Below are 52,194 nucleotides of genomic sequence, written 5' to 3' on the forward strand. Positions count from 1 at the left end.
GCCGCCGGGGCGTGCTGCGGCGCGGGCTCCGGGGACTCGGCGGCCCGGGCTGCTGGACCGGCTCCGGCGGTCGCTGCCCGGCCGGACGGGCGGAGGCGGCGGCTGGGGCGAGCGGCGCGACTGGGGCTGAGGCGGCTGCGGGTGCGCCGGTGGGGGCGGACGGTGACGATGGGGGCATGCTGCTGGCCCGTGTCGCGGAGGTCTCCCGTCAGGTCGCCGCCGCCCCGGCGCGGTCGCGGAAGATCGCGCTGCTCGCCGAACTGTTCGCGGAGGCCACGCCGGAGGAGAGCCCGCTCGTCATCGCCTACCTCTCCGGGCGGCTGCCCCAGGGGCGGATCGGAGTCGGCTGGAGCACGCTCAAGCGGGTGGTTCCGCCGGCCGTGCCCCCGGTCGTCGAACCGGCGCTGACACTGGCCGAGGTGGACGCCGCCCTGGACGCGCTCGCGGGCGTGGCGGGGCCCGGGGCCCAGGCGGAACGGGCGCGTAGGGTGGGGGAGTTGTTCGCCGCGGCCACCGTCGAGGAGCAGGAGCTGCTGGTGCGGCTGCTCTCCGGGGAGGTCCGTCAGGGGGCGCTCGACGCCGTCGCGCTGGAGGGAGTGGCGAAGGCCGCCGCCGTGCCCGCCGGCGACCTGCGGCGCGCCGTGATGCTGGAGGGAGCGCTGCCGCCGGTGGCACGGGCGGTGCTCGCGGAGGGGCCGTCCGCGCTCGACCGGTTCACCCTCCGGGTCGGCCGGCCGGTGCAGCCGATGCTCGCGCACACGGCCGGCTCCGTCACCGAGGCGGTGGAGGCGTTGGGACCCTGTGCGGTGGAGGAGAAGCTGGACGGCATCAGGATCCAGGTGCACCGCGAGGGGGAGCGGGTGCGGGTGCACACCCGCTCGCTCGACGACATCACGGCCCGGCTGCCGGAGGTCGTGGCCGTCGCCCTGGAGGCGCCGTCGGAGTCGTACATCCTCGACGGGGAGCTGATCGCCCTCGACCCCGACAGCGGCCGTCCGGCCGCCTTCCAGTCCATCGCCGGGCGGGTCGGCTCCCGGACCGACGTCGGCGGCGCCCGGGCGGCGCTCCCGCTCGCCCCCGTGTTCTTCGACGTCCTCGCCGCCGACGGCGAGGCCCTCGTCGACCGCCCTGGCCGGGAGCGGCACGCGGTCCTCGCCCGGCTGCTCCCGGCGGACCGCCGGGTGCGCCGCGTCGAGGTCACCGCGCCCGACGACCCCGCGCAGCGGTCCGCCGCGGAGCGGTTCTTCACCGAGACCCTGGCCCGGGGGCACGAAGGCGTCCTGGTGAAGGCGCTCGACGCGCCCTACGTGGCCGGCCGGCGCGGCCGCACCTGGCTCAAGGTGAAGCCCGTGCACACGGTCGACCTCGTCGTCCTCGCCGTCGAACGCGGCCACGGCCGCCGCACCGGCCACCTCTCCAACCTGCACCTCGGCGCCCGCACGGCGGACGGAGGCTTCGCGATGGTGGGGAAGACCTTCAAGGGGCTCACGGACCTTTGAGCACAGCATGGAAACAAGCGCATCATGGAAGAATGGACAAGTCGGGCATCTATGACATATATGCGCGAATCTCGATGGCCCCCGACGGGAGCCTTGAGAAGACCGACAGGCAGATCGGTGACGCCGAGGCGGAAGCGAAGCGGCGAGACATCACGGTGGGGCGGATCCTGCAAGATCCGAACAAGTCGGCGTGGCGGCGGAACGTGCGCCGCCCGGACTGGGAAGCGCTGATCGAGCGGTTCGAGGCCGGCATCACCGACGGCTGCATCGTCTGGAACGTCGACCGCCTGATGCGACAGCCGCGAGACCTTGAGCGCCTGATCGACATGGCCGAGTCTTCGCGAGGCTACGAGGTTATCTCCTGCTTCGGTTCCTACGACCTCACCAACCCCGATGACCGCTTCCGGCTTCGGATCGAAACCGCAGCAGCGGAGCGTGAAGTATCAGCCACCTCTCGCCGTCAGAAGCGGAAGATCGAAGCCAGTCGGAAGGCCGGGATTATGCCCGGCGGTCTCCGTCGCTTCGGGTTCCAGGGGAAGGGCGACCAGGCGGTGCCGGAAGAGCAGGTGCAGAGGGAGCGCGAGTACCTGGCACAGGCCGTTCACGATCACGTGCACGACGGCAAAACGTTCGCGCAGATACAGATCGAATGGCGAGAGGCAGGCCTGACCGGCTCGTACGGGCGAGAGTTCGACGGATTCGCGAACATAGGAAAGATCCTTACTCGCCCCATCAACGCTGGCTTGATCACGCACAAGGGTGTCGTTGTCGCTCGCCGTCCGGACCTGGCCATCGTCAGCGAAGAAGATCACGAGATGATCTGCGCGATGCGCGCTGGACGAAGCCGGGGGCCGCAACGGCGCCGCATGCTGACGAACATCGCTCAGTGCGAGCTGTGCGGGCAGGGTATGACGGGCACCCTCCTGTCTGCGGGCAACGGTCGGAACGCTGACGGTTCGCGGCGATCCTCGCCCGCCTACCGTTGTGACCGTCGCCAGGGATGCGGCCAGGTGTCCATCCTGGAGGCACCGCTCGTAGAGTTCATCGGCCGGTTCGTGATCGCCCGCCTCACTGACCCGGCCCACGCTGCCCGCATAGCGGAGGTGGAGGCCGGTATGCGCGAGACCGAGGCGGAGGTATCTCGACTGGAAGAGCTGGTGGAGCTGTTCGACCAGAAGTTGCTGCGAGGCGCCATGACTCTTGAGCGGTACGAGAAGGCGACAGCTTCCGTGGAGAGGAGGCTGCTGCAACTGCGTGAGGGGATGGAAGTCGTGCCCGCGTCGTCTCCCAGGGTCCCGCGTGCGGTTCAGGCGATCAAGAGCGCCTGGATCAACGGGTCGATAGACGTGCAGAGGGAAATGGTGCGATACGCGCTAGGCAGCCGCCGGCTGGTTGTCGGGAAGACCGACAAGCGCATCAGGAACGCCAGTTACTACGAGAGCCGGATTCACATCGTGTGACGCCAGGACGCGGGCGATACCCCTGACTTCGGAATCGGTCAAGGATGGCGCGTCTGCTGCCGCACGAATGCCAGCGGACCTAAGGGCTGCACGCTGTTCGTTCGTCATCTGAGCCCCCTCCTTTCATGCTGCGGGGGCCCTGCTTGTCGAGCGGGGACCCGAATAGGTCCCCGCTCGCAAGAGCAATATGGGATCGACGGCCATCGCGCTCGGGGCCTCGCGGCCCTTTCGTGGCAGCAACCTTCAGGTGCATCCCGCTTCACACTCTCCCCTTCGGGGAGGCGCCAGGCGGGGCGTCCGCTCGTCGACATTGTTGATCATTCGCGAGGAGCTTCATGCGTTGCCACCAGGGGGCGCACTGCTCCGCGCTGCCGGTTTTTTCTGTGGAACGCCTTGCGGCGTCCTCCTTGCGGAGGAGTGAGGGGCGGTGCCCTGTCGGTGGAGGCGAAACCCGGCTGTGTCGGGGGGTACTAACCGCCATTGGGGGTCCACATGTCCCAGAGCTTGAAGAGTCTTCCTGTCCGGTCTGTCCCGGTCTGTCCGACTTGCTCTTCGGGTAATCTTGCGCCTCTTTTGCCCAGTATGCAACCCCCCTCAAGAGAGAATTTCAAGATCTTCTTTACTGTCAGGTAACCATGCTCACTGATCAACTCGACAAGATCTTTTAACATCAGCACATCACCCTCAGGATGGGCAATTTGGCTGATCAGGAAGGGTTGCAAACCGGGCAAAGGGTTGACTCTCAGTTGCTTTCGGGCCACCGTTGGCGTGGTAGGCACTTGCGAAAAGTGCGGCGTCATGAGAGATGGCGCCCCGAACCCTAGGTACCTTTCCAGCGCTCGGGCCACATCCACAGGGCAGGCACGGTCCCGATGCGCCCCTCCGAAGGGGAAGGCCCCACCATGAAGCCTCAGAGACGGAAGAAGCGAGAAGATCAGGACTACTGGGGCGAGTGGCTGGCGCGCAGTATCGCCAACTCAGGCAAAAACCAAACCGAGTTGGCGACGTTCGCAGGCGTGAGTAATCCGCAGGTGACGAAGTGGAAGAGCGGCATGTTCCCGAGCGATGATGCCGCTCAGAAGATCGCAGACTTCTTCGAGGTCGACCGCCTCCGCCTGGCCGTCACGGCCGGCCGGGTCTCCGAGCAGATCGCCGGTGTCGAGCGACTCCCGCTCCCGGATGACTCCGCACAGAGGAAGGCGGAGCGCGACATAATCGAAAGCTTTGTCAATAAGAAGCTCACTAGGGAAAGGGATAAGGAGGTTCTACTCGCAGCATTGGAGGCATTGAAGGCAAGGGATACCATGGATGGGGCCACATCGGAGGAGACACTCGCTGAGGCATTGAAGCGCACGGAGCGAGCAGTGGAAGCCCTAGGGCAACTGCTGAATCCAGACAGGGAATCCGGCACATGACAACCGACAATGGCAATGGTGAGAGCGGCGACATACCGACAGGTCAGACCGACCGTCTGATCGCCCAGGCTGAGCGGCTGATCACGGCTATGGAGTCCATAGCCCAAGAGTCCGGGATCAGTATCAGCCGACTGGAGGGGCGGCAGCAGAGGCAGCACCGAATCGTCGTCGCCCTCAGCGCATGCTTCGCCCTCCTTCTGGCGGCGCTGGCAGCCATCATCATCATCGGCATAGCCATACGCGATCAGGCGCAGGATATCGAGCGCATACAGAGTGAGGTCACGGGCGAAGTCTTGTGTCCCCTGTATGAGCAGTTCATCAACGCCGACACACCCAAGGCCCGTCTGGCCGCCAAGGCAGCCGGCCAGGATCTGGAGGTCCGCGAACACGCTTTCCAGGTGATCCGTGAGGGATACCTGACCCTGGGATGCGAATCAGTCTCCGTCATCACTCCGAAGTGAGCAGCCATGGCAACCGACAACGGACGCCAGTGGAACACCCCCACGCCGCCCCCTCCCGTTCAATCGCCCGCCCAGCCGCGCAAGCCGCGCCGTGTCTTCCTGTGGGTCTTCCTCGCGATCCAGGTGATCTTCATCCTGTGGATCCTCTTCGGCGCTCAGTCCGGCGCCGGCACCCCGGATGACTGCGGCACCCTCAGTCGCGAGGCATGCAACGACGCCGAGAACGCCGGTACCGCCATTGGCATCGGCATCATCATCGCCCTGTGGGCAGCGGTCGACCTCATCCTCGGCATCACATATGCCATCTATCGCCTCTCCCGTCACAGGTGACCGCGGTTGTGCCCCATATAGGGCCGCAATAGGATCGAGTGAGACGCTCATACTCACCGGGGAAGGCGCGTATATGTCCATTCGAGTGGTGCAGGTCGACGAGTCACAGAAGGACGAGCCGGGGGTCGAGGAGGCCGTGACCACGATCGGTGGCCTCACCCTGACGACCTACGCCCGTCTGGAACGAGTGGACGACTACGACGAGAAGACGGTCGAGGACGTCGTCGAGATCCGAATGCTGATCCCGGTCGAGGACGAGGACGCCGACGAGGACAGCGGCAGCCCCTACATCTTCAACACCGCGGTCATCGACCTGGGACCCGCCTCCGTCAAGGCGTACCTCAAGGCCATCGCGCCCTTCGCCGACAAGGCCCGCCTGGTGACGGCGACCTCGAAGTCCCCGGCGCCGGCGGGCCGCACTTCCCGCGGCAGCAGCAGGGAACTGACCGAGTGGGGCCACCGAGCGAAGAAGTGGCTGCGCGGCGCCGGCCACGAGGTCAAGGACCGCGGCCAAGTCCCCCGCGCCCTCGAAGAGATCTACGTCAAGAACAACCCCGAAGACCCGAAGCCCGAGTAGGCGTCGCGGAGCATGCGCGGGCCCCCTTCGCCGGATCGGCGTAGGGGGCCCCTCCTGCTATGAAGCCTCCACCTCCGCCATCAGCAGCCGCAGGGTCAGCGAGTGCTTGTCGGGAGGGAGAGCGTTGAGGGCGGTGCGGGCGTATTTGACGCCGCCTGCTCGGTCACCCGACCGGGCCAGCATCAGTCCTCGATGCATTTCGAGGTGAGTGGCGAACCGGGGCAGTGAAGCTGGCAGCTCTCGGCGGGCTGCTTCCTGGGCTTCCACGGCTGTCCTTTCGTCTCCCAGGCGGGCGGCCAGCAGGGAGATGAACACGTTCATCCGCCACCAGGGCACCGCGTAGTCGGAAGTCTGCTCATGCGACCCCGCGGCATCGAAGATGCGCCTTCCGTCTTCGAGAAGGCGACGCGCCGTCGGGTGGTCGCCGCGTAGGACCGCGGTGTGTGCCTTGCCCATGATCGCGTTCAGGAGACCGAGGGACGGCTTCTCGCTGATCGCCATGGCCTGGTCTGCCAGCAGGTCAGCGACGCCGAGGGACGCTCCCTCGTACCCCAGTGCAATCGCAGCCCGTCCACGGACCCAGACGCGCGTCTGATCGTCACCCGATCGGTCGGCTGCTTCCGCTGCGAGCCGGTACCAGTTGACCGCACGACTGCCGTCGTTACCCGGGAACGTCTTGGCGTAGAGAGTCATGAGGCGGGCGCCCACTGACCAGAGTTGTGGCTGTTCGAGCTGCTGCTGCACGATGACGAGCTCGCCGGACACGCGACGCTGGATATCCGCCGCACCCAGGCTCATGTACTCGGTTCCGTAGTTCGCCAGCTTTGCCTCCCAGTCGTCGGTTGTTGGGCCGCCGCGCAGACGGGCACCGAAGCCGGCAGCCAGCAGATCCGACGCCACGACGGGGGCTATGGCCGTGCCGGCCACGTCAGACAAGAACGTGCGACGCTTCATTTCGCTCTCAAGGACGGCTAGGGGTACATCCAGGACGGCGGACAGACATCGAAGGTAGAAGCTTCCGGGCTCTACCTTCGAACGCTCCCAGCGGCTTACGTACTCCCGATCGATGTTTGTGCCGAACGCCTCGTTGATCTCGGTAGCGAGACGTCCCTGCGACCATCCTCGGGCCTTACGTAGGTCATGAATCAAGGCCCCAACGCTCATAGACCCATCTTGCCCCTAAGGCTGCCCCTACGCGGTCAACCTCTGCTGACCCGGATCAACTTGCCCCTAGAGATGCCCCTAGTGATGGAGCTGCGCTCTCGGGATGCTTCAGCCCTCAGTAGCGAAGACGCCACGAAGAGCGACTGGGTGCGTCGGGTTAAGCACAGCCGGCGAGGCCGTGAAGAGCCCTGGATACAGCCCCCTCCCTGACGGGCAGACGAGGAGAAGCGGGTGATGACTAGCGTGACGAACGGTGCAAGTCCGAGGAACGTGTTCGTGGACGAGGCGCGCATCATTCTCACCGACCTTCAGCACGTCGGCAGCATGAGGGTGGGAACGTCGACCCGAGCCGAGATTGACGACCAGGTCCGGATGATGATCCGGAATCTGTCCCGCCTGGTGACGTTCGTATGGGACAACAGGCCCGAGGTGCGCGCCCTGGTCGAGAAGGTGTACCTGCTGCTCGAACTTTCCCGCCGACCGAACGCGGGGTCCGCCACCCACTACGCGTTCAACTGGCTGCGCGACAGCGCGGTCATCGGGGCCAGACTCGCGAACCTGCACCGAGGCGGCCCGACGGAGCCGCCCGGCACGAGGGAAGAGTCGACCGAGGCGCACGGTGTCCGGATCGGCGACTTCTATCAGGTGCGCCCCGGGCTCTACTACCGGGTGGTGGATATGACGACGCCCAAGGTCGGGATCAAGACCCTGCGCTTCGGCAACGGGAGGACCGCAGTCGTGAGCGGGCTCGTCGACGTGTGGCGGCCCATCGAGCGACTGTCGTCCTCGCTCGACACCTTCGGGCCGCCGCCGTACGCGCCCGGCCGCTGATCCACAGGGTCACGCTGGCTCTGATGGTCGTCACAGTCGGCGCGGCAGGGGCGGCCCTCTACCTTCGTATCTCCTAGACCCCCAGGACCGCGGACGGAGAAGCCCATGAGGCGCCGCCGGTTGGCTGCCAGGTCTTCCCCCTGAACCGGCCGCGCCCCCGGGCCAGCCCCATCTGACCCGGCGGCGCGGCCCCCAAGCCTCCGCCCTTGCACCCGCAGGGGCGGTCTCACCAGAGAAGCAAAGGAGAGACAGGATGAGCGGCAAGCACGGCGGAGGAAGTGGCAGCGGGTCCGGCGGGAGCCAGCAGGACGACTCCAGCAGCGGCGCCAAGCACGGCGGGGGTGGCTCCGACGAGGGCGGCAACACCTCCGACGGCTCCGGCCCCACGAGCGGCAAGTAGGGCGCAGGTGGACAACGGCAAGAGGGAGGCGGGCCTGAAGGGGCTCGCCTCCGTCCTCCTCGAAAAAGGCACCATCGAATCCGATTGGCTGCCCGCGTTCAATGCCGTCCCGCGTGACGTCTTCCTGCCGACTCGGGTGTGGCCGGGCATCGCGGACGGTACCAAGCAGGCCGCTGCCATCGACCGCACCAACGACCCCGAGCGCTGGTTCGAGGCGGTGTACTCCGACATCCCCCTGACCACCCAGTGGGACGAAGGCCGACACTCCGGAGACGACGTCGGCATCACGCCGACCAGCTCCAACTCCTTGCCGACGATGGTCTTCACGATGCTGAAAGACCTGGACGTCCAGCTCGGGCACCAGGTCATGGAGATCGGAACCGGTACCGGATGGAACGCGGGCCTGCTCGCCCACCGCGTCGGGGCGACCAACGTGACCACCATCGAGTACGACCCCGACGTGGCCCGGGACGGGGCGGCGAACCTGCTCGCTCTCGGAATCCAGCCGAACCTCGTCGTGGGCGATGGTCGGCGCGGCCACCCCCGGCCGCGGCCCTACGACCGTGTGATCGCTACCTGTTCCGTCGGGAGCGTCCCGTACGAATGGGTCGAGCAGACCCGGGCCGGCGGCGTCATCGTGGCCCCGTGGGGCCCCACCTATGGCGGGGAAGGGGTCGTGCGCCTCACGGTCCGGGAGAGCGGAGTGGCTGAAGGGCGCTTCACCCGCAGCAGCGCTTTCATGCGGATGCGACAGCAGCGTCCGGACCGCCCGCCCCACCACCTCTACCTCCGAGGCGAACCGTGGCCCGCGGGTGGGGTGATGAGCAAGACGTCCCTGTCGCCGGCGAGGGTCGGAGGGTGGATCGAGCAGTTCGCCGTCGGCGTCCTGGTCGCGGGAGCGTTCTGGCGCACCGAGCGGTACCAGGACGGCTCGTACACGCTCTGGGTCTACAGCCTGGACACGAAGTCGTGGGCCTCCGCCGACTACGAGCCCGGAGCGGACGACTTCGAGATCGTTCAGGCCGGGCCCCGGCGACTCTGGGACGAGATCGAGAGCGCGTACGACTGGTGGCAGGAGCACGGCACGCCGGGCTTCGACCGCTTCGGCCTGACGGTGGGGAAGACCGGCCAGACGGTCTGGCTGGACACCCCGGACCGACTCGTGGCGTTGATCCCGCACCACTGAACAGCGCGCCGGCCGTCCCGGAGGGTGGGGACTCCGGGACGGCCTCCCATACCGAGCCCCTACAGGAGGGGGAAGTCCATGTCCCACCCCGTCTCCCCGAACACGGTCCTCGCCAACGCCCTGACGCACGCCGAGGACGTCTTAGCACCGCGCATCCTGAGCTGCCCGCCCGAGCGGATCGTCCTCGTGGTCGGAACCCAGATAAACGGCGCCCCGCACCTGGGCACCTCCCTGGTGCAGACCCTGGCCTTCGCCATGGCGGCCCGACTGGGCGACCGCTTCGGCTACCCCACCGAGGTGCTGTTCAGCGCTCTCGACAACGCCCCGTACGAGCTGGCGCACGACCTGCTCACCGGCAGCGTGTACCAGCGTGCCTACGCGCAGGTGCTCGGTGAGCCGGCCCTGCGCGATCTCGTGGACGCCCTGTACCAGCCGCTCTTCACCGCCCTGTCCCGGCGGCTCGGGATCCCGCACCGCATCGAGACGTACACGCAGCAGCAGGCGAGCGAACGCTACCGCCGCACCTGGCTCCGGCTTCTGCCTCGCATCGACGCCACCCGCTGGTGGCTGGACCCCTCCACCGGCACCCCGCACCTCCGCGTCCCCTGCCCTCAGGCCGACTGCGGCTGGGCCGAGAAGCATGCCGAGCGGACCCGTGCCCGCCTCGTCTCCACCGACGAGGCGGAAGTCACCGCGGTCTGCATGAACCACGGTCCGTACGCGGTCACCATCACGCCGACCTCTGGCGGCTACCTCGACCTGGCCACCCTGTACCGGAACCTCGTCAAGGAGCTGAGCCTGGCCGAGGACCAGGGGGCGCTCTACGTCATGGTGAAGGGCGGCGACTGGGTCTTCGGCTCCCAGCTCGTCGACGAGGCACTCCGGGCCGCGGGCCTCACCGGAGGGCAGTCGCCGGCCCGCCTGTTCTGCCCGCAGATCGTGACCGACACCGGCGCCAAGCTGTCGAAATCCCTGATCCGCGAGCGCGGCGCCACACTGCCCGATGGTGCCGCCCCCTGGATGCTCGACACCCGCCAGTGGCCTGGAAGCAGCACCGAGTACGCCGACCAGCTTCTGGGAATGACCGACATCCTCCTCTCCGACCCCCGACACTTCTTCCGTGCCTACTCGGCGGCTGAAGTTGGGCGCCTGATGACCGAACCGACTACCAGGAGCGTTCCAGTCCCATGAGTGACAGCACCACGGCCGATGTCTACGAGCTGCACCTCTACCCGAACTACTTCGGGCTCGTCGCGGCCGGCGAGAAGACCATCGAGGTCCGGGTCAAGTACCCGCACCTTGCGAACCTTGCCAAGGGCGACACGATCCGATTCGGGGTCAAGGGCACGGACAGGACGTGCGACGTGTCGGTGCTCCGAGTCACCGAGTACTCGAACTTCGAGGCCCTCCTCGACGGTGAGGGCTCGGCGAACGTGAACCCGACCGCCAGCCGAGAGCAGCAGCTCGCCAACATCCGGGCGATTTACCCGCCCGAGAAGGAAGCTCTGGGCGTCCTCGCGATCAAGATCGAGCTACTCAGCACGGGCCTCGTGTGAGGAAGCGGCACGACGCACGGTCCAAGGGCTGACCCGACCTGACAGATCAGCCTTCTCAGGCACCGGATGTCTGGCTGTCATGCCTTCAAGTCTCTTACTCTGAGCGAATGTTGAGAGCCCGTGCAATCCTGGGCGTGGTCGCGGCCATGCTGACCCTGTTCACCCTTCCGGCAGCCTCGGCTTCTGCCAGCACCGCCGGCGCGCAAACCGGAATGAGTACGGCCGTTGTCGAGTACAAGGGAGGCGCAACCACTCTGGCCGCCCTTGAGGAGGAGATCGGCGAGACCCACTGCCACGACGGGAAGGGCGCTGGTGAACTGACCTGCTTCGCGACCGCGCGCGAGGCTGAGATCGACCTGCTTGCCATGGGCGGCTTCTCCACCGAGGCCGCGAAGGCCACCGCGAGCAAGTGGGGGGTCTCCCTCCCCAAGCAGACCCGGGTGGCCGCTGCGGCGGCGGCGGCCGGCACGTGCCACCCCTGGGTCACCGTCCGTTACTACGACGGTGACAACGGCACCGGTTCGTCGGTCAACCTCTACTGCGACTACACGAACCTTGGCAGCGTCGGCTGGGACAACCGCGTAAATTCCCTCGCTTGCATGGTCTGCTCGGCGGTCACCAACCCCATGAAGACGATGCAGAGCTTCCAGGGCTACAGCTACAGCATGCTGATGCAGCAGACGATGGCCATGGATCTCCACAATGCGCACACGAGGAACGTGATCTCATCGATGCGCCTCTTCTTCGGGTAAGAGCTGACAGCGACCGCGAGTGATGCCGTGCTACCTCGCGGCACGCCCAACGCGCCGCACCCACGCAAAGAATCCCGCCATCCTCCGGCTGGCCCTGCTATTCAGCGGGAGGGGGCCGGGGCATCTGTCGGCCAGGTGGTGCTCCTCGTGAGGGTCGCTGCGATGGTGGGGGCACGCCGTCTGGCTGTCTTCCGAAACAATCGCTCCACCACACCGCGCCTTCAGGCAAATGCAGTCCACCGGAGCTGTCCGGAGGCCGGGTGGTGCCGAGTGGTACTCCTCCACGAGGTCTCCCAAGTCACGTTCTCAGTACTTTAGTTTCAGATGCTACTGAGGTTGAACTCGTGGTGTCAGCTGTGTTGAGGCGCCCCTTGGATTGAACCAGGGGGCGCTTCCATACGTCGGAACATATCTCAAACCACCGGCGGGGCAGGCGGCTGGGGAGGCTGTGCCTGCCCGGCGGCGTTCATCGTCCTCCGCATCGCCACGGAGACCGCGTTCATGTCGTACTCGTCGCTGCGACGCAGGACGAAGACCTTCACCAGAGCCAGGAGACTGGGACCGCACAGAAGGATCGACAGCCACCACTGGTCCTTGGCCACGAATACGCCAGCGCCGAGCATTGCGACGGCGACGGTGCTTCCAGCAATGAGGCTGGCCATGTACCGCTTATGCTCGCGTCGTTCTCGGGCAGCCTGAACTTCCTGCTGGGCAGTCTCCTGCTGCATCTTCAGCCGGAACATGCGCTCCTTGTGCTCACGTTGAAGTTGAGGCTCCAACCCCTTGAGCGCAACTTCCAACTGCGCGGCATCAAGGGTGGCGCCCCACTTTGCCGCGATCTGCAAGCCGGCCGAGATGATGGGGTCCTGGCCAGGCGTCTGGGGAGCGGGGAGGGTCCCCTGGTCCTCCGTGGTCACTGCTGGGCCCCTCCACCGCCGTTAGAGGCGGGCGCGTAGTCAACTTCGGTCGGCTCGGGCGGAGGCCCGAGACGGATGAACATCATGGCTAGTGCGTGATCGATGGACCCTTCTGAGGAGCTGGCAACATTTGCCAGTTCCGCTCTCGATAGCTCGGGCCCGGAACTGGCATGCATGCCTTCAAAGATTTTCCCTGCCTGCCCAAGGTAGGAGGGGTGGTAAATGTAAGGGTGCGTGCCGCGGAAGCGGAAGATCGATTTGGCCAACCTCAGGGCGATTCGATCGCGACGACTGAACCAGTCGGGTGAAAACTGAAACGCTTGGGCCGACTCGTGATCCATTCCCTCGGGGTGGGAAGAGGGAAGGAGTGAAAGCCACCCCTCAAACTTGGCGCGATCGGCTGGTTCCAACTTGCCGATAAAGTCATCCCAGTTTGCCGGGAGTTGCTGTTCTTGGGTCGAGCCGTGAATCGTCTTCTCCGGGTGAGGAGAAGAGAGGACGGAAAGCCACTCTGCAAACTTAGCGCGATCGGCCGGTTCCAACTTGTCCATGATCTCGACCCAATTTGCCGGCAGGTCCCGCTTCTGGGTCGATTCGCGATCCAGGCTTTCTGTATGGGGATACAGGTGGCCGTTATTGAAATAGCGAAGACGGGATACGCTCGAATTGAATCCAGTCTCTAGGCCAGGATATTGCATGTGAAACGTGGTGCCGCCGACCATTTGATTTGCATTTCCCTGGGCGCTGGTGATGCCGCCGGACGCGGTTGCAGGATGCGGGACCACGGCAGCGTCATGCTCTGGCGCCGCTTGGGCGCAGCGACTACCGAAGGGGCGGCCCACGATCATCACGCCTGCGTTCGCCGCGATGGCGCGACACAACCGGTCTAGCCGGCTACGTATACCCACAGTCACCCCCTCCCGTTGGCTGACTCGACGGTACCGGATGCCCCTTGATGTCAACAGAGACGATCCGGCCGTTGGGTGGCTACCACGACGGCAACCCCCGCTCTGAGCAGCAGGTTTGTGCTGCCGCGTGGCGCGCGGCTACGGTGTTCCCAAGTCAGATAGCCCAGTGACGGGTGTTTCTGACTACCACTCGACAGGGCGCAGTTATCAAGCCCTGAGGGTGAACGGGTGCTTCGCAGAGATCGGATGATCTCTGGGGGAGCACAGGGCCGGACGGCCCAACTGAAAACGGTGAACGGAATAAGCCGACACCGGAAGCCCGCAGTACCAATGCAACACCCTGAGTTTCGGTGACCAGTGTCATCCGGTCTCAACGAGTACCCGCGTGGATGGGAATCGCGTGGGGACACGACCAGCGGGCGGTCGTGTTTGGCAGGAATTGACCTGCCTTCGTTGGGATCGGCGCCCTCCCGTACGGAGACGCCTCTCTTCGAAGGCGCCCGTACCTTGGGAGGAATACGTGAGTACTTCAACGACGTTTCAGCTCCTTCAGAGCTATCCGGTGCCGACCTTCGCGTTGGTCCTGCTGGCCATGTTCGCGATCGACCGTGCCACCCGTGCCTGGACGTTCCACGTCTCCATGCGCGGCGCCCCGCCGGCCGACCGCCCGGCCATCATGCGCGAGCACAAGAACATGTGGCAGATCCGGCGGAAGCCGCCCACCATGTACTGACCCTTCAAGGGCAGGCCCCGAAACGCAAAAAAGGCCCCCCGGCCGGTACCGGAGTGGTACCAGTCGGGGGGCACAGTTTTGCCGGGCGCGACCCGGCACGAGACCGGATCACCTCCTAGCTAGACAGCGGCGTCCTTCTTCAGGAAGGACGGGAGCAGGCCGTCGACGAGCGGCAGCGCCATCAGGCGGGTGACGGCGGCGGCGACGGCGATGATGACGCCGACACCGGGGGCCGTCTCCGGGATGCCGGAGGCGTCGAGGAGGAGCGGCATACCGGCGGCGACGGAGACGACGGTCTGGAAGACCGTGCGGATCGTCCGCCGTGTGGAGTCCTTCATGGTGATCCCTTCTGGGGCGTTTCCTTCAGGCCATCTGGCCGTTGGCCGATGGACAGTCAGGGAGGGCGCTACATGACGGGAGCAGCTCAAGTGCCAGCTTGAAGCACGGCAGTTGGGGCTGACCGAGTACCTTGTGATGCGCGGTGCGCGCCCTCCAGCGGGGGGTGAGGTGATTGGGGGGAACGTGTCGAACAACCAGGAGAACGCAGAGATCGCCTGGCTCCTCTTCGGTGTGGCCGCAGGCTTTGTCCTGGCTGCCAAGATCCATGCCGCTGGGGCTTTGCCCGTTGAGGAGCCGATGAGGGGCGTTGTGATAATTGGCTCGCTGGCTGGCGGGGGAGCCCTGTTCGGGGTGATCGGCAGCCACCTGCAAGACGAGGTCGCTCGCGAAAAGATCTCCCGGGCGACCTACTGGACGACGGTGTTCGGGATTGCCGTAGCGTCGTTCACGCTTCTGGGAATCACGGGCGTGGACGACCTTCTCGCCTTGATTCGATAAGAACCGCTAGAGCCTCAGCGGTACTGCCGGGTCCACGCCGGGTAAGGGTCCGGCGCGGGATCGGGGCCGCGGGCGGCGAGGCCGTCGCGGTCGACCGCCCACTGGGCGATCTGGCTCTTCGCCGCCGAGGACAGCTCCCTGTCCCCGATGGCGACGGCGTGGATGTGGTAGTCGAAGGCGGGCGGGACACGGAGCCAGGCGGCCAGGCCCGCGCGGCGCAGGCACTGCACCAGCTCGTTGCGCTGCGCCGAGGACATGCCCGACACGGAGATGTCGACGACACCGCCACCGTCGTGCGTCCCGGCACTGGCGGCGACACCGCCCGCGTTGTAGCTGCCCTGGAGGAGGGTGAGGCTGCGGCCGAAGTCGACGGCGGCGGTTTCGAGCATCACCTTCGTGCGCTGGTTGACCTTCTTCCCGCCGTAGGTCGTCCTCGTGTAGACGTGCGCGGGCTCCCCGGTCGAGGCCGGGGGCGGTGTGCTGGTGCCGACGAGGCGGAGCCCGAGCGCGGCCACCGTCTGGGCCCCCGGTATGCCGTCGGCGCCGCTTCCGGTCCAGCCCTGGGCCTTCTGGAAGCGTGTGCAGGCTGCCTTCGTGCGGTCGCCGTAGACGCCGTCGATCGGGCCGGGGTCGTAGCCCTTGCTCTTGAGGGCCCGCTGGAAGTCCTTCACGTCGTCGTTGCTCGCGCCGCACTTCAGGTTGGACAGGCGGACTTCAGCAGGCACGGGCACCTCCGGTGCAGGGGGCGGCGGGACGGAAGCGCGGCCAGGCAGCCGGAGTACGTCACCGGGGTTGATCGCGTACGGGGTGCGGAGGCCGTTGAGGGTGGCGATGTCCTGCCAGCGGACGCCGACGGTCTTGCCGATCTTCGACAGGGTGTCGCCGGCCTTCACGGTGTAGGTGTTCGTGCCGGTCGCCGCTGCCGGATAGGCGGGGCGGCCGTAGCCGACGATCGAGTCGGCGTGCCGGACGCGGCGTGCGACCCGGTCGTCGGTGTTGCCCTCGATCGTGAGGATGTCGCGGCCGTTGACGTCGGTGACGATGCCGACGTGGTCGATGGCGGCGATCGAGTTGGAGCCGTCCCAGTCGAAGAAGACGATGTCGCCCCGCCGGATGCCCTCGGTGCCGGTGTGCCACTGTCCGCGGTCCTTGAACTCGCCGGCGTGCCAGACGGTGTAGGCGTCGTCGTCGCCGCCGTTGACGGCGTTGTAGTTGCCGGAGGTGAAGGCCGCCCAGGTGATGGTCATGTCGCACCACGGGGCCCGGCGGTAGTACTCGCCCTGCCGGTCGGCGTACCAGTTGGTGACGACGTTGGGGCGTCCGGCGGTGCCGAGGATCGACTCCATCTTCGCGATCATCGTGTCGACGCTCACCGGTACACCCCCTCCTCGTCGAGCTCGCCGAAGCACTCGCGGAGCAGGGCCTCCTCGTACGAGACCGTCGGGCCGTTCCCGGTGTCGCGGAGGCGGTGACCGGTAGGCGGCGCCCACTCCTCCTCGGCGAGACCTTCGACGATCTCCATGACCTGTTCGTTGCTGAAGCCGGCAGCGATCAGGCCCTCGGTCGCGGCGTCGATGTCGTCCTCACGCATCGCTGCCCTCCTCTTCTTCGATCTTGGAGAGCGCAGCGCGCAGCCAGCTCTTGTAGTTGGCGCGGCGAGCCCGGAGCATTTCGATCTTCTCGGCCAGCTCGGCGCGCTCCGTCTCCAGCCGGTTGAGGATGGTCTGGCGGTCGGCTTCGGCGGCCTGCCTGACGCTGTCGGCGTCGGCTCGGGCTGCGGCGCGGATCTTGCCGGCCTCGACGTTGGCCTCGGCCTCGACCTGGTCGGCGGTGCGCTGCGCGGCGACCAGGATGCGCTCGGCACCCGCCGCCGGGGGGACCGGAATGACCGCGGTGGTGACGCTGTCGGCTGCCCGCTGTGCCGTGGCCAGGTCCGCGCGGAGGCGGACGACGCCGGCCTCCAGCTCGGCGATCCGAGCGAGCGCCGACTGGTAGTCGGCCAAGACCCGGTCGAGGAAGTCGTCGACCTCGTCCTGGTCGTAGCCCTCCCGGAGCCGGGTGGTGCCGAACTGCTTCTTGTCGATGTCTGCGGGTGTGAGCATCGATCCTCTCCGTGTTCAGTTATCGAGTTCGAAAGTGTTCGGATCTGTTTGATCAACTTTCTTGACGGCTCTGAGGATCGCGGTACGCTCGGCTTTACCTCGCCCAGCGTTGCGCCCCGTCGGCCGCGAACCCTTCGTGCATCCGGCCTGGTCCGACCGCCTCGGCGACCGCTAGGGAGCCGGGGAGGCAGGTACGCAGTACCTCGGGAACGAGCGGGGTTGAGCTTGTAGCTCAGCCACAGGACGTGCGCGAGAAGCGCCCTCGCTGAAGCTCGGGCGCCCTCGAACTGGTCGGATCAAACACGACCCAACATCGCGCTGGACGTCAGACAGTGACGCCGTGACTGCGCAGCCAGCTGGTCGGATCCAGGAAGACCCCGGCGGAAAACGCCGTCGGATCCGTGCGCACCTCGAAGTGCAGGTGCGGCCCCGAGCTGTTGCCCGTCGAACCGACGTAGCCGATCCGCTCGCCCGCGGCGACGTGCTGCCCCCGGGCGACCGTGTAGCCGCTCAGGTGGGCGTACAGGGTGTAGACGCCCCCGGAGTGCGCCACGACCACGTGGTTGCCGTAGGCGGAACCGGCGGCGTTGATGGCGACCACCGTGCCGGCGGCGGCTGCCCTGACGGGCGTCCCCGACGGCGCCGTGATGTCCAGGCCGGAGTGGCCGCCCGCGGACCGGCTCATCGAGCCGCCGGAGCCGACGATCAGGCCGTCGCCGATCGAGCCCGACACGGGCATGACGTACGACCCGGACGGTGCCGGTGCCGACGGGGTGTCGTCGTCGTCCGTCGGCGGCACCGTCGGCGTCGTTGCCGTGTCGGGTGCGGGCTTCGGGTACTTCACGGCGTCGGTCGGCATGTTCCGCAGGTACTCCCAGCCCTGGGGGCCGATCTGGACGTCGGGGCCGTCCCAGACGGACCGGTACTCCGGCTGCTCCTCGTGGAAGCGGGCGACGCTCTCCTGCGTCTTCGGGCCGTAGTTGTCGGCGCGCTCGACGTCGTCGGCCATGAAGCCGACGCGCTGAAGCTCGGCCTGGAGGGCCTTCGCGGACGGGCTCTTCTCGTCGACCTGCGGCAGGCCATCCTCGTAGGGGTCGGTCGCCGGGGCCTCGTGGCCGGGCAGCGTGAGCTTCATCCCGACGGAGATCAGGTTCGGGTTGGCGCCGATGACCTCGCGGTTGATCTCGAAGAGCTTCTGCCAGCCGCCTTCGACCTTCAGGTCCCGGGCGATCTTGGCGAGGTAGTCGCCGGCCTTGACTACGTAGACGCCGTCCTCGGCGTCCGGCGGGTCCACCGGCGGTGTCGGGTCGGGGTCGGGCGTCGGCGGCGGTGTCGGGGTGACGGGCGCGTACGGGGTGTTGCTGAGTCCGACGCCGCAGGTGGGCCAGGCGCCCTTGCCCTGCGGGGCGGTGCCGTTGTGGCCCTTCCACAGGACGCGCTCGGCGACGGTGATCTGCTGGGTCTTGGTGGCGTGGTCGGCTCGGTCGGCGAATTCGAGGCCGCCGTAAGCCTCCCAGGTCGACTGGGTGAACTGGAGGCCTCCGTAGAAGCCGTTGCCGGTGTTGATGGACCAGTTGCCCGAGGACTCACACTGAGCGACAGTGTCCCATTCTGTGGCGGTCGCCGCGGACGCGGATCCGGCGAGGGCTACAGGGACGATGGATCCACCGGTCAGAATGACGGTGGCGCCGACAGCGATTCGCTTAGCGGAGTAGGGCTGAGCGGGGCGTGCGTGCCGTCCCTTGGACATTTTGACTTACCTCATTATTCAGTTTTGAGGTTGTTTCTACTTGGAGATCACGTAGAGCGTCACATTCGCCACGATGGAGAGAAATGCGAGGATCACCGCGATCGTAGGAAGAGGGAACTTTCTCTCTTCCAACTTTCGAAGGCGCAGCTCGTGGTCTTCGACCCGTTCGAGCTTCACCTTCAGTTCTATGAGGAGATCCCGCTGCGCCCGCAGCTCGCTCCAGACGCTGGGAGCGGAGTCTTCGCTCGGAGACGTCATCACAGGAAGTACTCCACTCCGTTCAGGGACACCCACGCGGGCCAGAAGGCCGTATGGGTGTGTGCGCCGCCGTAGAAGCCGTGGTCGTGGCTGGCGCCTATGTTCACGCTGTGGTCGTGGCCGCCGGAGGTGGTTGTGGCGAAGCCTCCGCCGTCGATGTGGGTGTGGCTGCCGTTGACCGACGTGAAGCCGCTGCCGCCGATGGAGACGAAGCTGACGTCACCGCTGACGGTGGAAGCCGACGTGGAGTAGGTGTGGCCGGTCAGTACGACGCGGCCGTCCGTGTGGAAGTCGAAAACAACGGACGTCGCGGTTGAGACCTGCCTTGCGGCCGGCACCGACCGCAGGGCCTTCGGCCAGAACCGCTCCGGCAGAGCCTGCCCGGAGTCGATCATGATCGAGGATCCCTCGGGGGCCCATCCGCCCTGCCACTGGACCTTCCAGGAGCCGTCGTCCAGCTTCAGCCGGTAGTAGACGTCGCCGTTGCTGTTCCCGTTGTGGCTGCCGTTGGTCAGGGTCGCCTTGATCCAGCCGCTGCCGACCTGCCCCCGGGCGGTGCCGCTGACGTCGGCGGTGTGGCCGGTGATGACGATGTCGGCGCCCTGCTTGCGGATGTCCACGGTCTGGCCGGTGACCGGGGTGAAGTTGTTCATGATCCGGACGCCGGTGATCGTGGTTGTCGTGTCGCCCGAGATCTGGAGGGACACCGTCGGCGGCGAACTCGCATAGCTGACCGCGGTGATGACGCCCTTGACGTGAGTCGACGGGTCGAAGCCCAGGGCGCCGGCCTTCTGCATCTGCGCGACGAGGAGCCGGATCTCCTCTTCGTTCCGCGCGTCGAGCAGGGCCTTCTTCTCGGCATCCGTAGGAGTGAGGAGGGGGGTGCTCAACCCCGGCGGAGGTGTCGTCATGGCGTTGGCCTCTGCTCCCTCAGCGTCAGGGCCTGCGTCATGCCGCGCAGCGGGACGCTGAACGCTTCGACGCTGTAGAGGCCGTCGACCTTCGACTTGGCTCGTTTCACGCGGACGATGTCGCCGCACTCATAGGTCGCGTTCACCGTGCAGGTGATCGCAAGCTTCGAGGCGGCGCCGAGGACCAGGGCGAGCTGCGCCTTGGCGATGGCGGTGGCCTGCTCCTCGGTCTTGGCGAGGTTGTCCGTGATGAACAGCGGTACTTCGCCGTAGGGGCCGAGGCGGTAGGTGGGCGACGTCGGGTTCTCGTCCCACGCCTCGCCGCGCACGGGAGGGAGCTGATCACCGACCGACTCGCCGACGACGATGACCCCGTTGTAGACGCCTTCGTCGTTGAACTCCTTGCCCAGTTCCAGCATGGTGCTGCCCTGGCCCTCCACGTACGTGAAGTCCGGGGAGGGCAGGGCGTTCGGATCGTGCGGCGGGAGCACCGCGAGGCGGCCTTCGACGTCGAAGAACACCTCGCAGCCCATCGACCGGGCCAGGGCGTAGACGGCCTCCCACGGGTCGCTGCCCGCCTCGTACAGGAGTGGCGCTGTCGTCGTCACGGTCGACGTGATCGTGTCGAACTGACAGTCCGGGAAGGTCATCTTGATGATGGTCTTCAGGGCGGTCATGGCGTTGGTGCCGGTCGTGATCGTGTACGGGGTCTTGAACTTGTCCCGGGCCACTGACCGGGCTCGGTCGTAGGCTTCGAGCTGGATGATCGGGGAGCCCGTGTTGCTCTCGGAGATCGAGGACTTCGAGAGCCGGAAGACGCCGAGCGGGCAGACCTCCCAGTCGTCCTCCGCGCTGCTGTAGCGGACACCGCGGTACGCCCGCAGCTCGGTGCCGTACGGAGTCAGGACTTCCCCGTTCGCGCGGGGGGTCAGGAGGCCGGTCGGGTCGATGCACTGGCAGGACAGCTTGCGCCTGACGGCGGCTGACCTGTCGACATCGACCTGGCCGTCGATGGCGGGGAGTCGGATAACTTCCTGATCGGGGGTAATGGCATCGATCCAAGAAATGATCTGATGCGATTCCCGAATCGACCGATAGAACCTATCCGACTGCCTCCCCATTTTTACTCCTCCGGCTTCACCTGGACGAATTTGCAGGTGATGAGCTTCACCGGATCCGTCGTTCTCCTGAGCTGACTGACGGCTAGGTTGTTGACGGTGAGCGCATCCACGGGACGCACCCACCACGCATAATCGGTATCGCTCTGAAGGAGCAGGGTTCGATTTGCGCGGAGCAACCTGAAGAGGGCTGCTTCTTCCTGTCGGTCGCAAAATACCGAGATGGTGAGGGAGTCGGCTTTGTAGCCCTCGGTCATGACGATCGGATAGTCCTCGCCCAGCGGCTGGAAAACCGATGCGGTGTTATCTGTCGTGACCTGAACATCTTCGTACTTCACTCTGAGTCGAAGCGATGTGGAAAGGTCCGAGAAATCCTTCAGCCACCAGTTCAAGGCGGTGAAGGAGACTTCATTGCTTTCCGGCCCCCAGCCTGACGAGAAGACCTCGCCGTTCAGGCCGTACGACATCGTCTGCACTCGGTACTTCCTGCTGTTGAGCGGGATGATCGAGTGATCGACGTAGGCGAGCTGGCCCGTGTCGGCGCGGAAGGCCGGCGGGATGAGCTTCTGTCCCGGCAGCAGGCGCCAGCTCTCGTAGCCGATTCCCGCGTCGTCGGAGTACTGGATGATCGGTTTCGACCAGACCGGGTGTTCTCGTCGGCTCGTGCCGTTCCTCCAGACCGGCGTCTCCCCGGCAGCAGGGGCCCCGAGCATCAGCCCGACCCGGTCGAAACGGACGATGTCGTCGAGTTCGCGGCCGACCGCGGAGAGCACCGGACGCATCCGGGTCGTCCCTGCGGGGACAGCGAACGTCGCCCACGCCTTGGTCCACGTGACCGTGCCGAAGACGGCGCCGGTGGTGACGGCATCGCTGATCGGCTGGTTGGCCCGGGCGAACTCCACCCCGACGAGCGGGGTGCCGTCGGTGGTGCCCAGGAAGGACGCCGCCACGGTGACCTTGTTGCCGGCCAGGTCGAGGACGTCCGGATCCATCTCCGAGATGTCGACCCAGACGTTGGGCCGAGCAGACGCCACTCCCGCCGGGATGCTGGAGGCGGGCCGGAGGATGCCGATCCAGGACGCCATCGAGCCGGCGTAGCCGTTCCCTGCCCCGGCGAACTGCCCGTACAGGCCGGTCGCCCCGGCGGGGACGACTCCGTTGGAGTCGTAGACCGCGGTACTCACCCAGGGACTGGAGGCGCCGTTGGTGTTGTCCACCCTCTCGGTCTCGTTGCCCGGCTGCGCGGGCGGGCCCGACAGCGGCTTGAGGATGCCGATCCAGCCGACGCCGGCGAAGAAGTTGCCGCTGGGGACGTTCGACTGACTGTTGCTGATCGAGTTGATCTGCCCGGTCCGCTTGTGGGTGCCGGTGGAGATCGGTCCGCCGGAGTCCGAGAAGGACAGGACCGCGTCCGGGAAACCGTCCAGGCTCGTCGAGGAGTCGCACCGCTCGGCCACGTCCCCGCTGCTCCAGGAGGAGGCGAACGGCGTGGTCGCGCCGAACATGCACACGCGCCAGGCGTTGGAGTCGGTGTTGGTGACCTCCGGGGTCGGCACCCGGCTGGTGTTGTGGATGCCGGCCGAGTTCTGGGCGATGAACTGCGCAGACGCGATGTCGCAGTTCCGGTAGGCCACGACCTGAGTGACCTTCGGCTGGCCAGCGGCACTGTGGGAGCCAGTCCAGGACGCGGGCTCGCTGGAGCCGGCCGTTCGCTTCAGGATCGCCACGGTGACGTCGCCGGAGTGGACGCCGCCGTCGCTTCCACCGGAGAAGGGCTGCGAGTGCCACTTCACCAAGGTCCAGCCGGACGGCGGGGTGACGGTCGGGGCGTACCCGCTCATCACCACCGAAGCGATCATCAGGTCGCCCGAGACGACGCCGGTCGGCTTGTGGATCGTGAAACTGGTCGTGTTGCTGTGCTGCACCCACTTCGAGGAGGAGCCGACGAAAGCGATCGGCGGGGCGTCGGAGCCCGGCGGGCTGACTCGGTTGGCCGAGAAGGTGGCGCCCGCGTTGTCATCGCTGGCCGCGAAGGCCCCGACCCGCCAGCCGTTGGGGTCGGTGTTGGTGATGATCTGCGTCCGGTGCACCGGGTTGCCCCCGGAGTCCTTCCGGATGGACTCGGCGATGAACTGGTCGTCGGCATGCGCGGCGCCGCTGTAGCCGACGACGACAGCCGTCCTGCGGGACGAAGCCGTGGCCAGCTTGCCCGTGCTCCAGGAGGACGGGTCCGAGGAGACCGCGGTCCTCTTCAGGACATGCAGCGAAACGTCGTAGGAAGCATCGTCATCCACGATCGCGCTGCTCACCAGGGACCAGCCCGCGGGCGGCACGATCGCCCCGCCTGCCGACGAGGTGACGAAGGCGAGCAGCAGATCGTTCTGCACCGTGCCCGCGGGCTTGTTCAGGGTGTAGTTCGTGCCTGACGTCGGCGAAGTGAAGACGGTGCCGGTAGCCCGGTAGGCGATGTTCGCTGCCGCCCCCACGTACTGCATCTGCTGGCACAGGAGCCCGTGCCCGCCAGTGCCGGTGACGGCCGTCCGTGTCACCGTCGTTGCGCTGTTGCCCTGCTCCCATTCCTCGACGTTCGACTCGGGGTCGTCAGCCGTGGCCAGGTAGGAGCTGAGGAGGTTGTGAGACTGGTGACCGCCGTCGGTCCAGGCGCTGTTGGTGCCGTACATGACGCCGCAGTGGTCGATGTAGTGGACCTCGGAGAGAGCCGGCGACAGGATCTGGTACTTCAGCTTCAGGTACGTCGCGCCGGCGGGAGCGGTCACGTTGCTGACCAGCTCCTTCCACGTGGTCGCGGCGTCGGTGGTCTGCACTGCGGCCGAGCTGGAGATCGCGGTGAAGGTCGCGTCGTAGAAGGTCGCGAAGAGGCTGACCGAGCGGCCGGTGACGGCCGTCAGGGTCTGCGCCCGAAGGGTGAGCGGCAGCGAAGGCGAGATCTCCACGAACGTCGTCTCGACCGTGATGTCGGAGGTCGAGGTCGCGGTGATGGACATCGACGCCTCGCCGGTGCCGAACGCCTTCGACACGACCCGGGCCAGCGAGGCGCCGGTAGCGGTCCACTCCAGGGCGTCGGACGCGATCTCGAAGTCGGCCTGGTTGACCGACAGCAGGTTCGACGCGTCCCGCATGCGCAGCTGTGCCGAGGAGGTGTAGGTGTCGGGGATCGCGGACGGGACGCCGACGCCCGGGGTGCCGGAGTCGCCGGCGTTGTCGTCGCCGGGGACGCCGGGCGACGGGGCGTTGATGGTGACGTCCTTGTAGGCCCAGTCGCTCTTGGCGTTGTGGTCCGACCAGACGCGGACGTAGGTCCGGTAGCCGCCGTTGTTGAGGGTGGTGGTGACGGCGTGCTGCGGGGCGGAGCCGGTCTGGGTGACGTCGTACACCGGGGGTTCGGTGTCCGCGTTGAAGGTGCTTACGGCCGCCACCTGCTGGGCGGTGAACACCTTGATCTGGGCCTTGGACTGCGGCTCCCCTTCCTCGTGGGTGTAGTTCCACTTCACGAGGGGGGAGGGGGAGACGCTGGTGCCGGTCGGCGCGGTCACGACGACCTTCGGCCGGACGTGGTAGTTGACCCGCACGTAGAGCTGGGATATCTGGATCGCGTCGAAAAGGTCGTTCAGGCAGTAGACCCGAAGACGGAGCTTGTTGATGCGATGGATGTCCCAGGACTTTCCCATCGGATCTTTGGTGTAGGTGCCGACTTCGTGAGTGGTGAAAGCGCTCGTCGCCTGAAGGGTCCGCGAGGTGTATCGCGACATGTTCTCCGACGAGAGAACGTTCACCGTGACAGTGCGGGGGCCCGACCCGGCATTCGTCTTCATGCGAATGATGACGGTGACCGAGTCGATAATGGCCCCCGCAGGGAGATCCTCGGAGTCGATCGGAAAAGAAACCGTGGCACTGCCCCGGTACTGAGGAGACCGGACGTAGCAGTCGTCTATCAGGGTGCCGATGACCTCCCAGACCTCGGTGACATTCGATCCGACGAGTGCCCACCCGTCGTTTTCGATGTCTCCGCTGGGAAGCAGCGTGAACGACTGCGCCATCTCGCTATCCTCCTATTCGCCTCCCGCTGCCCGCCTGAATCGCGCTGCGGAGCTTCGGAATTGATTCGTCAACGGCTCGGCGAACATCGTCGCCATTACTGACAGGGCCGTTGAAGTTGAATTCGACGTTGACGGCCTGTCCCTCGCCGCGGGCGCCCCTGATAGAGCCCCCGATGTCGCCGAAGGACATACGGAATCCGCGCGCGGCACCGCTTCCGGTGCTGAACGCGCCACCCGCCCAGGACTTGACGCTGGCCGCGTACGCGAGGCTCGCGCGGTGCGGCATCACCTGCTCACCGCCGCGCATCCTCATCAGCTCCGGGCCTTCCTCGCCGACCCACGTCCAACCGCGAGCGGCGCTGTTCGTGCCGACCGCGAGGTTGCCGGGGATGCCGAGGCCGGAGCCTCCAGCCAGGAAGTCCTGAACCTGCCACGCCGCCTGGGGCGAGAGCCCCGGATTGCCGATCTGCACGGCATGGATGTGCTCGTTACCGGCCCAGGAGCCGCCCACTCGCGCCCAGGCGGCGAAGCCGTTGGCGAGCAGGGCCTGGAGCGTGGCCTCCGAGTACGGCAGGTCGACCACACCGGCTCCGGAGTGAGTACCGGCGCTGAGCGCGCCGTCGCTGTACTCGCCCTGGATGATGCTTCCGGTGTCGACGCCGGCTCGCTGCAACGCCTCCATGAGGCTTCCGCCCATGGCGACGCTGCCGGACCCCGGCCCGCCACCGCCACCAGCCGCCGCAGCAGCCTGAGCGGCTGCGAGGGCCTGGGCCGCCGCGATGGCCGCCTCGGTTGCCGCGATGAATTCCTCGATCTTGGCGATGGCCGCGTCGAGCTGCTCGATGATCGTGGCGACCATCTCGGTGAAGGCGGCCGAGACCTGCTCGCTCATGGTCTGAGCGGCAGCAGGCATCGTCGTCTGCATGTGCTCCTCGAACGGGATGAGCTGGCCATCCCGGATCAAGGTCCACTGCGCGAGCGACGTCGCCTGCATCGTGGTCCACGCCAGGTCGTGGGCCGTCTGCATCGTCACCGACATCTGCGGCATCGTGGTGCCCATGTGCAGCTCGGCCTCGGCGTAGGTCGTGTCCCGCATGATCGTCCACTGCGCGAGCGAAGTGGCGTTCATCGTGGTCCACGCCAGGTCGTGAGCCGTCTGCATCGCCAGCGACATCGCCGGCATCGTCGTCCCCATGTGCGTTTCCGCCGGGGTGTAGACCGTGGCGAGCTGCGCAGCCCACTGGGCCTGCGAAGTCGCCGTCATGGCAGTCCAGTTGGCGGTGGCCGAGGTGGCCATTGCCTCCAGGTTCATCGGGATCTGCACCCCGACCTCGTGACCGACTGCTGTGGTGGTCGCGGTGATCACGGGCTGGGCCGCGGAGCCGGCGCCGACCGTTCCCGTCCAGGCCGTCTGCACCGTCGTCAGCATGTGCTGCGCGGCGGCGATGATCGGCCCGAACCACCCCTCGACCTGCGGAGCACCGCTGAACGCCGTCATCTGCTCCAAAAGCGGAGACTGCATCGCCGCGGCCTCCGGCATCCCGGAAGCAGGGACCTCCGGCGTCACCAGAGGCGGCGCCATGTTGTCGAGGATGGCCGCGGTGTCGGTCGCGTCATAGACGGTCTCCCCGCCGGCGAAGTTGGCGTATCCGGGGCTGGTGATCAGCTCCGGGCCCTCTTCGCCGACCAGGTGGAGACCCGTCGTGGCGCTGGTGGTGCCGTCGGCGTAGGGGGAGCCAGGAACCTGGCCGCCGTACCGGGCCTTGATGTACCGGGCGGCGGCCGTCATGTTGGCCAGGGGGTCGAGAATGTTGTTCGGCAGGGACGGATCCCGGTACGCAGCGAACGTACTCGGAATCACCTGCATGAGGCCCTGGGAAGGCTGCCCCTTCATCGCGTTGGAGTCGGTCACGTTGATCGAGGCGGGGTTACCGCCGGACTCGGCCTGCATGAGAGCCAGGAACGCGCCAAGCTGACTCGGGCTCAGGCCCGCACGCTGGAGAGCCTGCGCCGCGAGAGTCGACCACTGCTGGACGTTTCCACCGCCGCCTCCGGCACCCGGAAGTGTCGGAGGAGTAGCGGCAGCCGCCTTCTTCAGGATGAAGTCAGGGATAACATCGTCGGTGATCTTCTTACCGAAGCCGGCCGCGATCTTACCCATTCCTCCACCGATATCGAAGGAGCCGAACTCCTTAATCGGATCGGTCAGGGCTGTGGCGATGTGCTCCTTCTTGATTGCCGGAAGGACGAACTGCGCCAACATGCCAGCGATACCAAGCGCACCGGCTCCGGCCCCCGAAGATATTCCGGCCGTATTCCTGGCACCGCCGACAGCGACCGACGGGCGGCCGGTGTACGGAGCAGGCTGAACCGCGATGGCTTCACGGTTCATTCCGGTGTCGGTCAGCTTGGACAGTTCCTCGATCGCCTGCCTGTCGTTGGGGTTCCTTTCGATCCTGTCCATCAGCTCTCGCCTGCGATCCGCCTGCGAAGACGAGCTGAGACCGTTGTCCACCTCGCCAGCAGCGCCGCCGCCACCACCGAAGAGGTTGGCGATAGCGCCCGCGATCCCCGCGAGCGGGGAAAGGCCACGGTAGACGTTGAGCAGGATCTTGCCGATGTGAGGCGCGAGCATGCCCATGACGTCGATACCGCCACCGCCGCCGCCACCCACGCCCAGGCCGCTGCCCCCGGCCCTGAACGAGGCCACCTGCGCCGCCGCCTGGGGCGACAGCTCCGGGTGGTTCATCAGGACCGCGTGGATGTGCGGAGACATGCCCTCGGCCGGGCCACGGATCCACGCGGCGAAGCCAGCCGCGATGAGCCGCTGAAGGACCGCCGGAGAAGTGGATGCGATGTCAACCGCACCGCCGCCAAGGTGAGTTCCAGCGGACAGTGATCCGTTGGAGTGTTCGCCCTGGGTGACCATGCCGAGAGAGACGCCAGCTCGCGACAGTGCCGCAGCCGTCATACCGCCGACGGCGAAGAGCTGGTTGCCGAACGCGTCGAAGTTGCCCGCTCCCCTGCCGGCGCCACGGTGACCCGCGAACTTCCGGTTGGCCGAGTTGACGAAGCCAGGCCCGCCCAGGCCGCGAACAGCCTCGGGGGTCAGGACACCCTCACCCTTCGAGAGCACCGCCGGGACCGTGTCCCTGCCCGGCGCATAGCCGGAAAGGGTTCCGCCGTTACGGAGATTGACCGTACCCCCCTTGGCAAAGGTGGGGACCGACACCTCGCCGATCTCGCCGATTTTCACGTCGAGACTGAGGAACCCGGTGATGTTGTTGAAGCCCTTGATCAGGCCGTTGATGATCTTAATGACGCCGTTGACGGCCTTGCCGATGATATCGGCGATCGCATTCCATATCTTGCGAGCGATATCCCGGACGGTGTTCCAGGTCTCTTCCCAGGCCGTCTTGAGGGTGTTGGAGAACGTATCCCATGCCGTCTTCACGGCATTGAGCAACGCTTCCCATGCCGACTTGACGGATTCCCAGATCGTGGCCGCGGTTTCCTTGATCCAGTTCCAGACCGTCTGCCACACCGACTTGAGCGCCTCGGAGACCGTATCCCACGCCGTCTTGATGGCGTTGAGGAAAGCCTCCCAGGCCGTCTTCAGTGCATTCCAGACAGTCTCGGCCGCCGTCTTGATGGCGTTCCAGACCGTGTCCCACGCCGTCTTCAGAGCCGTGGAGACCGTAGTCCAGATGGTCTGAACCGCCGTCAGGAATGCCTGCCACGCTGTCTTCAGCGCGTTCCACACCGTCTCGGCAGCCGTCTTCAGTGCGTTCCAGACGGTGTCCCAGGCCGTCTTCAGAGCCGTCGACACCGTCGTCCAGGCGGTCTGAATTGCCGTCAGGACTGCCTGCCACGCCGTCTTCAGCGCGTTCCAGACAGTCTCAGCGGCCGTCTTCAGTGCGTTCCATACCGTGTTCCACGCCGTCGAGAGCGCCGTGGAGACCGTCGTCCAGATGGTCTGGAGCCCCTGGATGAAGGCGTTCCACGCCGTCTTCAGCGCGTTCCACACCGTCTCGGCAGCCGTCTTGATGGCGTTCCAGACCGTGTTCCAGGCGGTGGACAGGGCGCCCCCGACCGCAGTCCAGGCAGTGGAGAAAGCGGTACAGACCGCATTCCAGGCCGTCTTGATCGCGTTCCAGACCGCCTCGGCGGCCGTCTTCAACCCGTTCCAGACCGTGTTCCACGCCGTGGTGAGAGCCGTGGAAACCGCCGTCCAAGCGGTAGCGAAAGCGGTACACACCGCGTTCCAGGCCGTCTTGATGGCGTTCCACACCGTCTCGGCCGCCGTCTTGATGGCGTTCCAGACCGTGTTCCAGGCCGTGGACAGGGCGCCACTGACCGTCTGCCACGCCGTAGAGAAGGCCGAGCAGACTGCCTGCCAGGCCGTCTGTAGCGCGTTCCAGACGGTCTCGGCGGCCGTCTTCATCGCGTTCCAGGTCGCGTTCCAGGCGGTGCCCAGGGCGGCCTTGACGGTGTCCCAGTGCTTGACCAGCATGAACAGCGCCGCGCCGAGGGCCACGATGGCCAGGACAACCCATGTGATCGGGTTGGCCAGGAGAGCCGCAGTGAACGCCCAGACAAGGGGGACGAGGGTGACGAGACCGGCGATCAGCTTGGCGACAGTGAAAGCCGCCATGGCCACCTTCCAGGCCACGAAACCCTTGACGATCAGCTCGATCCAGCTGGGCGGCAGGGCCGCAACGAGCTGGAGGATCGCTGTGACGAGGCCGAGCGAGAACGGCCCCAACTCCTTGAGCGCCTGGCCGATGACCCGCAGTGCGTCTCCGAGAACGCGGAAGAACTCCCGCACCTGGGGGCCGTTCTCGCGGACGTATGCCAGAAAGCGCTGGAAACCTCCGCCGTCGGACCACGCCTTCAGGGCGGCGGCGCCGTTCTTGAGGCTCTCCGTGAGAGCCACGCCGTTCGGGAGGAACGCGCGGAACGCGTCGCCCAGGACGTTGATGACGTCCTTGCCGGCGGCGACGAGGTTCTGGAGCGCGGGAACCGCCGACGTCTTGATCAGGTCGGCGTACTTCTTGGCGCTGTCGCCCTTCATCCAGGTCTCGAAGTCCTTCGAGACCTTGAGGATGGTGGGGTGGAGAGCGTCGATGATGGGCTTGAGTAGCCCGATGCCTGCTGTGAGCCCCCGCACCACGTTCGTGGCCGTGGCGAGGGTCTTGTCCTTCGTCTGGTCGATCAGCTTCTTCCAGGCGGCCGACATCTGGTCGGTCGCCGTGATGAAGCTGCGCTGCGTCGGCGAAAGCGCCCGAAGGGAGGCGTCCAGCTCCTTCTGGGTGGCCGCGATCTCCTTGAGCTGCTTCCGGTAGGCCTCGGTGCCCGGCGTGAGGCCGGCCAGGACGGCCTTCTGCTTGTCCAGCTCGGAGCGGAGCTTGGAGATGTTGTCCTTCGCGGCGAGGGTCTCCGTGATGGCGCCCTTCATCGCGGCGCCGTACGCCGCGAGTCCGGTGCCGACCGAAGCGCCCATCGCCGCACCCGCGGCGCCTATCGCAGCGAGGTTGGCGGCGATAGGCACCAGGGCGGGGGCGAAGACGGCGGCGGCCTTGGTGGCGAGGATGATGCGCCCGGACCACGAATTGAGCGAGTTCGTCGAGCTGCGAATGCTGCCGTCGAACTCACGGATATCCCGAGCCGCATCCCGGATTCCGCTGCCGTCGTAACGGGTGAAGATGGAGAATCCCAGACTGCGAACCGTGGCCATCGGAGATCCTCCATATTCAGTTATGTTGAAGAAGGTGGAGCGAAGGGGTCGTTCGCCGGGTCGTAACCCGACGGGTCCCGCTTCCGCTCTTCGTCGTCTTCGTCGTCTTCTTCGCTGTCCTCGCCCCAGTCGGGGGGCGGGTTATACAGCTCCTCGGGCCGAAGGACTTTCCGGAACTTTCCGGCCGGATTCTTCTTGCCCCTCTTGGTGATGGCTGCGCCAGTCAGGAGATTGTTGATCTGGATCAGTTCATGGATCTCGCAGAGCATTTCTCGCTCATACGATGAATCGAGAGATCCGGCAGCCCGCTCGTACGCTTCCCATTCCTTGTATTCGCGGGCTGTCATGCTCGCCATCATTCGGTCCACGTCCGGACGGCGCATCGCGAGGGCTAGTCGGAACTTGAATCGTCGGTCCGGGCGTCGTCGAAATCCCCTTCGATCTCCTTGAGGTCGTCCTCGGAGAAGGCGGACATCTCGTTGATCTTGTTGAAGACGCGCTGAAGGCCGGCCGCCGGGAGGTCGCCGAGGGTCTTGATGTCGTGCTTGGTGAAGAGCTGCTTTCCTTCACCGTCGACCGCGGCGAGCTGTACCAGCCGGGCCCGGAAGTTCTCGTTGTTGAGCTGCTGACGGCCGCCGCGAGTCACCTTGACCATGGAAGACTCGAAATCGTCGCGCTCCTTCGCGCTGAGCATCTTCAGGCGGATCTTTCCGCCACCCCACTCGGGGACGACCAGCTCGTCGATGACGAGAGTCGGCTGCTCCAGGATGGCGCCGGCGGTCAGGAAGCCGTTCTCATCCAGGCGGAATTCGTAAGCCACGGGTCTCTCCGTATTCAGTTGTTTCGCGGATCGTGTACGGGTCTGAAGGCGACGAGGGGGACCCGCGCACCCCTCGTCGCCTGTCTGTGTTGCGATCAGCCGAGCCGGTTGATCGCAAAATCAAGGGCACGGGCTAGCCGTGCCTCGATGTCGTCTCCGCTGTCGCCGATCGTGTCCGTGAACCAACCGGACCTGACAGGCCGGGACTGGAACCAGAAATCCCTGTTACCGAAGAGCGGATGCCTCCAGCCCTTTTCGGTGTCCATTCCGCGAGGGATAGGGCGCTCGGGATTCGTGTTCATCTCGGAGAAGATGCGGAAGTAGGCGCTGCCCTTGGTGCTGACGCCCTTTCGGACGCCGACGCCGGAGGCAACACGGCCGCGGAGGCCGGTGTGGCCGGCCGGGCCGCCCTGGACATCCACGCGCAGGGCGGCGGCCTTCACGCGCCGGACCACGGGGTCGATGGCATCGTCCATCTCCGCTTCGAGCCAGTCAGGGAGCTGGTTCTCGACGACACGGAGTTCGGCGGCCACGACTTTCCACTCGGGGCCGGGGACGATCCAGGCGCGCGTAGGCATCGGCTACGACGTCGCGCGAGTGAAGGTGCCTCGCTGGACGTTGAAGGTGACCTCGGTCTCGGAGAGGTCGCCAACGTCACCGGAGAGCGGCTGGTACTCCAGCAGGATGCAGGTACCGGTGTACCGGGGGTTGGACGCGGAGACCGCGCCGGACCGGGGCCGGATCTCGACCGTGAACTCGATCTCCGTGTCCCACAGAGGGAAGAGGACGTCATCGACGCTCGCCGCGGCGAAGTCCTGCTGGAAGGTGACGGTGAAGGAGTTGTCCTGGAGGCCGTGGACGCGCTCACGGCCGGAGCCGGAGAAGTTGGTCGTTTCGACTTCGTCCTTGGACATCTGGATTTCGCAGGAGCTGACGTGGTCCGAGAAGTTGGTGCCGTTCACCACCACGTAGCAGTCCCGCAGAACGAGCTTGGGCATTCTGGTTCCTTCGTATTCAGTTGTTATTCAGTTGTGGTGGTGGGGCTTTACCCCATGCGGACGATCGCGACCGTCACGTCAGCAACCGCCGGCGTGACGAGAAGAACCGCGCGACCGACACCGGCCTCGACGTTGTCCGCGTACTCCTTGCGGAGCGGGATCCACAGTTCCCCGTTGGTAGCGGCGAGGGTGTAGGCCTTGTTCGGGTAGGCATCACCGCTGGAAAGCGTGATGTGGTCCATTTCGACCGTGACGGTGCGGGTCGACGCGTTCGTGTTCTTGTAGACCGCGAACGTGTTGGTTCCGTTTCCGACTTCCGCGTAGTCCGTGGCAGCAGCCGCTCCGAAAGTCGGTGCAGTGCCAGCGGCCACAATGTTCTGAGTGGTCAGAGCAGCCATGCGGCTTTTCCTTTCTAAGGCACGCCGCTAGAAGGCATGCACCTTTACCTGTAGTGCGGCGCCCACGTGCGGAACGCGCACCATGTCGTACTGGCCGTGGTACTCGCTTACGCCGGTCACCATGGCGTCAACATCTCCGAGGCCGAGGTCGGACGTATTCCAGATGGCCTGGCGTACGCTCAGCTCGCCCTCTTTGTCGATGAACCTGTCGAGCTGCTGCTGCCCGCTGTCCTCGTCCGTGCGGGAACACAGGACGATGAGCTGGAAGGACCAGATCTCGGTGCCGCGATTCATGGTCATGGCGAAATCGCCGGCCTTGTTGTCGCGTCCGCCGCCACCAGGCATCACCATCGCGCAGGGCAGACTGACCGTGCCCTTGACGTACGGATAGCAGTAGAGGGTGCCAGCCTCTTCGTCGTTGGAATTGACGTAGGCGCGCACCGTATCGGCGAGAGCCGTACGGATCTGTTCCAGACTGGACATGCGGGATTACCCAATCAGCAGGCGGGTTTTGGAGTAGGGGGCGAGCTTGCTGACCGCGAGCTTGTTCTGTCGGACGCGCACGATGCCGAATTCGTCCAGCCCGAGGACACCGAACGGGGCGTCCTTCAATTTCCAGGTCTCGGCCGCCATGATTCGACAGGCAGCACGCACAGGAGGCGGGACGTCCGCCCAGCCCCATCTGGCGGTGACCTGGAGCGTGCGGGACCGGCCGCCGTAGTGACACGGGAAGGTGGTCCCGCTGAGCAGACGGATCCGGTAGAAGGGCCAGCCCTCCATGCCGTCGACCACGCCGTTCGCGGGGCTCAGCTCGTACTGCTGGGGCGACAGGATGGTCGCGAAGCTGCCGTCGCCGCTCGTGTCGAGCCTCACCACCAGGCCGGTGGCTGTGTGGAAGTCGTCCACCATGGCGTAGTCGCGGCCCGCGGGCTCGAACTCCCGGGGTGTCGCCGAGTCCGACCTGTTGAACTGGCGGGCGCAGTAGGCCTCGATCTCCCGGCTGGCAGATTCGAGGGCGTCCGTGAGCTGGGCGTCCTGGCCGGTCAGGGTCGCATTCGCCTGACCGACCAGGTAGGCCTTGAACTCGGCGAGGTCGACGTAGGGGTCGCCTATGCCGCCCACGGCCTACTCCTCAGACGGCCGCCGCTTCGGAAGCGCCGGGGCGGCCTTCTTCGCAGGCGGAGAGGGAGGCGGGACCCGCTTCTCGGGCTCCGGCTCGGGAGCCGGAGGGGTGTACTCGAAGTCCGGCTTGTAGACGCCGAACAGCTCCGGGTGCTGCGCGAGCAGCGGGTGCCCCTCGCGGACCGTGGCGCCCCGCCGCACCACGATCGGAATCCCGTCGAGGACGGTGGTGAAGGAGCTGCGGGAGACGTAGATCGTCGTCATGCTGCTTCCTTTCGCTGCGGGGGCAGGGGACCCAGGGAGGGCCCCCTGCCCGGCGGACTGCTAGGCCTTGACCTTGAGCAGGCGGAAGGAGTTGTCGACGAGCAGCTTGCTGTTGTTCCACCACACGGCCAGGAGGCCGCGCTGCCCGGTGGGCCGGCGGTTGGCGCCGAGGATGTGCGGCACCAGCTCGACGCTCATGCCGATCCTGTCGACGATCAAGAAGTTCCGGAAGTCGCCGTAGAGCAGGAACTTGCTGCCCGCGGTCGTGGTGTCGCCGGTCATGGCCGACGCCTCCAGGGCCGGGCGGCCCAGCAGCTCGGCCGGACGGCCGTTGCCGATCCGCTCCCACAGGTCGTGGCCGTCGGCCGCGGCGAACTGCCGGACCTTGGTGTAGACCGTGTTGTTGCCCATGAAGACGGCGTTGCCACGGAACCGCGGCGGCAGCGCGTCCTGGAGCGCGTACACGTCGCCCTCGGCGAAGGTGAGGGCGGTCGCCGTGTCCACGAGGGAGCCGGCGCCGAGGGTGGCGATGATGCCGTTGGCGTTCGGGGCGACACCGTCACCGAGGAAGAAGGAGTCGGACTCCTCCTCTTCCTTCGCGTCGGCGAGGATCGAGGTGACCTCGGAGCGCATCTGGCTCCAGTCCTGCTCGACCTCCATGGAGTAGGTGACGAAGCCGGTGACCCGCTCCGCCTTGACGGTGGGCTGCGCCAGGGACGGGTCCGTGGCCGCGACCTCAGCCGCCTCCGCCGAACGGGAGACCGTCACGCCGGCCGAGGTGATGCCCTGCCACTCCTTGCCGGTGATCTGGACCTGGCGGGAGACGGAGCGCAGCGGGTTGATGCGGCCGTCGTTCGTCAGGATCACCGTGGGGTCGAGCTGGAACGGCACGGCGTAGCCGCCGGTGGCGCCGGAGCCGACCGCGAGCGCGGCGCGCTCCTCGGCGGTGAGGCCGTTGGTGTGGAGCTGCGAGGCCACCTTGCCGAAGGCGCGCTCGTAGACCGGGGAGCCGGTCGCGAGCATGCGGCGGGCCAGGTCGCCTTCCTTGTTGTCGACGTTTTCGAGCAGGTAGGCGGCGCGCTCCTGGGCGGCCTCGCGGTTCTCGACGCCGGGGAAGCGGGAGATCTCGATCGCGCGCATCGCGTTGTCGCGGTACAGGCTGCCCATCTCGTCGACGGAACGGGCCCGGGAGCGAACGGCGCTCAGGTCGTAGATGTTCTCGCTGCGGCGGTGGAAGGCCGGCGAGGTCGACGGCACACGGCGCTCCGAGACGGGCGCGTCCTCGGTGGCCTCGTCGTCGGCCAGCTCGCGCAGGCGGGCGAGGCGCGCCTCGGCGGCTGCGATGGCCCGGCCGTGCTCGTCGAACTCGGCGGACAGGGCGCTCCACTCGGAGCGGATGTCGACGGGAAGCTCGGCGCCGGAGTACTCGTTGTCGATGTCGGAGAGACGCTGCCGGATCTCCTCGCGGCGAGCCCGTCGCTCCTCGATGGTCATGACGTCCATGGGGACACTGGCCTTTCGATATTCAGTTGTGTGTTCAGTTGTCGCGGGCGACTTCGGCCCGCTTTCGTGTCCCTCAGGAGTGGTGCCCTCGGGGGCGGCGACACCTTCGGGTGCTGCCCGCTGCTCTTCGTCGGTCTCCTCTTCCGGGACCACCGACTCGGCGGGAAGTTCTGCGGTGCGCTCCTGTTCAGAGCTGCTGGTCCGGACGCATTCCTGGATGAACGCCTCGCGGTCCTCCTCGGTCAGGTCGCCACTTCGAACGCCGACGGAGGTCTGGCTGTAGGCCGGGGTGGAGACGGGGCCGGCCTCGAAGAGCCTGACCTCCTGGATCTCCCGGGTCAGGGGTCCGCGGTCGCCCGCGTCGTAGAGAAGCTCGTACAGCTCCTGGTCGCGGATGACGACGCCGGCGTTGTCCGTCCACTTGTCGCGGGTGACGGAGAACTTGAAGCTCATCCCGCGTACGGCCTGGGCCTCGATCGCCTGCCTTACCGGCTCGACGACGTGGTTGGAGAAGAGGCGCCCCTCCACCTTGAGTCCGCGCTCGTCCTCGACGAGGGAGGTGTAGACGCCGATCGGGGTGGAGCCGACGCGCGTGTCGCGGCCGTGGTCCCACTGCATGATCGGGGTGCGCTCGCGGAGAGTCTTCCGGAAGGCTCCGGGCGCGATGGTCTCGGAGAACTTGCCTTCCCACGAGTTGATCTCAGTCGCGGTGTTGAAGACGGCGGCGTAACCGGAGAGGGACCTACCGTCGCCGTGCTCTTCCGGGCCTGCCCTTTCTTCGCTCTGATCGCGGGGCGTGAACATGAAGTCGACGTCCCGCACACAGAGATGCTTTTGCATCTCTAACTCCCGTATTCAGTTGTTTTGCAGCGGTGCGTTACTTCGTCGGCTTCTTGGCCGGGGCCTTCTTCGCGGGCGCCTTCTTCGCCGGGGGCTTCTTCTCGCCCGGCTTCGGCTTCTGGTTCGGCGGCGGCTTCTTGGCGGCTGCCTTCTTCTTCGGGTCAGGCTTCTTCTTCGGAGGCGTCGTCGCCATCGCGGGATCCCTTCGGTGTCGCCGGGGGCTTGGCACCCGGTCTCTGCTGTCCAATGGCCGGGCGGCCGGCTGCGCCGGGGCCGGTGGCGGGCTGGAGCTTTCCGGCCTTCGCGCCGGGGGAGGCGGGCTGAGGTTTGACCGGCTTCCCGTTCTGGTCGACGACCTTGGCCGCGGGCGGCCCGTCGGGCATCGGCGGCTGGAGCTGGACACTGAAGAGCCCGGTGTGCTTGAGCTTCCGCCAGTCACCGACGCATCCGCTCTCCATGAGGGCTTCGATGGCCGACTCCTGGGTCCAGCCCTGCATGACCAGGCCCTGGAGGATGTCCGCCTCCTGGGCGAGCACCTTCGCCTTCTCCGAAATGTCGTCGCGGAGGAAGCTGATGTGGCGGTCGTCGTACCAGAGGCGAGCCCCCTGGGGCGTCCGGACGAGGCCGCGGTACGCCTGGCAGAGCGACTCCCACAGCGGTCGCATCTCGCCGTCCGCCCAAGAGTCCTTTGCTGCCTTGAAGTTGCCTGCGTTCAGGCTGCTGCCCTGCATGCCCTCGGAGAGCCCGACGATGACCGGGTGGACGCGCGCTGCCGCGGCTATTCGGGTCTCGCCCGCGCCCTGCGTCGCCTTGAAGTCGAGCTGTCGCAGGTCGTACATCAGGGGGGTGATGTCCGCGCCACCGCCGACGAAAAGGGGCTTGTAGGCGTTGTCGGCGCCCTGATGGGTCTCCTTCATCGTGCGGATGAAGTCCTTGAACTGGTCGTTCGTGACGGTCTCTTTGAAGGACATCGCGAACGAGGGAGTGGCCGCGTTCTCGAAGAACTTGCTCTTGTGCTTCGTCGCCGCCTTGTCCGACATGATCTCCCGGATGACGGGGGTCAGCCAGGACATCCCCCGGTACAGGGCCTGCGGGTCCGGGGTGGGCGCCCACATGGCGAACCGCTCGTCGCCGGCCACGTAGAACTTCCAGGCGGAGCGATCCTGCGTGCCGCCCGGCTTGTAGATCCACCCGGCGATGTCGCACTCGACGGCCTGGTCTGGCGGGGCGGTGAGGATGGTGGTGACCCAGTCGGGGCGTAGGACCCGGATCCGTGAGATCGCAGCCGCGCCGCGGCTCTTGGTCTCGCGGACGGCGTAGTGGGTGCCGCCCATGTCGGCGTGCTGGATGGCGCGGCTGAGGAGTGCGCTGGTGGAGCCGCCGTTGGGCCAGGGATCCTCGAAGATCGACAGCTCCTTGGTGCCGAAGAGGTCACCGGGACGCCCTTCGCGCATCTTCTGCCACTGGAAGCGGATCTGGGAGAAGAGCCGCATGCGGGCGACCATGCAAGCGAAGACGACGCCGTCGCCCTTGTACGCCTGCGAGACGTAGCCCTCGAAGTCCGCGTCGATCGCCTCGTAGTTCTCGCCGGCGCCAGGCGAACCGAGGACCGGATACTCCAGGCCCTGATACTTCACGACCTGCTGGTACAGGTCGTCGAGGGTCATCCGCTCCTGCGGCTTCGGCTTACTGAAGAGGGAGGACCAGACCTTAGCCATCGTCGTCCTCCTTCTTGTCGGTCAGCAGCGTCGTCGCGAGCACGGCGAGGCCTCCGGCGATCAGGCCGTAGGGGCCGAGAAGCCAGACGAGCCCGGCGGTGACGAGCAGGATGGCCATGAAGATCGCGGACAGCGCTTCGCGGGTGGTCATAGGTCGTCCAATCCGGCATAGAAGAACGGCGTCGCGGCCTTCGGCTTCTCGAAGAGCACCTTCCGGTAGCCCCAGGCAGCGAGGGTCACGGCGACGAGCGGGGTGATGTCCACCGAGGAGGTCCGTGACGAGTCCCGCTTGTCCCAGCCCCACTTCTCGCCGAGCACCCGCTTGCTGGCTCCGGCCACGGCCTCGTTGAGCCCCTGCTGGTCGATGTGCACGATGTCCGCGATCTCGCCCCTGCGGGGCTGCACGCCGGAGGTGAAGGTGCCGCAGCCGTCGCCGACGTCCGAAGAGCTGGGGACGATGACGGTGATCCCGCTGCTTTCCAGCTCGTCGACGAAAGCTCCGGCCGGACAGCGTCGGTCGATCACGACGGCGTCGGGCTTGGCCCGGCTCCAGATCTCCTTGATCCGCTTGACCAGCCAGTCGGCACCGGCGCGGTGGTCCATCTGCACCTCGTCCGAGGTGATCTCGACGTGCAAGAAGTCGCCGTTGGTGCCGCAGACCCCGATGGCGGCGTGCTCGCGGCCGGGACTCACATCGACCCCGAGAACCTTGATCGAGTCCTGCTCGATCTCGGACCCCTCGTCGATCCGAGCCCGCCAGGCCTCCTCGCTGATGACGCTCCACGGGTCGCCCTGGACGGGCCAGCGGCCGACCGACAGCCGCTCGACCTTGAAGGCTTCACCCGACGGGTCGCCGCGCAGCTCGTTGTCGACGGTTTCGTAGCTGATCCGGATGCCGTAGCCCGGATTCGCCTTCGCCCAGGTCTCCTCGTCGCCCAGGCGGTCATGCTCATCGCAGTCGCGAGCGCAGAAGTCGTCGCAGACCTCGGCGGACCACTCGGCGAAGAACAGGTAGGGGTCGAGGTCCCCGGACTCCAGGGCCTTCATGGCCCTGTACCGGACGGCCCCGAACTCGAAGGCGTCCTCCAGGCCGGCGCTCCCGGTGAACCACAGCTGTGGATTGAGCTGCGCCGAGATCGTCGGGCGCAGCGCCATCATCGACTCGCTGTCGAGGAACATGCTCTCGTCCAGGACCACGAGCTGGGGCGAGAAGCCGCGGCCGAGCTTCTTCGTACGGGTCTTGAAGAGGAGGCGCGAACCGTCCTGGAGCTCGATGCGTTCCTTGCCGTTGGTCTCGTAGACGCCCTTGAGCTTCCTGTTGAGCGCGGGCGTGTTCTCGATCAGAGAGGCGATGCGCCGGAAGTGCTCACCGGAGGTGGCGAAGTCCTGCGCGGTGTGGAGGATCGTTTTTTCCGCGAAGCGGGGAAGGAAGAGGCCCGCGAGTTCGCGGGCCTCCAGGATCGATCCCTTGCCGTTCTGGCGGGCGACGACCAGGCCGACGTCCCTGGCGGCCCACATCCGCTCGATCTTCTTGGTGAAGGGGTTGATGAAGGTGTCAGCACGCTGGGCGCAGGCTCCGATGAGGACCCACTGCTGCCAGGGGTCAAGCTCAAGCCCTGCCATGGCGGCCAGGTCGACGGCATCGCGACCTAGGGTGAAGTCAATGGCCGTCGGAGGGGTATGGGAAATCCGTGGGCGCTGATGCCCAGTCCGCCTCGCGGGAGATGAGGAGGTCAAATGCGTCAGCCTCCCCGTCTGGCTTGGATGCTGCCGCGATGTCCTCGATCAGCTTCTGGAGCCTGAGCACGAGTGCGGAAACCTCACCGGTACGCATCTGGGCCATGTGGCACGTCTTGCACCGGTTGCCCTCAAGTTCGTGTGCGACGAAGTCCCGCATCGCTACGAGGGATTCGAGGTAGTCGCCCCTCTTCACGACCTCTTCGAGATTCGGCCGCGGGGCGAAGTACTCCATCTCGTCGGACATGAGCGTGACTACCGGAGCGGAACCGGGAAGCTGACCGGGTCACCCTTGTCGTGCTTGTGGACGATGTAGAGGACCGTCCCGAGCTGGGCGTTCGCGCCGACGTCGCCCACGTTCACGGAGATGTAGTTCGAGGTCTCCGGCAGGTCGGACGGCTTCACGCTGAAGACGATGAGCTGCTGCGACTCGGCAGAGGTGCCGGCGCCACCCGGGTCGACGATGGTGGCCGCAGCCGCCTGCGTGCGGCGCACCCAGACCTCGTCGTTGTCGAGGGTCGCCTCGGAGCGCAGGTAGTACTCGGTGATGACGGCCAGGTCGGCAGAGGTACCCGCGGTGGCCGCGGTGTGATGCCGCAGGGTGATCGTCGGGTCGTCGGCGGCGGTGCCGGCGCCCTTGAGGACGACGACGTCGACGCTCTTCACGTTGACCATGGAGATGCGGAGGCCGGTGACGGCGGCGGCGGAGAGGTCGGTCGGGACGCTGCCCACTGCGATGTCGTAGTCGGGGCCAAGGCCGTAGAGGGTGCCCATCGTGGTGCCTTTCTTGATCGATCCGGTGAGCGCACTCGCGGTCCCGGTGGATAGGGTGGGCGGTAGCCCGCGCCGATATGGCGTGCGTGGGTGAGGCCCGGCGCCCAGGGGTATCCCCGGGGGCAGTACCGCCGGGCCGCCTTCTTCGTGGTGGGGAATAACTCGGCTAAAGACGCGCCGCGCAGCCGAGGGACGTCGGGGGGCACGTCTATGAGCAGTCACGACCTGGAGGACTTCGTCGCGCAGACGGCCAGCCGACTGGCAGCCGAGTACGCGCGCATTCGAAAGCGGAGTGACGACCACGGCACCTCTGGCGACGAGGGCGAGGCCAACTGGGCTCGGATCGTCCTGGAACAGTGGCTTCCTGCCGGGTACCACGTGGTGACGAAGGGGAGGATCCTCAGCGCCAAGCACCGTGGAAGCGATCCCAACGGAGCACCTGAGATCAGCCCGCAGATCGACGTGCTGATCCTCTCGCCCTACTACCCGAAGTTCCTGGTCGACAGCGAGGTTAAGACCTACCTCGCAGACGGTGTTGTAGCAGCCTTCGAGTGCAAGAACACGCTGAAGGCCAAGCACCTTGCCGAGGCCGCCCAGACGGCCGCTGCCGTGCGCCGCATCACGGCTCCACGAGGTGGGACTCCCTATCGAGAACTGTTCGGTACGCCTATCTACGGAGTACTAGCGCACTCGCACGTCTGGCAGGAGGAGAAGTCCGATCCGGTGCGCAACGTGGAGCAGGCCCTACTGAAGGGGATTAACGGCCTGGCTCACCCACGGGAGATGCTGGACGTGGTGTGCGTCGCGGACCTCGGTACTTGGTTTCCTGTCAAGCTACCCTGGGTGCCGCGGCAGGCACGCGTGGGCGACTGGAGCGAGATCGAGGCAAAGCTAAGCATTCCTGACAGCTACGCCTGGACGCACATGGTTCGTGAAACCGCCACGGATTCCCCTCTCATGACATTCATGAGCGTACTGATGCGGCGCCTTGCCTGGGAGGAGCCGAGACTACTGCCGATCGCCCGGTACTTTCATGAGGTGGCACCACACCGAATTAACGGCACAGGCAGGATGTGGGGCAGCGAGATCTACAGTGAGCAAGTGCGGCAGGTAGTAACCGGACCGAGTTGGCTCGCTGACGACAGGCCGTGGAGAACCGGAGACGAGTGGGCCCGGTACATGATGTAAAAGGGCCGCTCGTGGTCGCCTACCGGTCCGTCACGCGGATCCCGATCGTGCGCTCGTCGGTCCGTCCCTGGCTGGTCGTGATGCGGCAGGCGACCTCGTAGGTAGTCCCGAGGACCCTGCCGGACAGCCACACGCTGGCGTCGTGGGATTCGCTGTTGGAGAGACCGAGGTGGCGCTACATAGCGCTTCGGAAAAATCTTCACCCTATGGTTCGAGAGTCCTCCATGATGGCGGGCATGCACCCTCGTGACGCAGAGACATGGCACGCGATCGACCAAGGCACCCGCGCGATCGACTGGGAGGCATGGTTCGGCAGCTCTGAGGGCGCCGACTACCTCACCTCCGCTGGCCATGCCCTGACTCAGCGCGCGATAGCAGGTCTCACCGAGTTCTTCCACAGTCGATGGCTACCGAGGGCGGTAAGCCCTTCTTCTGCTGCCGGCCGGGACTACGACGCCTTCGTTGGCCTGGGCAGGTTCTCTCCAGTGCTCCAGATCATGAACGGAGGAGCGCGGGGAGCGTGGGTGGAGGCAGTGCGATGGTGGGCCGCATACGCCTACCTGGAACAAGCCCGAGTGGCCGGGCTGGCCACGGTCAAGAGGGACGCCCGCCAGGACGTCACCCAGTCCCGCTTCCTGCACACCCAGACGCAGGCCCGTCTCGCGCTTCTCGGGGCAGCGCACGGTGAACAGGTTGAGCTGGAGCCGTCAAAATCCAGCGGCGGCCCCGGTGATGTCCGCATCGGCCCGGTCTTCATCGAGGTTGTCACCTTCGCCGAAGACCAGAAGTTCAAAGACTACGAGCGGTTCCAAAACGACTGCCGGATGCATCTTTTCACGCTCGACAGAGGCCGTGAAATCTACTGGGAGGGGGACTTCCCAGAACTCCTCGCTGCCAGCGACTTCGCGAGCTGGAAGGAGCGCACCACAGAGGCTGCCCAACAGTGCGCGGACTCGGGGGAGCCAGTCAATGTGCTCAGCAACGCCGGCAGACGGCTGTCCGTCCACCCCGGCATAGCACCCCAGGGCACCAAACTGTCCGGGGATGTTGTGGAGAGCGACCAGGGCATCAGGCTCCTGAGCAAGGTGCGTGGCAAGTGCCTCAAAACGAGGGGAGCTGGCACTGCGTGGATCTGGGTGGAGGACCACAGTGGCCTCTTCCACTTCGGGACGCCCTTCGCTGAGATGTCGCTCGCGGACAAGACCGATGCGCTCGCAGACCTGCTTGAGCCCCTGCTGGCGGAACACGTCCACGTTGCCGGGATCGTCGTTTCGAACGGCGGTCGCCGAGCCCTCCCGCTCCCCCCGAACGATGACGCGCCCCGTCGCATCGCGCAGGGCTTCCGGCGTGGGCTTCCCCTCGACCGGGTCCGCGAGACGATCGTGATCCCCAGACGGATCATGCTGCCCGAGCAGACCGCCCTCATCGCCAGGATGTGCGACGTGGAAGCCGACTCGCTCGACTGGGCCCTGGGAGAGCTTGGGGTGCCTGGAGGCGTAGGGGCGCTGCTGGTCGGTTCCACTGTGTCACCACCAGTGTCCCGACTGTGGACCCCATGAAGTTGGCTGCATGACGTCGTGCGAGGACAATGACCCCAGAGGGGGACCTCGCACGAAAGAAGAGCCCCATGAGCCGTCTCGGAGTCAGCATTCTCCTCGTGGCGGCGGTGGGCGCCGTTTCAGTCGGCTGCGGGAGCAGCGACGGAGGCGCCCCCGCGGCAGTGACCCAGGAGAGCACCCAGAGCGCAGCGGAGCAGCAGGACGCTGCCTTCCTCGCGCTGCTTGATAAGCACGGGGTGCTCTCGGCGAAGTCGGATGCCGCGCTCGTGAAAATCGGCCGGGAGGTCTGCGAGCAGGCCGACATGCTGCCGGAGTTCGCAGAAGGCATTGCTATGCAAATTCAGTCCAAGGACCCCTCGTTGGACGATGAGGAGTACCAGACCGTCTTCCAGGCCGCGGTGAAGACTTACTGCCCTGCGGAAGCTGGGTCGTAGCAGCTACCGGTCCGTCACGCGGATCCCGATCGTGCGCTCGTCGGTCCGTCCCTGGCTGGTCGTGATGCGGCAGGCGACCTCGTAGGTGGTTCCGAGGGCCCCGCCGGACAGCCGCACGGTCACCGTGCTGGCGTCGTGGGACATCGGTAGGCACCGGCCCGCCCCCTTACCCGATGACCTGCGCCCGGGGCCGTATCGCCGGCGTCGGCTTGTTCGACGTTCCCGTGGCGGATGCCACCGCAGTCGGAGACGCGCTCAGGTCCGCGCCGGCGGCCCGGAGCCCGATCGTGCGCTCGACGGAGGCCGTGATGACGTCGTTGGCGTCGAACGAGACTCCGCCGTGCGTTCCCGGCGCCACCTGCACGACCCCGTCGGTGACGAGCCGGCCGCCGTAGGCGACGGTGCCGCCGCGGCTGCCGAACTGTAGGCGGGTGGACACGCCGGTTGTGGTGAACGAGGGCTCCGACGTGATCGTGCTTCCTGCACTGATCAGCTCCCGCGATGCCCGGAAATGCAGCAGCAGACACGTGGCCGTCGTCGTGATGTTCGGCGTGGAGACGGTGTCCGTACCCGTGGTGCTGCTGTTCGTCTGCGCGTCGACGGGCGTGGTGTTGTCGACGCCCCGGAAGGCGTAGATCGCGCCGCACATGGGAGCGGCGTTGCTGTTGTCGTCCGTGAAGGTGTAGCTGGCCCCTTCGGAGCCCCCGGCGACCCTGTAGTAGGCGTTCGTCACGAAGGACACCGTCGGGTGGACATAGTTGTGGATCAGCGTCCAGCCTGCGGGTGGGGTGATGATGGCGTTCGCCGTGATGATGAAGGCCAGCATCACGTCACCGGGCACCACCGAACCCGGCTTCGCGATGTTGCAGGTAGAGGTGTTGGTCGACGTGTTGGTCGGATAGGGGTCGGGGGTCTTGGTGCCTCCGACAGCTGAGATCGCCACCTAGCCCCCCTATCTTCGCTCGCGCTCCAGGTACTCCGCAGCCGTGCGCAGGCGCCCGGCATCGTCATCCATCAGGCCGAGGGCCACATTGCACCTGCCGCAGAGAATGCCCCTGACGCGGCCGGTGCTGTGGCAGTGGTCGACATGCGGTCGATTGTCCTTGCCCGGCCATTCCTTGCTGCCGCATATGGCACACGCGTGACCCTGCGCCTCCAGCATGACGACGTACTCCTCTTCGGTGATGCCGTAGAGGTAGCTGCGCATGTATGCGGCGCGGGCACCGGGCTTGCGGTGCTTCTCTCGGTACGCACGCTTGGTGCAAGTATCTGAGCAGCACTTAGCGTTCGCGTGCTTCTCGTCAGGGATCGGCCCGCCGCACCCTTCGCACGGCTTACGCTCCGCTCGGACCTTTGCGCGCTTCGCCGCAGCCCGCTTGCGATTCTGGTGGATCTCACCGCACTTGGGGGAGCAGCATTCCGCCCTGAGGGTTACGGACTCAGGGATATCCGCGTCGCACACTGGGCAGTTCCGCTTACCCCTCTCGGCAAGCGCGGCAGCGCGCTCGTGCCGCCACTGCACCGAATCCTTACAGGACCGGGAGCAATACCTCGTAGGAGGCCGCCCCCGGCCACTGTAAACAAGATCCTTACCGCACTTCTGACACTTCTTAAGGTCACCCATGAGGACAGTTTACCCACCACTCTAAGTGGTAAATCCGCAGGTCAGACAGTTATTCTGAACAAACCGTTGGCATGCCAGACGACCGTGAAGGTGCCAGTGGTGACGCTCTGTGCCCCCCCAAAGTAGTGGTAGCTGATGCCCTGGTCCGCGACGGTGCCCGCAGTGATGCTGTCGTCGTAGACCAGGCAGCCGTACGCGTTCGTGATGGTCACCGTGTTGCTGTGGGTGGTGTCCGCCGCGTCGAACATCACGACGCCGCTGCCCTGGTCCGTCACGGCCTTCGAGGAGAGCGCGATGCCGGCCACCGGCCAGTCATCCGAGCCGTCGGTGTCGTTGAGGGCGTTGGTGTTCGCCCAGGTGCCGGTGTTGTACCCGGTGGAGCCGACCGCGGCGTCCTTGTCCGGGGTGATGCTGTTGTTGTAGAGGGCCGCCTTGACCGTGTCGCTGTCGAGGCCCGTGTAGCCGGTGCCGCTCGCCTCCTGGGTCATCTTGGCCCACTCGACGAACATGGCGCTGCCAGACCATGCCATGTCAGTTCACTCCGCTTCGTGTAGTTGCGCACGGTGCCAGCACCGCCACGTCGTTGCCGTCTTCGCGGGTCGTCTCGACTCGCATGATCGGGCGCTGCTCGCCGTCGTAGGTGACGGCCTCCCTGCCGATGTAGTCCTCGCGCTCGACGGCCTCGACCTTGCAGTGGGTACCGGCCGGGACGAACGGGGCGGTCAGCCCCTTCAGCCCCCGGCAGACGTGGAACCGGGTGTGCGGCTTCGCCTCGTGCGTCACGTCGGTCTGCGTGCAGTTCGGGCACTCCCAGCGCTGCTCTGCCTGAAGGAGCGGAACCTTCCTGCCGAGCAGACTCTTGATGAAGTTCATGCGGGCGCCCTCTCATTCGGTGGATCGTCCAGACGCTGATGACGATCGCCACCATGCAGTGATGTTTCTCCGGTGAATCCCGCCACCCACTCGGGTGACCTCGCGCATGGATGCCTTCCGAGCCAGGCGCGGCGACATGTAGAACGCCGGGCATGATCACCAACCTGATGCGACGCGGCCTGCCCGCACTTCTCCTTGCGGCCCTTCCCTTGCTTCCCGCTTTGCCGGCGGCGGCCGACAGCCCCCTGCTGCCGAATACGGCTCCCCGCGTTCCGGAACCGCTCCCGGGCGCCGGAGCACCGGAGCAGGTGATGACGACGCTCTACGAGGCCATCGACCGCCTGCCCATCGCCGCCGAGCACCGTGAGGGGTACGACCGGCGCCTGTACAAGCACTGGAACAAGGGCCTGAACGGCAGCGACGGGTGCAACACCCGCAAGGAGGTCATCCTCGCCGAAGCCGTCGAAGCACCCCAGGTCGCAGACCGCTGCGCGCTGACGGGCGGGTCCTGGCTCAGCAAGTACGACAACGTCACGGTCACCGACGCCGCCCGCCTCGATGTCGACCACTTCGTCCCGCTCGCTGAGGTCTACGACTCCGAGCAGACCCCGTGGAGTCCGGAGCGGCGCGAGGCGTACGCGAACGATCAGGACAGCCCCGACACCCTGATCGCCGTCACCGCGGCGTCGAACCGCTCGAAGGCGGACAAGGACCCGGCCGAATGGCTGCCGTCGGACGCCACCTACCACTGCACCTATGCCGCGACCTGGGTCGGCACGAAGCTGCGCTGGGACCTCGCCGCGGACGAGGTCGAGCGCGACGCCCTCCTCGGGCTCGCCGAAGACTGCCCCGCCACTGTCGTCACCTACGAGCCGGCGCCGTAGCCGTCTGGCCTCTCCTTGTAGGCGCCCCTTGAGCTGAGAAGCGACGCCTCGTTTTCTTGAACACACGACCTAGTTGTGACAGGAGACCGAGGCGTGGCCCGCTGTCGGGCGGACGCCCGGCACCTTCGTGACCGTCGCCGCGTTTGCCGTGACCGAAGCTGCGGCCTGGCCGGCGTTCGCCTGGGTGCCGCCGAAGATGGCGATCGTCGCCGCGAAAGCAGTTGCGGTAACCGCGACCGCGCCGGCCGAGGCGTCCACGTTCGTGACGTCCAGCACCTCGACCTGGACCTCGACCAGCTCCGCGTTGACGCGGACAGTGCTGAGGGAGTGGACTGTCGCATCCTCGGCACTGGTGCCGACGTCGATCGACTCCGAGACGCCGAGCACACCGTTCTCCATCGCGATGGAGCTGGCGCTCGTCGTGGCAGCAGCGGCCCCGGCAGAGAAGGAGGTCGAGATGCTCGCGTCGTACGCGGTGACCGGGATGTCCGCGGAGGGGGCCTCCGGGCTCGTGTCCGCGAGGATCGTCACCGTCAGCAGAGGCAGCTCGACCACGAGCGGCACGAAGGTGACCCTGCGCTGCCCCAGGTAGTAGCCCTCCTGCGTGATGACGAGCCACCGCTCGTCCCGCTCGGGCGTCACCACGTTCTCGGCGAAGCGGCGAGTCTCGCCGCCGATGTCGACGGCCGGCAGAAGCAGCACCGACATCGGCCCGCGCGGTTCCGTGCGCCCCGTGATGCTGACGGCGATCTCGACCAGTGCGGAGAGCGGGCCCTCGTAGAAGCCGTGGAAAGCGTCCACGGCGACGTCCGGCAGCGGCAGGTCCGCCGCCATCGTCGCCGGATAGGCCGCCGAGCCCGACATCGACACCGACGAGATCGACGGCAGGTCGACCTCCAGGACCGCCGCGTTACCGCCGGCCCGGATGGCCATCGTCACGGTGACGTTGTGGGTCTCCGTCGTCGAGGCCGTGATCGCGAGGCCGGGCTTGCTGCCCGAGCCCGCGTAGTCGCTGGTGGCCATGTACAGGCCGCCGGAGTAGGCGAACGCATTCCCGGAGGCCGCGACACCCGAGTCGGACAGCTCGGTGACGCCGGAAGCCGTGTACGTGATCGGTGTACCCGAGCTGGCGCGCCGCGCCGCCCGGAAGTACACCATCCGTCCCTGCGTGCCGCCGGACGCGGCCTCGGTGGTCATCGGCTCGGAGCTGTTGAAGGACGCGGACAGCACGGGGACGATGTCGATCGGGGTGGCGTTGTCGACCCCGCGCCACGCGGACGCCTGGCACAGCAGGGTCGCCGCGCTCGGCACCGAGAACGTGAAGCTCGACGGCTCCGATCCGCCGGCGACCTTCCGGAAGACATGCACCCGGAAGGTCTCGATGCCGTAGTCGTCGAGCTTCGTCCAGCCCGCGGGGGCGGTCACGGCCTGGTAGTTCGAGGTGACGAAGGCCGTCAGCAGGTCCCCGGAAGCAGTCCCGGTCGGCTTCGTGACCACTACCGAGGTACTGCTCGCGCTCGACCCGACCTGCGTGTTGACGTGGGAGACAGCCACCGTTCCCCCTTCAGTCCGTGGCGCCGAGCCTCGGCCTCACGATCCGCTCCTCGCGCTCCGGGGTGACCGTGCGGATCCCGAAATGACGCGTCTCACCGACAACGTCCACGACCGGGAGAACCAGAACGTCCAGGGAGCCGCGCGCAGCCGATGCACCCACCACCGAGACCGTCACGACCACCGGCACGGCCAGGGTGCCGGACGGAGGAGAAGCGATCCCCGCACCCGTCATCGACGGCATCAGCAACGACACCGCCATCGCCGCGCTGTAGCTCAGCTCACCCGAGCCCGCGGCCGACAGCAGCGGAAGGTCCACGGCGAGACTGCCCGACGCGACCGCACCCTCCTGGTTGTCCAGGATGCCGATCCACGACATCGCCGACTCCCAGGCCGCTCCCCGCGACACCGTCCTCGACGTGCTACCCGTCGCGACCGTCCCGTTCGAGTCCCACATGCCAGGCTCGATGTTCGAGTTCGGCTGCCGGTCCCGCAGAGCTACCTCGTTCGAGGCGATGGCGTAGCTCGTCGAAGCCGACGAGTACGCCGCGGCGACCACCCGCCAGTTCGTTGCCGCCGGATTCGACACCGACGCCGTGGCGAAGCTCGCCGCCGAGCCCGTACTCGACTCACCGTCGACCGCCAGGCCGGCGACACCGCGGTAGGCGCACACGATCGCCGCCCGATCCGCCGTACCGCCCCCCGTGAAGGAGCCGTTCCAGGACGACGGCTCCGACGCCGTCGCCGTCCTCGTCATCACGTGGATGAAGCCGTTCGCACCCCCGTAGACGTGCCCCACCGTCGTCCAGCCCGAAGGGTTCGTCACCGTCCGGTCGCCGCCACCCGAATCGAAAGTGTCGGCCGCGAAGACAGCGACGAGGAAGTCCCCGGTCGTGACGCTGGCCGGCTTGTTCAGCGTGAACGAGCTGCCGCTCGAAGCGGCCGAGTCCCACGAAGCGGTACCGACGAAGGAGATAGCCATCGCCTACCTCCTCTACACTCCCGGCCCATGCGAATAGTCATGTACCGCGTCGGCGAGCACCGCAGGGCCTACCACTGGGACGGCGCATGCCCGAGGCTCACGGGGCGGCTCGACACGGTTGAAGAGTGGGGAGCCGTGCCGGAGGAGAAAGCCCAGGCGGAGCTGGGGCTCAAGCCCTGCCAGGTGTGCGCGAAGGAGAGCTGAACATGTGCGATGCCGACCTACGAGGTCGGCATCGTGATCGTGCCCGAGGTGATCGTGACGTTGACGCCCGATGTGATCGACGTCGTGTTCAGGTTGATCTGCTGCCCCGACGTACCCACCGAGCCGTCCAGGATCGACGAACCGCCCGACGTCGCCATCCGGAACCACCCGGCCGTACCGGTTGCTGCCGCGGCCACCGTCAGCGGCGTGCCGTTCAGCGTGATCGTGCCGCCCGAGGCGTTACCGAAGCCCGGCGAGCCCAGCGTGAACGTGGCCAGCAGAGTGCCGCTCGCCGCGGTGTCCGCCGTCGCAGGCTGGCTGCCGGTGTAGATCTTGATCGTGCCCGCATTGCCCAGCGCCGTATCGACCGCGTCGGACAGGCTGTTGGCGAGCGATGCAGAAAGCCGTACCGCCATGTCGTATATCCCTTCTCAGCGCTCAACGACGCGAATAGTGATGGACCGGTCATCCGTCCGACCGCCGGAAGTCGCAATACGGTTCGTGACCTGGTAAACCTGGCCCGCAGTACCACCCGACAACCACACCGTCGATGTCTTTGTCGTATTACTCTCGGAATCGACCGTAATGCCGACCGAAACAATGAATTGCGAACTGGAAATGGTCTCGCCATCGTCGAGCCATTCATTCCAATCCCACACCCAGTCGAGCACCGCGTCCGGGTCCTTCTTGTGGTCGCGGGCAGCCATCGGAAGGCACCTCCAGTTTGCAGTCGTGAAGCTCGGTAGGTCGCCCAGGAGTGCGGACTATGCATGCGACGCACCGGCCTCGGCCTCTCGTTCGCCACGACGGTCCGCCGCCGTGCGTGATCACGCCTCTGACCTGCATGTTCCTTGATCAAAGCGTGCAATTTTTCACTGCGGGGAGAAATCTGGTCGGGAGGCGGGGTCGACCGGCCGATATGCATTCACGTCGCCGCATACCCCCCCACCTTCGCTGTGCGAATGCAATTCGCGGTAGCAATGTGCCGGGTTTCGGGGGGTCCCATTGCTCGGGAGTGGCGCAATGACCCTTGGCTATTTCAAGACACTGGAGTCTGATTGCCAATCAGCTGGCCACGTATATTCGCAGGTCAGTAGGCCGGCGTGTCAGCCGCGGGCGACATGAGGTGTATTGCACTCTCGAATGGCGGTTCGCAATTGATGGTACGGAATGGGTCCCATGCAAGCGGCATTCCATTTGCTCCATCATCGGGAATCCATTTGCGATGTCGCGCTAGGGTCCCATGTAAGCGGCATTCCATTTGCTCCATCATCGGGAATGGCATTTGCGATGTGGCGCTAGGGTCCCATATTGGATATGGAGAGGGTGCCCATTTCGGCCCTATATGCCCATGTCACTCTATTCGCTAACTCGCATTGCATACATGCATTGAGGCAATGAGATTCGCTGTGCAGCATTGACTAAAGCGTTCGCTTTGGCCATACAAGTTCAAAGTGATTTCGAAATCGCATTTGAAATCGAATCCATGAAAGCGGAAAGTCAAAAGCCAAAAGCGCAAATGAATGCGCAATGCGTGCACGGTAAGCATGGGTTATGCGTGTGTAGGTATGGCGCATAGGTGTGGGGTGTAGGGATTGGGTACCTAGGTACCTAGGTGCCTATGCCTACATAGGGTAGGGGTAGGGGTAGGGGTGCATGGCATATGGGGTAGCACTAGCACTCATCATGGGTGCATAGGTGCATAGGTGCATAGGTGCATAGGTGCATAGGTGCATAGGTGCATAGGTGCATAGGTGCATA

At 66.3% G+C, this 52,194-nt stretch carries 57 protein-coding genes and 1 pseudogene; 19 read left to right on the forward strand and 39 right to left on the reverse strand.

The window, feature by feature from the left end:
- The first annotated feature begins 176 nt into the window (after nt 1–176).
- On the forward strand, nt 177–1,499 hold the full coding sequence (locus IE321_RS11230; protein WP_226652503.1) for an ATP-dependent DNA ligase: 1,323 nt from the start codon (nt 177–179) through the stop codon (nt 1,497–1,499).
- A gap of 32 nt (nt 1,500–1,531) precedes the next feature.
- Nucleotides 1,532–2,959, forward strand: coding sequence for a recombinase family protein (locus tag IE321_RS11235; protein ID WP_190222691.1), 1,428 nt, complete (start codon nt 1,532–1,534; stop codon nt 2,957–2,959).
- A gap of 470 nt (nt 2,960–3,429) precedes the next feature.
- On the opposite strand, the gene IE321_RS11240 is transcribed toward IE321_RS11235, so the two are convergent.
- Nucleotides 3,430–3,720: a hypothetical protein gene (locus tag IE321_RS11240; RefSeq protein ID WP_190222692.1), complete on the reverse strand. Its 291-nt coding sequence runs from the start codon at nt 3,718–3,720 to the stop codon at nt 3,430–3,432.
- Between the two features lie 141 nt (nt 3,721–3,861).
- On the opposite strand from IE321_RS11240, the gene IE321_RS11245 reads away from it, so the two are divergent.
- From IE321_RS11245 to IE321_RS11260, 4 genes are all read left to right on the forward strand, one after another.
- On the forward strand, nt 3,862–4,374 hold the full coding sequence (locus tag IE321_RS11245) for a helix-turn-helix domain-containing protein (RefSeq protein ID WP_190222693.1): 513 nt from the start codon (nt 3,862–3,864) through the stop codon (nt 4,372–4,374).
- A complete protein-coding gene (locus IE321_RS11250; protein WP_190222694.1) occupies nt 4,371–4,835 on the forward strand; it encodes a hypothetical protein in 465 nt (154 codons plus the stop codon). The genes IE321_RS11245 and IE321_RS11250 overlap by 4 nt, the downstream gene beginning before the upstream one ends.
- Before the next feature lie 6 nt (nt 4,836–4,841).
- Nucleotides 4,842–5,165 carry a hypothetical protein gene (locus IE321_RS11255; protein ID WP_190222695.1) on the forward strand — a complete coding sequence of 108 codons (324 nt, stop codon included), beginning with the start codon at nt 4,842–4,844 and terminating at the stop codon, nt 5,163–5,165.
- 73 nt (nt 5,166–5,238) lie between these two features.
- Nucleotides 5,239–5,742: an Lsr2 family protein gene (locus tag IE321_RS11260; protein WP_190222696.1), complete on the forward strand. Its 504-nt coding sequence runs from the start codon at nt 5,239–5,241 to the stop codon at nt 5,740–5,742.
- Between the two features lie 57 nt (nt 5,743–5,799).
- Here IE321_RS11260 and IE321_RS11265 read toward each other — a convergent pair whose 3' ends face one another.
- On the reverse strand, nt 5,800–6,906 hold the full coding sequence (locus IE321_RS11265) for a helix-turn-helix domain-containing protein (protein ID WP_190222697.1): 1,107 nt from the start codon (nt 6,904–6,906) through the stop codon (nt 5,800–5,802).
- A 276-nt stretch (nt 6,907–7,182) separates the two neighbouring features.
- Here IE321_RS11265 and IE321_RS11270 point away from each other — a divergent pair, with 276 nt between their 5' ends.
- From IE321_RS11270 to IE321_RS11295, 6 genes are all read left to right on the forward strand, one after another.
- The gene (locus IE321_RS11270; RefSeq protein ID WP_190222698.1) at nt 7,183–7,737 is read left to right on the forward strand and encodes a hypothetical protein; all 555 of its coding nucleotides are present in this window, start codon (nt 7,183–7,185) and stop codon (nt 7,735–7,737) included.
- A 253-nt stretch (nt 7,738–7,990) separates the two neighbouring features.
- The gene (locus IE321_RS11275) at nt 7,991–8,137 is read left to right on the forward strand and encodes a hypothetical protein (protein ID WP_190222699.1); all 147 of its coding nucleotides are present in this window, start codon (nt 7,991–7,993) and stop codon (nt 8,135–8,137) included.
- Nucleotides 8,138–8,144: 7 nt separating this feature from the next.
- Nucleotides 8,145–9,323 carry a methyltransferase domain-containing protein gene (locus tag IE321_RS11280; RefSeq protein WP_190222700.1) on the forward strand — a complete coding sequence of 393 codons (1,179 nt, stop codon included), beginning with the start codon at nt 8,145–8,147 and terminating at the stop codon, nt 9,321–9,323.
- A 78-nt stretch (nt 9,324–9,401) separates the two neighbouring features.
- Nucleotides 9,402–10,514 (forward strand): hypothetical protein, encoded by a 1,113-nt coding sequence (locus IE321_RS11285; protein WP_190222701.1) that lies wholly within the window; start codon nt 9,402–9,404, stop codon nt 10,512–10,514.
- Entirely contained in the window at nt 10,511–10,879 is a 369-nt protein-coding gene (locus IE321_RS11290; protein ID WP_190222702.1) for an ASCH domain-containing protein, read from the forward strand. Before IE321_RS11285 ends, IE321_RS11290 begins: the two co-directional genes overlap by 4 nt.
- Before the next feature lie 134 nt (nt 10,880–11,013).
- Nucleotides 11,014–11,631 (forward strand): hypothetical protein, encoded by a 618-nt coding sequence (locus IE321_RS11295; protein WP_190222703.1) that lies wholly within the window; start codon nt 11,014–11,016, stop codon nt 11,629–11,631.
- 413 nt (nt 11,632–12,044) lie between these two features.
- Here IE321_RS11295 and IE321_RS11300 read toward each other — a convergent pair whose 3' ends face one another.
- Both IE321_RS11300 and IE321_RS11305 read right to left on the reverse strand, forming a co-directional pair.
- Nucleotides 12,045–12,548, reverse strand: a complete 504-nt coding sequence (locus tag IE321_RS11300) for a TMEM14 family protein (RefSeq protein ID WP_190222704.1) — start codon at nt 12,546–12,548, stop codon at nt 12,045–12,047.
- The gene (locus IE321_RS11305) at nt 12,545–13,456 is read right to left on the reverse strand and encodes a hypothetical protein (protein ID WP_190222705.1); all 912 of its coding nucleotides are present in this window, start codon (nt 13,454–13,456) and stop codon (nt 12,545–12,547) included. Before IE321_RS11305 ends, IE321_RS11300 begins: the two co-directional genes overlap by 4 nt.
- Nucleotides 13,457–13,976: 520 nt before the next feature.
- On the opposite strand from IE321_RS11305, the gene IE321_RS11310 reads away from it, so the two are divergent.
- Nucleotides 13,977–14,189: a hypothetical protein gene (locus IE321_RS11310; RefSeq protein ID WP_190222706.1), complete on the forward strand. Its 213-nt coding sequence runs from the start codon at nt 13,977–13,979 to the stop codon at nt 14,187–14,189.
- 119 nt (nt 14,190–14,308) lie between these two features.
- Here the strand turns inward: IE321_RS11310 and IE321_RS11315 are convergent, their stop codons facing one another.
- The gene (locus tag IE321_RS11315) at nt 14,309–14,527 is read right to left on the reverse strand and encodes a hypothetical protein (RefSeq protein ID WP_190222707.1); all 219 of its coding nucleotides are present in this window, start codon (nt 14,525–14,527) and stop codon (nt 14,309–14,311) included.
- Between the two features lie 184 nt (nt 14,528–14,711).
- Between IE321_RS11315 and IE321_RS11320 the strand changes: the two genes are divergently transcribed.
- Nucleotides 14,712–15,026: a hypothetical protein gene (locus tag IE321_RS11320; protein ID WP_190222708.1), complete on the forward strand. Its 315-nt coding sequence runs from the start codon at nt 14,712–14,714 to the stop codon at nt 15,024–15,026.
- A 14-nt stretch (nt 15,027–15,040) separates the two neighbouring features.
- Here the strand turns inward: IE321_RS11320 and IE321_RS11325 are convergent, their stop codons facing one another.
- From IE321_RS11325 to IE321_RS11440, 24 genes are all read right to left on the reverse strand, one after another.
- Nucleotides 15,041–16,399, reverse strand: a complete 1,359-nt coding sequence (locus IE321_RS11325) for a peptidoglycan-binding protein (protein ID WP_190222709.1) — start codon at nt 16,397–16,399, stop codon at nt 15,041–15,043.
- Complete coding sequence (locus IE321_RS11330) at nt 16,396–16,617, reverse strand: hypothetical protein (protein ID WP_190222710.1); 222 nt, start codon at nt 16,615–16,617, stop codon at nt 16,396–16,398. The genes IE321_RS11325 and IE321_RS11330 overlap by 4 nt, the downstream gene beginning before the upstream one ends.
- The gene (locus IE321_RS11335; RefSeq protein ID WP_190222711.1) at nt 16,610–17,128 is read right to left on the reverse strand and encodes a DivIVA domain-containing protein; all 519 of its coding nucleotides are present in this window, start codon (nt 17,126–17,128) and stop codon (nt 16,610–16,612) included. Before IE321_RS11335 ends, IE321_RS11330 begins: the two co-directional genes overlap by 8 nt.
- A 325-nt stretch (nt 17,129–17,453) precedes the next feature.
- Nucleotides 17,454–18,878, reverse strand: coding sequence for a transglycosylase family protein (locus IE321_RS11340; protein ID WP_190222712.1), 1,425 nt, complete (start codon nt 18,876–18,878; stop codon nt 17,454–17,456).
- Between the two features lie 36 nt (nt 18,879–18,914).
- Complete coding sequence (locus IE321_RS11345) at nt 18,915–19,136, reverse strand: hypothetical protein (protein ID WP_190222713.1); 222 nt, start codon at nt 19,134–19,136, stop codon at nt 18,915–18,917.
- Nucleotides 19,136–20,026 carry a hypothetical protein gene (locus tag IE321_RS11350; RefSeq protein ID WP_190222714.1) on the reverse strand — a complete coding sequence of 297 codons (891 nt, stop codon included), beginning with the start codon at nt 20,024–20,026 and terminating at the stop codon, nt 19,136–19,138. Before IE321_RS11350 ends, IE321_RS11345 begins: the two co-directional genes overlap by 1 nt.
- Nucleotides 20,027–20,043: 17 nt before the next feature.
- On the reverse strand, nt 20,044–21,168 hold the full coding sequence (locus tag IE321_RS11355) for a DUF5047 domain-containing protein (protein ID WP_190222715.1): 1,125 nt from the start codon (nt 21,166–21,168) through the stop codon (nt 20,044–20,046).
- A 2-nt stretch (nt 21,169–21,170) separates the two neighbouring features.
- Nucleotides 21,171–25,223, reverse strand: a complete 4,053-nt coding sequence (locus IE321_RS11360) for a hypothetical protein (protein ID WP_190222716.1) — start codon at nt 25,221–25,223, stop codon at nt 21,171–21,173.
- A gap of 4 nt (nt 25,224–25,227) precedes the next feature.
- Nucleotides 25,228–30,960: a transglycosylase SLT domain-containing protein gene (locus IE321_RS11365; protein ID WP_190222717.1), complete on the reverse strand. Its 5,733-nt coding sequence runs from the start codon at nt 30,958–30,960 to the stop codon at nt 25,228–25,230.
- A gap of 20 nt (nt 30,961–30,980) precedes the next feature.
- The gene (locus IE321_RS11370; protein WP_190222718.1) at nt 30,981–31,307 is read right to left on the reverse strand and encodes a hypothetical protein; all 327 of its coding nucleotides are present in this window, start codon (nt 31,305–31,307) and stop codon (nt 30,981–30,983) included.
- Nucleotides 31,308–31,351: 44 nt separating this feature from the next.
- On the reverse strand, nt 31,352–31,780 hold the full coding sequence (locus IE321_RS11375) for a hypothetical protein (protein ID WP_190222719.1): 429 nt from the start codon (nt 31,778–31,780) through the stop codon (nt 31,352–31,354).
- Nucleotides 31,781–31,875: 95 nt separating this feature from the next.
- Entirely contained in the window at nt 31,876–32,313 is a 438-nt protein-coding gene (locus IE321_RS11380; RefSeq protein WP_190222720.1) for a hypothetical protein, read from the reverse strand.
- 48 nt (nt 32,314–32,361) lie between these two features.
- Nucleotides 32,362–32,778 carry a hypothetical protein gene (locus tag IE321_RS11385; protein ID WP_190222721.1) on the reverse strand — a complete coding sequence of 139 codons (417 nt, stop codon included), beginning with the start codon at nt 32,776–32,778 and terminating at the stop codon, nt 32,362–32,364.
- Between the two features lie 47 nt (nt 32,779–32,825).
- Nucleotides 32,826–33,176: a hypothetical protein gene (locus IE321_RS11390; RefSeq protein ID WP_190222722.1), complete on the reverse strand. Its 351-nt coding sequence runs from the start codon at nt 33,174–33,176 to the stop codon at nt 32,826–32,828.
- A 27-nt stretch (nt 33,177–33,203) separates the two neighbouring features.
- Nucleotides 33,204–33,659: a hypothetical protein gene (locus tag IE321_RS11395; RefSeq protein WP_190222723.1), complete on the reverse strand. Its 456-nt coding sequence runs from the start codon at nt 33,657–33,659 to the stop codon at nt 33,204–33,206.
- Nucleotides 33,660–33,665: 6 nt separating this feature from the next.
- Nucleotides 33,666–34,298 (reverse strand): hypothetical protein, encoded by a 633-nt coding sequence (locus IE321_RS11400; RefSeq protein ID WP_190222724.1) that lies wholly within the window; start codon nt 34,296–34,298, stop codon nt 33,666–33,668.
- Between the two features lie 3 nt (nt 34,299–34,301).
- Complete coding sequence (locus IE321_RS11405) at nt 34,302–34,562, reverse strand: hypothetical protein (RefSeq protein WP_190222725.1); 261 nt, start codon at nt 34,560–34,562, stop codon at nt 34,302–34,304.
- A gap of 60 nt (nt 34,563–34,622) precedes the next feature.
- Nucleotides 34,623–36,905 (reverse strand): phage major capsid protein, encoded by a 2,283-nt coding sequence (locus IE321_RS11410; RefSeq protein WP_226652499.1) that lies wholly within the window; start codon nt 36,903–36,905, stop codon nt 34,623–34,625.
- A gap of 37 nt (nt 36,906–36,942) precedes the next feature.
- Nucleotides 36,943–37,098: a hypothetical protein gene (locus IE321_RS11415; RefSeq protein WP_190222726.1), complete on the reverse strand. Its 156-nt coding sequence runs from the start codon at nt 37,096–37,098 to the stop codon at nt 36,943–36,945.
- Nucleotides 37,067–38,623, reverse strand: a complete 1,557-nt coding sequence (locus IE321_RS11420) for a phage portal protein (RefSeq protein WP_190222727.1) — start codon at nt 38,621–38,623, stop codon at nt 37,067–37,069. The genes IE321_RS11415 and IE321_RS11420 overlap by 32 nt, the downstream gene beginning before the upstream one ends.
- Complete coding sequence (locus IE321_RS11425; protein ID WP_190222728.1) at nt 38,616–38,774, reverse strand: hypothetical protein; 159 nt, start codon at nt 38,772–38,774, stop codon at nt 38,616–38,618. Before IE321_RS11425 ends, IE321_RS11420 begins: the two co-directional genes overlap by 8 nt.
- Nucleotides 38,771–40,246 (reverse strand): terminase large subunit domain-containing protein, encoded by a 1,476-nt coding sequence (locus tag IE321_RS11430; protein WP_190222729.1) that lies wholly within the window; start codon nt 40,244–40,246, stop codon nt 38,771–38,773. The genes IE321_RS11425 and IE321_RS11430 overlap by 4 nt, the downstream gene beginning before the upstream one ends.
- 37 nt (nt 40,247–40,283) lie before the next feature.
- A complete protein-coding gene (locus tag IE321_RS11435) occupies nt 40,284–40,607 on the reverse strand; it encodes a hypothetical protein (RefSeq protein ID WP_190222730.1) in 324 nt (107 codons plus the stop codon).
- 8 nt (nt 40,608–40,615) lie between these two features.
- Complete coding sequence (locus tag IE321_RS11440) at nt 40,616–41,134, reverse strand: hypothetical protein (RefSeq protein WP_190222731.1); 519 nt, start codon at nt 41,132–41,134, stop codon at nt 40,616–40,618.
- Nucleotides 41,135–41,344: 210 nt separating this feature from the next.
- On the opposite strand from IE321_RS11440, the gene IE321_RS11445 reads away from it, so the two are divergent.
- Entirely contained in the window at nt 41,345–42,322 is a 978-nt protein-coding gene (locus tag IE321_RS11445; RefSeq protein ID WP_190222732.1) for a DUF6602 domain-containing protein, read from the forward strand.
- Between the two features lie 19 nt (nt 42,323–42,341).
- Here the strand turns inward: IE321_RS11445 and IE321_RS43320 are convergent.
- Nucleotides 42,342–42,461: pseudogene (locus tag IE321_RS43320) on the reverse strand (phage fiber-tail adaptor protein); the annotation flags it as partial.
- A gap of 97 nt (nt 42,462–42,558) precedes the next feature.
- Between IE321_RS43320 and IE321_RS11450 the strand changes: the two are divergent.
- Nucleotides 42,559–43,881 carry a hypothetical protein gene (locus IE321_RS11450; protein WP_190222733.1) on the forward strand — a complete coding sequence of 441 codons (1,323 nt, stop codon included), beginning with the start codon at nt 42,559–42,561 and terminating at the stop codon, nt 43,879–43,881.
- A 68-nt stretch (nt 43,882–43,949) separates the two neighbouring features.
- Nucleotides 43,950–44,315, forward strand: a complete 366-nt coding sequence (locus IE321_RS11455; protein ID WP_190222734.1) for a DUF732 domain-containing protein — start codon at nt 43,950–43,952, stop codon at nt 44,313–44,315.
- Nucleotides 44,316–44,318: 3 nt separating this feature from the next.
- Here the strand turns inward: IE321_RS11455 and IE321_RS11460 are convergent, their stop codons facing one another.
- From IE321_RS11460 to IE321_RS11480, 5 genes are all read right to left on the reverse strand, one after another.
- Nucleotides 44,319–44,459, reverse strand: coding sequence for a phage fiber-tail adaptor protein (locus tag IE321_RS11460; protein WP_190222735.1), 141 nt, complete (start codon nt 44,457–44,459; stop codon nt 44,319–44,321).
- A 22-nt stretch (nt 44,460–44,481) separates the two neighbouring features.
- Nucleotides 44,482–45,258 (reverse strand): hypothetical protein, encoded by a 777-nt coding sequence (locus IE321_RS11465; protein WP_190222736.1) that lies wholly within the window; start codon nt 45,256–45,258, stop codon nt 44,482–44,484.
- A gap of 9 nt (nt 45,259–45,267) precedes the next feature.
- Nucleotides 45,268–45,522 (reverse strand): endonuclease VII domain-containing protein, encoded by a 255-nt coding sequence (locus IE321_RS11470; protein ID WP_190222737.1) that lies wholly within the window; start codon nt 45,520–45,522, stop codon nt 45,268–45,270.
- Nucleotides 45,523–45,980: 458 nt separating this feature from the next.
- Entirely contained in the window at nt 45,981–46,469 is a 489-nt protein-coding gene (locus IE321_RS11475; protein WP_190222738.1) for a hypothetical protein, read from the reverse strand.
- A 1-nt stretch (nt 46,470) separates the two neighbouring features.
- Entirely contained in the window at nt 46,471–46,812 is a 342-nt protein-coding gene (locus IE321_RS11480; RefSeq protein WP_190222739.1) for a hypothetical protein, read from the reverse strand.
- Nucleotides 46,813–47,123: 311 nt separating this feature from the next.
- Between IE321_RS11480 and IE321_RS11485 the strand changes: the two genes are divergently transcribed.
- Nucleotides 47,124–47,696, forward strand: coding sequence for an HNH endonuclease family protein (locus tag IE321_RS11485; protein WP_308076707.1), 573 nt, complete (start codon nt 47,124–47,126; stop codon nt 47,694–47,696).
- 69 nt (nt 47,697–47,765) lie between these two features.
- On the opposite strand, the gene IE321_RS11490 is transcribed toward IE321_RS11485, so the two are convergent.
- Nucleotides 47,766–49,250, reverse strand: coding sequence for a hypothetical protein (locus tag IE321_RS11490; RefSeq protein ID WP_190222740.1), 1,485 nt, complete (start codon nt 49,248–49,250; stop codon nt 47,766–47,768).
- Between the two features lie 10 nt (nt 49,251–49,260).
- The gene (locus IE321_RS11495; RefSeq protein WP_190222741.1) at nt 49,261–50,229 is read right to left on the reverse strand and encodes a hypothetical protein; all 969 of its coding nucleotides are present in this window, start codon (nt 50,227–50,229) and stop codon (nt 49,261–49,263) included.
- Between the two features lie 27 nt (nt 50,230–50,256).
- On the opposite strand from IE321_RS11495, the gene IE321_RS11500 reads away from it, so the two are divergent.
- Nucleotides 50,257–50,433 (forward strand): hypothetical protein, encoded by a 177-nt coding sequence (locus IE321_RS11500; RefSeq protein WP_190222742.1) that lies wholly within the window; start codon nt 50,257–50,259, stop codon nt 50,431–50,433.
- Between the two features lie 17 nt (nt 50,434–50,450).
- On the opposite strand, the gene IE321_RS11505 is transcribed toward IE321_RS11500, so the two are convergent.
- Nucleotides 50,451–50,849 (reverse strand): hypothetical protein, encoded by a 399-nt coding sequence (locus IE321_RS11505; RefSeq protein ID WP_190222743.1) that lies wholly within the window; start codon nt 50,847–50,849, stop codon nt 50,451–50,453.
- Between the two features lie 15 nt (nt 50,850–50,864).
- Nucleotides 50,865–51,140, reverse strand: a complete 276-nt coding sequence (locus IE321_RS11510; RefSeq protein ID WP_190222744.1) for a phage fiber-tail adaptor protein — start codon at nt 51,138–51,140, stop codon at nt 50,865–50,867.
- Nucleotides 51,141–52,194 lie beyond the last annotated feature (1,054 nt).

The organism is Streptomyces hydrogenans (assembly GCF_014656075.1).
Taxonomy (GTDB): Bacteria; Actinomycetota; Actinomycetes; order Streptomycetales; family Streptomycetaceae; genus Streptomyces; species Streptomyces hydrogenans.

What these genes read in the sequence shown, in the direction of transcription:
- IE321_RS11230 (WP_226652503.1), top strand. Translation starts at nt 177, where the DNA reads ATGCTGCTGGCCCGTGTCGCGGAGGTCTCCCGTCAGGTCGCCGCCGCC.
- IE321_RS11235 (WP_190222691.1), top strand. Translation starts at nt 1,532, where the DNA reads ATGGACAAGTCGGGCATCTATGACATATATGCGCGAATCTCGATGGCC.
- IE321_RS11245 (WP_190222693.1), top strand. Translation starts at nt 3,862, where the DNA reads ATGAAGCCTCAGAGACGGAAGAAGCGAGAAGATCAGGACTACTGGGGC.
- IE321_RS11250 (WP_190222694.1), top strand. Translation starts at nt 4,371, where the DNA reads ATGACAACCGACAATGGCAATGGTGAGAGCGGCGACATACCGACAGGT.
- IE321_RS11255 (WP_190222695.1), top strand. Translation starts at nt 4,842, where the DNA reads ATGGCAACCGACAACGGACGCCAGTGGAACACCCCCACGCCGCCCCCT.
- IE321_RS11260 (WP_190222696.1), top strand. Translation starts at nt 5,239, where the DNA reads ATGTCCATTCGAGTGGTGCAGGTCGACGAGTCACAGAAGGACGAGCCG.
- IE321_RS11265 (WP_190222697.1), bottom strand. Translation starts at nt 6,906, where the DNA reads ATGAGCGTTGGGGCCTTGATTCATGACCTACGTAAGGCCCGAGGATGG.
- IE321_RS11275 (WP_190222699.1), top strand. Translation starts at nt 7,991, where the DNA reads ATGAGCGGCAAGCACGGCGGAGGAAGTGGCAGCGGGTCCGGCGGGAGC.
- IE321_RS11285 (WP_190222701.1), top strand. Translation starts at nt 9,402, where the DNA reads ATGTCCCACCCCGTCTCCCCGAACACGGTCCTCGCCAACGCCCTGACG.
- IE321_RS11290 (WP_190222702.1), top strand. Translation starts at nt 10,511, where the DNA reads ATGAGTGACAGCACCACGGCCGATGTCTACGAGCTGCACCTCTACCCG.
- IE321_RS11315 (WP_190222707.1), bottom strand. Translation starts at nt 14,527, where the DNA reads ATGAAGGACTCCACACGGCGGACGATCCGCACGGTCTTCCAGACCGTC.
- IE321_RS11330 (WP_190222710.1), bottom strand. Translation starts at nt 16,617, where the DNA reads ATGCGTGAGGACGACATCGACGCCGCGACCGAGGGCCTGATCGCTGCC.
- IE321_RS11335 (WP_190222711.1), bottom strand. Translation starts at nt 17,128, where the DNA reads ATGCTCACACCCGCAGACATCGACAAGAAGCAGTTCGGCACCACCCGG.
- IE321_RS11340 (WP_190222712.1), bottom strand. Translation starts at nt 18,878, where the DNA reads ATGTCCAAGGGACGGCACGCACGCCCCGCTCAGCCCTACTCCGCTAAG.
- IE321_RS11345 (WP_190222713.1), bottom strand. Translation starts at nt 19,136, where the DNA reads ATGACGTCTCCGAGCGAAGACTCCGCTCCCAGCGTCTGGAGCGAGCTG.
- IE321_RS11355 (WP_190222715.1), bottom strand. Translation starts at nt 21,168, where the DNA reads ATGGGGAGGCAGTCGGATAGGTTCTATCGGTCGATTCGGGAATCGCAT.
- IE321_RS11360 (WP_190222716.1), bottom strand. Translation starts at nt 25,223, where the DNA reads ATGGCGCAGTCGTTCACGCTGCTTCCCAGCGGAGACATCGAAAACGAC.
- IE321_RS11365 (WP_190222717.1), bottom strand. Translation starts at nt 30,960, where the DNA reads ATGGCCACGGTTCGCAGTCTGGGATTCTCCATCTTCACCCGTTACGAC.
- IE321_RS11370 (WP_190222718.1), bottom strand. Translation starts at nt 31,307, where the DNA reads ATGACAGCCCGCGAATACAAGGAATGGGAAGCGTACGAGCGGGCTGCC.
- IE321_RS11385 (WP_190222721.1), bottom strand. Translation starts at nt 32,778, where the DNA reads ATGCCCAAGCTCGTTCTGCGGGACTGCTACGTGGTGGTGAACGGCACC.
- IE321_RS11390 (WP_190222722.1), bottom strand. Translation starts at nt 33,176, where the DNA reads ATGGCTGCTCTGACCACTCAGAACATTGTGGCCGCTGGCACTGCACCG.
- IE321_RS11395 (WP_190222723.1), bottom strand. Translation starts at nt 33,659, where the DNA reads ATGTCCAGTCTGGAACAGATCCGTACGGCTCTCGCCGATACGGTGCGC.
- IE321_RS11405 (WP_190222725.1), bottom strand. Translation starts at nt 34,562, where the DNA reads ATGACGACGATCTACGTCTCCCGCAGCTCCTTCACCACCGTCCTCGAC.
- IE321_RS11410 (WP_226652499.1), bottom strand. Translation starts at nt 36,905, where the DNA reads ATGCAAAAGCATCTCTGTGTGCGGGACGTCGACTTCATGTTCACGCCC.
- IE321_RS11415 (WP_190222726.1), bottom strand. Translation starts at nt 37,098, where the DNA reads ATGGCGACGACGCCTCCGAAGAAGAAGCCTGACCCGAAGAAGAAGGCA.
- IE321_RS11420 (WP_190222727.1), bottom strand. Translation starts at nt 38,623, where the DNA reads ATGGCTAAGGTCTGGTCCTCCCTCTTCAGTAAGCCGAAGCCGCAGGAG.
- IE321_RS11425 (WP_190222728.1), bottom strand. Translation starts at nt 38,774, where the DNA reads ATGACCACCCGCGAAGCGCTGTCCGCGATCTTCATGGCCATCCTGCTC.
- IE321_RS11430 (WP_190222729.1), bottom strand. Translation starts at nt 40,246, where the DNA reads ATGGCAGGGCTTGAGCTTGACCCCTGGCAGCAGTGGGTCCTCATCGGA.
- IE321_RS11435 (WP_190222730.1), bottom strand. Translation starts at nt 40,607, where the DNA reads ATGTCCGACGAGATGGAGTACTTCGCCCCGCGGCCGAATCTCGAAGAG.
- IE321_RS11440 (WP_190222731.1), bottom strand. Translation starts at nt 41,134, where the DNA reads ATGGGCACCCTCTACGGCCTTGGCCCCGACTACGACATCGCAGTGGGC.
- IE321_RS11445 (WP_190222732.1), top strand. Translation starts at nt 41,345, where the DNA reads ATGAGCAGTCACGACCTGGAGGACTTCGTCGCGCAGACGGCCAGCCGA.
- IE321_RS11450 (WP_190222733.1), top strand. Translation starts at nt 42,559, where the DNA reads ATGCACCCTCGTGACGCAGAGACATGGCACGCGATCGACCAAGGCACC.
- IE321_RS11455 (WP_190222734.1), top strand. Translation starts at nt 43,950, where the DNA reads ATGAGCCGTCTCGGAGTCAGCATTCTCCTCGTGGCGGCGGTGGGCGCC.
- IE321_RS11460 (WP_190222735.1), bottom strand. Translation starts at nt 44,459, where the DNA reads ATGTCCCACGACGCCAGCACGGTGACCGTGCGGCTGTCCGGCGGGGCC.
- IE321_RS11470 (WP_190222737.1), bottom strand. Translation starts at nt 45,522, where the DNA reads ATGCGCAGCTACCTCTACGGCATCACCGAAGAGGAGTACGTCGTCATG.
- IE321_RS11475 (WP_190222738.1), bottom strand. Translation starts at nt 46,469, where the DNA reads ATGGCATGGTCTGGCAGCGCCATGTTCGTCGAGTGGGCCAAGATGACC.
- IE321_RS11480 (WP_190222739.1), bottom strand. Translation starts at nt 46,812, where the DNA reads ATGAACTTCATCAAGAGTCTGCTCGGCAGGAAGGTTCCGCTCCTTCAG.
- IE321_RS11485 (WP_308076707.1), top strand. Translation starts at nt 47,124, where the DNA reads ATGACGACGCTCTACGAGGCCATCGACCGCCTGCCCATCGCCGCCGAG.
- IE321_RS11495 (WP_190222741.1), bottom strand. Translation starts at nt 50,229, where the DNA reads ATGGCTATCTCCTTCGTCGGTACCGCTTCGTGGGACTCGGCCGCTTCG.
- IE321_RS11500 (WP_190222742.1), top strand. Translation starts at nt 50,257, where the DNA reads ATGCGAATAGTCATGTACCGCGTCGGCGAGCACCGCAGGGCCTACCAC.
- IE321_RS11505 (WP_190222743.1), bottom strand. Translation starts at nt 50,849, where the DNA reads ATGGCGGTACGGCTTTCTGCATCGCTCGCCAACAGCCTGTCCGACGCG.
- IE321_RS11510 (WP_190222744.1), bottom strand. Translation starts at nt 51,140, where the DNA reads ATGGCTGCCCGCGACCACAAGAAGGACCCGGACGCGGTGCTCGACTGG.